The organism is Pseudomonas sp. B21-048 (assembly GCF_024748615.1).
Classification (GTDB): Bacteria; Pseudomonadota; Gammaproteobacteria; order Pseudomonadales; family Pseudomonadaceae; genus Aquipseudomonas.
Genome location: NZ_CP087168.1, coordinates 2868635 through 2921924, shown reverse-complemented (window position 1 = coordinate 2921924; position 53290 = coordinate 2868635). Strand labels below are relative to the sequence as shown.

Annotated in this window: 70 protein-coding genes, 1 tRNA gene and 1 pseudogene (2 of these 72 cut by a window edge); 54 read left to right on the top strand and 18 right to left on the bottom strand. The window is 56.9% G+C overall.

The features are described from left to right. A protein-coding gene (locus LOY56_RS13825) for a hypothetical protein (protein WP_258614790.1) crosses the window boundary here: on the top strand, nucleotides 1-49 show its final stretch. 605 nt of this gene lie to the left of the window's left edge; the window shows 49 of its 654 coding nt (coding positions 606-654); the start codon falls outside the window, past its left edge; its stop codon occupies nucleotides 47-49. A 39-nt stretch (nucleotides 50-88) separates the two neighbouring features. Here the strand turns inward: LOY56_RS13825 and LOY56_RS13820 are convergent, their stop codons facing one another. The 9 genes from LOY56_RS13820 to LOY56_RS13780 form a co-directional block, all read right to left on the bottom strand. Continuing rightward, nucleotides 89-409 (bottom strand): hypothetical protein, encoded by a 321-nt coding sequence (locus LOY56_RS13820; protein ID WP_258614788.1) that lies wholly within the window; start codon nucleotides 407-409, stop codon nucleotides 89-91. 75 nt (nucleotides 410-484) lie between these two features. Then, nucleotides 485-859, bottom strand: a complete 375-nt coding sequence (locus tag LOY56_RS13815) for a hypothetical protein (RefSeq protein ID WP_258614787.1) — start codon at nucleotides 857-859, stop codon at nucleotides 485-487. 1 nt (nucleotide 860) lies between these two features. Then, on the bottom strand, nucleotides 861-1340 hold the full coding sequence (gene ssb, locus LOY56_RS13810; RefSeq protein WP_258614786.1) for a single-stranded DNA-binding protein: 480 nt from the start codon (nucleotides 1338-1340) through the stop codon (nucleotides 861-863). 9 nt (nucleotides 1341-1349) lie between these two features. Beyond that, nucleotides 1350-1967, bottom strand: a complete 618-nt coding sequence (locus LOY56_RS13805) for a lambda exonuclease family protein (protein ID WP_258614785.1) — start codon at nucleotides 1965-1967, stop codon at nucleotides 1350-1352. Beyond that, entirely contained in the window at nucleotides 1951-2733 is a 783-nt protein-coding gene (locus tag LOY56_RS13800; protein WP_258614784.1) for an ERF family protein, read from the bottom strand. The genes LOY56_RS13805 and LOY56_RS13800 overlap by 17 nt, the downstream gene beginning before the upstream one ends. A gap of 7 nt (nucleotides 2734-2740) precedes the next feature. Next, nucleotides 2741-3895: a hypothetical protein gene (locus tag LOY56_RS13795; RefSeq protein WP_258614783.1), complete on the bottom strand. Its 1155-nt coding sequence runs from the start codon at nucleotides 3893-3895 to the stop codon at nucleotides 2741-2743. 155 nt (nucleotides 3896-4050) lie between these two features. After that, the gene (locus LOY56_RS13790) at nucleotides 4051-4245 is read right to left on the bottom strand and encodes a hypothetical protein (RefSeq protein WP_258614782.1); all 195 of its coding nucleotides are present in this window, start codon (nucleotides 4243-4245) and stop codon (nucleotides 4051-4053) included. Beyond that, a complete protein-coding gene (locus tag LOY56_RS13785) occupies nucleotides 4242-4433 on the bottom strand; it encodes a hypothetical protein (RefSeq protein ID WP_258614781.1) in 192 nt (63 codons plus the stop codon). Before LOY56_RS13785 ends, LOY56_RS13790 begins: the two co-directional genes overlap by 4 nt. After that, a complete protein-coding gene (locus tag LOY56_RS13780; RefSeq protein ID WP_258614780.1) occupies nucleotides 4430-4846 on the bottom strand; it encodes a hypothetical protein in 417 nt (138 codons plus the stop codon). The genes LOY56_RS13785 and LOY56_RS13780 overlap by 4 nt, the downstream gene beginning before the upstream one ends. Nucleotides 4847-5059: 213 nt before the next feature. Between LOY56_RS13780 and LOY56_RS13775 the strand changes: the two genes are divergently transcribed. Both LOY56_RS13775 and LOY56_RS13770 read left to right on the top strand, forming a co-directional pair. Beyond that, on the top strand, nucleotides 5060-5419 hold the full coding sequence (locus LOY56_RS13775) for a hypothetical protein (RefSeq protein ID WP_258614779.1): 360 nt from the start codon (nucleotides 5060-5062) through the stop codon (nucleotides 5417-5419). Nucleotides 5420-5908: 489 nt separating this feature from the next. Then, nucleotides 5909-6430 carry a DUF2441 domain-containing protein gene (locus LOY56_RS13770; RefSeq protein WP_258614778.1) on the top strand — a complete coding sequence of 174 codons (522 nt, stop codon included), beginning with the start codon at nucleotides 5909-5911 and terminating at the stop codon, nucleotides 6428-6430. Here the strand turns inward: LOY56_RS13770 and LOY56_RS13765 are convergent. The 6 genes from LOY56_RS13765 to LOY56_RS13740 form a co-directional block, all read right to left on the bottom strand. After that, nucleotides 6411-6599, bottom strand: a complete 189-nt coding sequence (locus LOY56_RS13765; RefSeq protein WP_258614777.1) for a hypothetical protein — start codon at nucleotides 6597-6599, stop codon at nucleotides 6411-6413. The genes LOY56_RS13770 and LOY56_RS13765 overlap by 20 nt on opposite strands. A gap of 88 nt (nucleotides 6600-6687) precedes the next feature. Then, nucleotides 6688-6930, bottom strand: a complete 243-nt coding sequence (locus tag LOY56_RS13760) for a hypothetical protein (protein ID WP_258614776.1) — start codon at nucleotides 6928-6930, stop codon at nucleotides 6688-6690. Nucleotides 6931-7110: 180 nt separating this feature from the next. Then, nucleotides 7111-7491: a hypothetical protein gene (locus tag LOY56_RS13755; RefSeq protein ID WP_258614775.1), complete on the bottom strand. Its 381-nt coding sequence runs from the start codon at nucleotides 7489-7491 to the stop codon at nucleotides 7111-7113. Nucleotides 7492-7935: 444 nt separating this feature from the next. Then, entirely contained in the window at nucleotides 7936-8175 is a 240-nt protein-coding gene (locus tag LOY56_RS13750; protein ID WP_258614770.1) for a hypothetical protein, read from the bottom strand. A 10-nt stretch (nucleotides 8176-8185) separates the two neighbouring features. Beyond that, the gene (locus LOY56_RS13745) at nucleotides 8186-8767 is read right to left on the bottom strand and encodes a DUF4236 domain-containing protein (protein ID WP_258614769.1); all 582 of its coding nucleotides are present in this window, start codon (nucleotides 8765-8767) and stop codon (nucleotides 8186-8188) included. A gap of 24 nt (nucleotides 8768-8791) precedes the next feature. Continuing rightward, complete coding sequence (locus tag LOY56_RS13740) at nucleotides 8792-9526, bottom strand: S24 family peptidase (RefSeq protein WP_258614768.1); 735 nt, start codon at nucleotides 9524-9526, stop codon at nucleotides 8792-8794. 114 nt (nucleotides 9527-9640) lie between these two features. On the opposite strand from LOY56_RS13740, the gene LOY56_RS13735 reads away from it, so the two are divergent. The 14 genes from LOY56_RS13735 (at nucleotide 9641) to LOY56_RS13670 (ending at nucleotide 18152) form a co-directional block, all read left to right on the top strand. Continuing rightward, on the top strand, nucleotides 9641-9880 hold the full coding sequence (locus tag LOY56_RS13735) for a hypothetical protein (RefSeq protein WP_258614766.1): 240 nt from the start codon (nucleotides 9641-9643) through the stop codon (nucleotides 9878-9880). Between the two features lie 53 nt (nucleotides 9881-9933). Further along, a complete protein-coding gene (locus tag LOY56_RS13730) occupies nucleotides 9934-10548 on the top strand; it encodes a hypothetical protein (RefSeq protein WP_258614765.1) in 615 nt (204 codons plus the stop codon). A gap of 149 nt (nucleotides 10549-10697) precedes the next feature. After that, complete coding sequence (locus LOY56_RS13725) at nucleotides 10698-11420, top strand: Rha family transcriptional regulator (protein WP_408980384.1); 723 nt, start codon at nucleotides 10698-10700, stop codon at nucleotides 11418-11420. A 1-nt stretch (nucleotide 11421) separates the two neighbouring features. Beyond that, nucleotides 11422-12405 (top strand): phage replication protein, encoded by a 984-nt coding sequence (locus tag LOY56_RS13720; RefSeq protein WP_258614761.1) that lies wholly within the window; start codon nucleotides 11422-11424, stop codon nucleotides 12403-12405. Next, a complete protein-coding gene (locus tag LOY56_RS13715) occupies nucleotides 12380-13168 on the top strand; it encodes a hypothetical protein (protein ID WP_258614759.1) in 789 nt (262 codons plus the stop codon). The genes LOY56_RS13720 and LOY56_RS13715 overlap by 26 nt, the downstream gene beginning before the upstream one ends. Further along, entirely contained in the window at nucleotides 13161-13748 is a 588-nt protein-coding gene (locus LOY56_RS13710) for a DUF1367 family protein (RefSeq protein ID WP_258614755.1), read from the top strand. The genes LOY56_RS13715 and LOY56_RS13710 overlap by 8 nt, the downstream gene beginning before the upstream one ends. Further along, the gene (locus tag LOY56_RS13705; protein ID WP_258614754.1) at nucleotides 13745-14014 is read left to right on the top strand and encodes a hypothetical protein; all 270 of its coding nucleotides are present in this window, start codon (nucleotides 13745-13747) and stop codon (nucleotides 14012-14014) included. Before LOY56_RS13710 ends, LOY56_RS13705 begins: the two co-directional genes overlap by 4 nt. After that, complete coding sequence (locus tag LOY56_RS13700) at nucleotides 14011-14595, top strand: recombination protein NinG (protein ID WP_258614753.1); 585 nt, start codon at nucleotides 14011-14013, stop codon at nucleotides 14593-14595. Before LOY56_RS13705 ends, LOY56_RS13700 begins: the two co-directional genes overlap by 4 nt. After that, nucleotides 14592-15137, top strand: a complete 546-nt coding sequence (locus LOY56_RS13695) for a hypothetical protein (RefSeq protein ID WP_258614752.1) — start codon at nucleotides 14592-14594, stop codon at nucleotides 15135-15137. The genes LOY56_RS13700 and LOY56_RS13695 overlap by 4 nt, the downstream gene beginning before the upstream one ends. Nucleotides 15138-15974: 837 nt before the next feature. Continuing rightward, complete coding sequence (locus tag LOY56_RS13690; protein WP_258614751.1) at nucleotides 15975-16886, top strand: GTP pyrophosphokinase family protein; 912 nt, start codon at nucleotides 15975-15977, stop codon at nucleotides 16884-16886. A gap of 251 nt (nucleotides 16887-17137) precedes the next feature. Then, nucleotides 17138-17470: a phage holin, lambda family gene (locus LOY56_RS13685; protein ID WP_258614750.1), complete on the top strand. Its 333-nt coding sequence runs from the start codon at nucleotides 17138-17140 to the stop codon at nucleotides 17468-17470. A 53-nt stretch (nucleotides 17471-17523) separates the two neighbouring features. Beyond that, nucleotides 17524-17712: a hypothetical protein gene (locus tag LOY56_RS13680; protein ID WP_258614749.1), complete on the top strand. Its 189-nt coding sequence runs from the start codon at nucleotides 17524-17526 to the stop codon at nucleotides 17710-17712. Then, nucleotides 17713-17901 (top strand): hypothetical protein, encoded by a 189-nt coding sequence (locus LOY56_RS13675; protein ID WP_258614748.1) that lies wholly within the window; start codon nucleotides 17713-17715, stop codon nucleotides 17899-17901. Beyond that, complete coding sequence (locus LOY56_RS13670; protein WP_258614747.1) at nucleotides 17898-18152, top strand: hypothetical protein; 255 nt, start codon at nucleotides 17898-17900, stop codon at nucleotides 18150-18152. Before LOY56_RS13675 ends, LOY56_RS13670 begins: the two co-directional genes overlap by 4 nt. A 34-nt stretch (nucleotides 18153-18186) precedes the next feature. On the opposite strand, the gene LOY56_RS13665 is transcribed toward LOY56_RS13670, so the two are convergent. Continuing rightward, nucleotides 18187-18387, bottom strand: a complete 201-nt coding sequence (locus LOY56_RS13665) for a hypothetical protein (RefSeq protein WP_258614746.1) — start codon at nucleotides 18385-18387, stop codon at nucleotides 18187-18189. 74 nt (nucleotides 18388-18461) lie between these two features. Between LOY56_RS13665 and LOY56_RS13660 the strand changes: the two genes are divergently transcribed. The 28 genes from LOY56_RS13660 to LOY56_RS13525 all read left to right on the top strand — a co-directional run bounded on the left by LOY56_RS13660 (nucleotide 18462) and on the right by LOY56_RS13525 (nucleotide 41566). Beyond that, nucleotides 18462-19085 (top strand): putative metallopeptidase, encoded by a 624-nt coding sequence (locus LOY56_RS13660; RefSeq protein ID WP_258614745.1) that lies wholly within the window; start codon nucleotides 18462-18464, stop codon nucleotides 19083-19085. Between the two features lie 31 nt (nucleotides 19086-19116). Continuing rightward, nucleotides 19117-19578: a DUF2280 domain-containing protein gene (locus tag LOY56_RS13655; protein ID WP_258614744.1), complete on the top strand. Its 462-nt coding sequence runs from the start codon at nucleotides 19117-19119 to the stop codon at nucleotides 19576-19578. Then, the gene (locus LOY56_RS13650; protein ID WP_258614743.1) at nucleotides 19565-20866 is read left to right on the top strand and encodes a terminase large subunit; all 1302 of its coding nucleotides are present in this window, start codon (nucleotides 19565-19567) and stop codon (nucleotides 20864-20866) included. The genes LOY56_RS13655 and LOY56_RS13650 overlap by 14 nt, the downstream gene beginning before the upstream one ends. After that, nucleotides 20863-22323 carry a DUF4055 domain-containing protein gene (locus LOY56_RS13645; RefSeq protein ID WP_258614741.1) on the top strand — a complete coding sequence of 487 codons (1461 nt, stop codon included), beginning with the start codon at nucleotides 20863-20865 and terminating at the stop codon, nucleotides 22321-22323. Before LOY56_RS13650 ends, LOY56_RS13645 begins: the two co-directional genes overlap by 4 nt. Further along, nucleotides 22298-23389 (top strand): minor capsid protein, encoded by a 1092-nt coding sequence (locus LOY56_RS13640; protein ID WP_258614740.1) that lies wholly within the window; start codon nucleotides 22298-22300, stop codon nucleotides 23387-23389. Before LOY56_RS13645 ends, LOY56_RS13640 begins: the two co-directional genes overlap by 26 nt. A gap of 17 nt (nucleotides 23390-23406) precedes the next feature. Further along, on the top strand, nucleotides 23407-23670 hold the full coding sequence (locus LOY56_RS13635; protein ID WP_258614739.1) for a hypothetical protein: 264 nt from the start codon (nucleotides 23407-23409) through the stop codon (nucleotides 23668-23670). 86 nt (nucleotides 23671-23756) lie between these two features. After that, on the top strand, nucleotides 23757-24467 hold the full coding sequence (locus tag LOY56_RS13630) for a hypothetical protein (RefSeq protein ID WP_258614737.1): 711 nt from the start codon (nucleotides 23757-23759) through the stop codon (nucleotides 24465-24467). An 11-nt stretch (nucleotides 24468-24478) separates the two neighbouring features. Then, entirely contained in the window at nucleotides 24479-25447 is a 969-nt protein-coding gene (locus LOY56_RS13625) for a major capsid protein (RefSeq protein WP_007941820.1), read from the top strand. Nucleotides 25448-25500: 53 nt separating this feature from the next. Next, a complete protein-coding gene (locus LOY56_RS13620; RefSeq protein ID WP_258614736.1) occupies nucleotides 25501-25812 on the top strand; it encodes a hypothetical protein in 312 nt (103 codons plus the stop codon). Nucleotides 25813-25815: 3 nt separating this feature from the next. Beyond that, a complete protein-coding gene (locus tag LOY56_RS13615) occupies nucleotides 25816-26316 on the top strand; it encodes a DnaT-like ssDNA-binding protein (RefSeq protein ID WP_258614734.1) in 501 nt (166 codons plus the stop codon). 336 nt (nucleotides 26317-26652) lie between these two features. Beyond that, on the top strand, nucleotides 26653-27021 hold the full coding sequence (locus LOY56_RS13610) for a hypothetical protein (RefSeq protein ID WP_258614733.1): 369 nt from the start codon (nucleotides 26653-26655) through the stop codon (nucleotides 27019-27021). Beyond that, nucleotides 27018-27614: a hypothetical protein gene (locus LOY56_RS13605; protein WP_258614731.1), complete on the top strand. Its 597-nt coding sequence runs from the start codon at nucleotides 27018-27020 to the stop codon at nucleotides 27612-27614. The genes LOY56_RS13610 and LOY56_RS13605 overlap by 4 nt, the downstream gene beginning before the upstream one ends. Next, the gene (locus LOY56_RS13600; protein ID WP_258614730.1) at nucleotides 27611-28027 is read left to right on the top strand and encodes a DUF4128 domain-containing protein; all 417 of its coding nucleotides are present in this window, start codon (nucleotides 27611-27613) and stop codon (nucleotides 28025-28027) included. The genes LOY56_RS13605 and LOY56_RS13600 overlap by 4 nt, the downstream gene beginning before the upstream one ends. 71 nt (nucleotides 28028-28098) lie before the next feature. Further along, entirely contained in the window at nucleotides 28099-28746 is a 648-nt protein-coding gene (locus LOY56_RS13595; RefSeq protein ID WP_258614729.1) for a phage tail protein, read from the top strand. Nucleotides 28747-28755: 9 nt separating this feature from the next. Then, on the top strand, nucleotides 28756-29139 hold the full coding sequence (locus tag LOY56_RS13590; RefSeq protein ID WP_258614728.1) for a phage tail assembly chaperone: 384 nt from the start codon (nucleotides 28756-28758) through the stop codon (nucleotides 29137-29139). Between the two features lie 47 nt (nucleotides 29140-29186). Further along, complete coding sequence (locus LOY56_RS13585; protein WP_258614726.1) at nucleotides 29187-29459, top strand: DUF1799 domain-containing protein; 273 nt, start codon at nucleotides 29187-29189, stop codon at nucleotides 29457-29459. Between the two features lie 27 nt (nucleotides 29460-29486). Next, entirely contained in the window at nucleotides 29487-32480 is a 2994-nt protein-coding gene (locus LOY56_RS13580) for a phage tail tape measure protein (RefSeq protein WP_258614723.1), read from the top strand. Nucleotides 32481-32489: 9 nt separating this feature from the next. Beyond that, the gene (locus LOY56_RS13575; protein ID WP_258614720.1) at nucleotides 32490-32819 is read left to right on the top strand and encodes a phage tail protein; all 330 of its coding nucleotides are present in this window, start codon (nucleotides 32490-32492) and stop codon (nucleotides 32817-32819) included. Next, a complete protein-coding gene (locus LOY56_RS13570) occupies nucleotides 32816-33508 on the top strand; it encodes a phage minor tail protein L (RefSeq protein ID WP_258614718.1) in 693 nt (230 codons plus the stop codon). Before LOY56_RS13575 ends, LOY56_RS13570 begins: the two co-directional genes overlap by 4 nt. 2 nt (nucleotides 33509-33510) lie before the next feature. Continuing rightward, the gene (locus tag LOY56_RS13565) at nucleotides 33511-34218 is read left to right on the top strand and encodes a C40 family peptidase (RefSeq protein ID WP_258614714.1); all 708 of its coding nucleotides are present in this window, start codon (nucleotides 33511-33513) and stop codon (nucleotides 34216-34218) included. A gap of 57 nt (nucleotides 34219-34275) precedes the next feature. Then, on the top strand, nucleotides 34276-34695 hold the full coding sequence (locus LOY56_RS13560) for a hypothetical protein (RefSeq protein WP_258614713.1): 420 nt from the start codon (nucleotides 34276-34278) through the stop codon (nucleotides 34693-34695). A gap of 57 nt (nucleotides 34696-34752) precedes the next feature. After that, the gene (locus LOY56_RS13555) at nucleotides 34753-35373 is read left to right on the top strand and encodes a tail assembly protein (RefSeq protein ID WP_258614712.1); all 621 of its coding nucleotides are present in this window, start codon (nucleotides 34753-34755) and stop codon (nucleotides 35371-35373) included. After that, nucleotides 35370-38585 (top strand): host specificity protein J, encoded by a 3216-nt coding sequence (locus tag LOY56_RS13550; protein ID WP_258614711.1) that lies wholly within the window; start codon nucleotides 35370-35372, stop codon nucleotides 38583-38585. Before LOY56_RS13555 ends, LOY56_RS13550 begins: the two co-directional genes overlap by 4 nt. A 162-nt stretch (nucleotides 38586-38747) precedes the next feature. Further along, nucleotides 38748-39785, top strand: a complete 1038-nt coding sequence (locus LOY56_RS13545; protein ID WP_258614709.1) for a tail fiber protein — start codon at nucleotides 38748-38750, stop codon at nucleotides 39783-39785. Nucleotides 39786-39797: 12 nt separating this feature from the next. Continuing rightward, nucleotides 39798-40256 carry a phage tail assembly chaperone gene (locus LOY56_RS13540; protein WP_258614708.1) on the top strand — a complete coding sequence of 153 codons (459 nt, stop codon included), beginning with the start codon at nucleotides 39798-39800 and terminating at the stop codon, nucleotides 40254-40256. A 58-nt stretch (nucleotides 40257-40314) separates the two neighbouring features. Continuing rightward, a complete protein-coding gene (locus tag LOY56_RS13535) occupies nucleotides 40315-40740 on the top strand; it encodes a cell wall hydrolase (RefSeq protein WP_258614706.1) in 426 nt (141 codons plus the stop codon). Beyond that, complete coding sequence (locus LOY56_RS13530) at nucleotides 40737-41048, top strand: DUF6527 family protein (RefSeq protein ID WP_258614702.1); 312 nt, start codon at nucleotides 40737-40739, stop codon at nucleotides 41046-41048. Before LOY56_RS13535 ends, LOY56_RS13530 begins: the two co-directional genes overlap by 4 nt. Further along, nucleotides 41045-41566, top strand: coding sequence for a DUF2514 domain-containing protein (locus LOY56_RS13525; RefSeq protein WP_258614701.1), 522 nt, complete (start codon nucleotides 41045-41047; stop codon nucleotides 41564-41566). Before LOY56_RS13530 ends, LOY56_RS13525 begins: the two co-directional genes overlap by 4 nt. A 253-nt stretch (nucleotides 41567-41819) precedes the next feature. Here the strand turns inward: LOY56_RS13525 and LOY56_RS13520 are convergent, their stop codons facing one another. Continuing rightward, nucleotides 41820-42629: a DUF2092 domain-containing protein gene (locus tag LOY56_RS13520; protein WP_258614698.1), complete on the bottom strand. Its 810-nt coding sequence runs from the start codon at nucleotides 42627-42629 to the stop codon at nucleotides 41820-41822. Nucleotides 42630-43060: 431 nt separating this feature from the next. On the opposite strand from LOY56_RS13520, the pseudogene LOY56_RS13515 reads away from it, so the two are divergent. The 9 genes and pseudogenes from LOY56_RS13515 to LOY56_RS13475 all read left to right on the top strand — a co-directional run bounded on the left by LOY56_RS13515 (nucleotide 43061) and on the right by LOY56_RS13475 (nucleotide 52691). Further along, nucleotides 43061-43882, top strand: a pseudogene (locus LOY56_RS13515) (MinD/ParA family protein). A 371-nt stretch (nucleotides 43883-44253) separates the two neighbouring features. Continuing rightward, nucleotides 44254-44389 (top strand) — tRNA-Leu (locus LOY56_RS13510). Between the two features lie 160 nt (nucleotides 44390-44549). After that, complete coding sequence (locus LOY56_RS13505) at nucleotides 44550-45869, top strand: phage integrase central domain-containing protein (protein WP_258614695.1); 1320 nt, start codon at nucleotides 44550-44552, stop codon at nucleotides 45867-45869. After that, complete coding sequence (locus LOY56_RS13500; protein WP_123358466.1) at nucleotides 45860-46519, top strand: hypothetical protein; 660 nt, start codon at nucleotides 45860-45862, stop codon at nucleotides 46517-46519. The genes LOY56_RS13505 and LOY56_RS13500 overlap by 10 nt, the downstream gene beginning before the upstream one ends. A 77-nt stretch (nucleotides 46520-46596) precedes the next feature. Beyond that, nucleotides 46597-46818 (top strand): AlpA family transcriptional regulator, encoded by a 222-nt coding sequence (locus LOY56_RS13495; RefSeq protein WP_063321337.1) that lies wholly within the window; start codon nucleotides 46597-46599, stop codon nucleotides 46816-46818. Between the two features lie 122 nt (nucleotides 46819-46940). Next, complete coding sequence (locus tag LOY56_RS13490) at nucleotides 46941-49415, top strand: hypothetical protein (protein ID WP_258614691.1); 2475 nt, start codon at nucleotides 46941-46943, stop codon at nucleotides 49413-49415. After that, the gene (locus LOY56_RS13485) at nucleotides 49415-49705 is read left to right on the top strand and encodes a hypothetical protein (protein ID WP_124301732.1); all 291 of its coding nucleotides are present in this window, start codon (nucleotides 49415-49417) and stop codon (nucleotides 49703-49705) included. Before LOY56_RS13490 ends, LOY56_RS13485 begins: the two co-directional genes overlap by 1 nt. 255 nt (nucleotides 49706-49960) lie before the next feature. Continuing rightward, the gene (locus tag LOY56_RS13480) at nucleotides 49961-50314 is read left to right on the top strand and encodes an HNH endonuclease (RefSeq protein ID WP_258614686.1); all 354 of its coding nucleotides are present in this window, start codon (nucleotides 49961-49963) and stop codon (nucleotides 50312-50314) included. 367 nt (nucleotides 50315-50681) lie between these two features. Beyond that, entirely contained in the window at nucleotides 50682-52691 is a 2010-nt protein-coding gene (locus LOY56_RS13475) for an ATP-binding protein (protein WP_258614685.1), read from the top strand. 490 nt (nucleotides 52692-53181) lie between these two features. Here LOY56_RS13475 and LOY56_RS13470 read toward each other — a convergent pair whose 3' ends face one another. After that, on the bottom strand, nucleotides 53182-53290 hold the 3' portion of the coding sequence (locus LOY56_RS13470; protein WP_258614684.1) for a hypothetical protein. The gene runs 881 nt beyond the window's last position; the window shows 109 of its 990 coding nt (coding positions 882-990); its start codon lies off the right edge, out of view; its stop codon occupies nucleotides 53182-53184.

The following is a 53290-nucleotide window of genomic DNA, read 5'->3' as shown; positions in this document are numbered from 1 at the left end:
AGTAAAAATTTACATTGCCTCATTACATGCCGACGACATGCCAGATTAACGCAGATATATCGGTTCAACCCTGCCGAGGCATATATCATTAATCGTCAATTCGTAGAAACTCTTCACGTTTGGCAAAGCTTTCAAGCTGTCGCGACCACTTTTCAGAAATATCAATTTTGGGTCGCGACATGCTAGCGAAGCGTACGGACTCAACGGCGGGCGCCGCAGCCAAGTTCAGGATGAGGGTCGACACCGTCTCCTGCCATTCCTCAAAGTAATGGCGCTCGCCGAGCACCTGAAGTGCATCAGCGAGCGCTTTCGACACAATCAGCGTGCGTTTCTCGGCGCCGATCCTGTCCAGCAAGGCTTTCTCCTTGGCGCGCTTGTCCTTCTGAATATCCGCGTTGCTCTTGGCCATGGCCTGCCTCTTCAATTCCGTGGGCCGGTATATCCAGCCATGTCTGTCGTTTGCGTTGCTGGATGCGGAGTCGTCTCAAGTCAGTTTCCCGCCTTGCGCAAGTTCGATGCTGTGTCGCGCGGCGATCTGCTCGACCTGCGGTGTCGTCAGCTTTTCGCCCAGGGCGCGCAGCTTGTTGCGTACCTCGATCGGCGTTCGCCGGGCCGTGCCGAACTCGGTGACGATGGAGGCAGCGCCGCGAATCATCTTCGCCAGTTCGCCTTCCTTCTGGATGAACTCGCGGCTCCCATCTTTGCGGCGAGTGATGGCCGAGTTCCACATGCTGATCGGCTTGGGCTGGGTTTCGCTGAGCCCGCACTGGCGTACCAGACCGCCAGATGCAAGGAAGGCCGCAGTTGCGGCCTCGATGGGTGCCTGGCGTTCGTAGCCAAGCGGGATGAGTGTGTCCATGTCAGGCACCGTTCAGATGATGGAGGGGCGCGAAGGGGATGTCGTCGTCAAAGCTGTCGAAGTCCGGCCCGTTTGTGCCTTGTTGATTTTGTGCTGGACGGGCCGCGGCCTGCTGCCGGGATTGCTGCGGCCTGGCCTGCTGTGCCGGTTGACTGGCCGCTTGAGGGGGAGAGCCCACGAACTTGATCACGATAACCTTGCCTGTCAGCTTGAAGCCTTCACCGCCACCAGTTTTGGCGTAGGTTTCGATATGGGCGTCGTCCATGGTGAAGTGGACCTGTTGCCCTTTGAGCAGGTAAGGCGCCATGGCCTGGGCCTGCTTACCCCAAAGAGTGGCGTCAACCCATTGGGTCGGGCGCTTGCCGTCGACCTTGCGACCGTAGTCGCAGGCCAGTGCCAGATTGATCACGGCGTCACCGCCGGGGGTGTAGCGCAGTTCAGCGTCACGGCCAATGCGGCCGACGTCGGTAAGTGTTGGCATGGGGTTTCCTTAAGCGGCGATGCCGAGCACGCGATTCATGCGCTCGTCGAGGATTTCGTAGAAGGTTTTGACCCGCTCGCTCATCTTGCGAATCATCACTTCGTCGCGGTAGGCGCGCTTCACGAACAGCTTCATGCCTGGCCAGTAGCTGACGAAGTCGATCCACTCGCGATCCGATACCCACAAGCCACCCTGGCACTGCGCAACGTGTTCCTTCGGGATCTCGCCGGAGAGGATCACTTCGACCTGAAACTTCGGCAGTTTGGTTTTGATCTCGCAGAGCCCGTCTTCGCCGATCAGTGAGTCTGGCGAGTAGCCGATCCCATGGTTCAGGATGATCCCGACCTGGTTGGTTATGACGTCCACCTGAGATTGATACAGGCCACGAGCCACGCCTTCGTACTCATGACCGCGTTCGGTATGCCGGTTGCCTTGGAACGGGTCGGCAGCCTCGCCGGTGATGCGCTCACCGATCAGCGTGTTCATGTAAGTGAATGCGCCGGCGCCGAAACCGGCTTCGCCTTTGCCGTTTACCAGCAGGCTATCCAGCTCCGAGCAGGTGACGATGCCCAGGCGAAGATCCAACCATTCTTGAGTGCCTTGCTCCACATTACTGATGATTCGCATCGTCTTTCCCCTCGGTGGTTTTGCTGTTTTGAGTTGCTGACTTGGTGAGCATTGCGAGCACCTGGTCGAACACCGCTTTTTCGACAGCGGTCGGTGTGCCGTGGATTCCGGCAAATGCGGCTTTCGCTTTGTCGCTGCACTTTTCCAGCAGCATGGCGATCTGCGCAGCCTGGGCGGACGTGACTCGGGGCGTTACTTGCGCGCCCGGCCCGTTACCGTCGTCGTCTTCACCGGTCGTGGTGATATTCAGCAGCAGGCCCGCGGTGTACCGCTTGCCGTAACTGACGCTGGAGGCGACTGCCTGCACGCCGTTCTTGCTGCCGGATGCATCGACTGGCAAAACGATCGATGTCACTTCGCGATGCCCGGCGCGGTGGCTCAGCACGCCTTCGACCTCGATGCCTCGCTCGTTGCGTGGCGTACGGAAGGTGATGGCAAAGCCATACTTGGCCATTACCGGTTTGATCATCTCGTTGACGTCTTCCCAGAGTGCGTAGGTGCTCTGGATGCGGCCGCTTTTGTCCTTGATGCCGCCGCGCTCGCCGATCACGGGCATTTCTTCCTGTAACTGGGCCAAGGCGTCGTCGTACTGCTGTTTTGCCTGCTGCGCCTGGAAACGTTCGTGCATCGCCATCAGGCGTTCCATCTTGTCGATGTCAGCGTCCGGCGACATCGCCACCTGCTGGATGATCGACATGATCGTCGCGGACTCGGTTTGCACGGCCGGCAAAAGCTCGGCCTTGTCTGTCACTGCAAGATTGCTCATGGCGACCTCAGTACTGGATGGAAATGGCGGGGATTTTGCGTTGCGCGATCAGGGTGATTGCCTGCTTCGCGCATTCCTCGGTCATGCCGCCGATTACGAACGCTTCAAGCGCTTTCCGGTTGATGGCCTTCTTGTGCTCGATATCAGCTTCGCGCAAAGCGGCTTGGCGAATGTTCTCGTCGGCGGCATCGTTCTGGCGCTTGATCTCGGCGAGGCGGGCGTCTTCGGCGGCCTGTATTGCACGCTGTTCGGTAGCAACGCGAGCCTGCTCGGCGCGCTGTTCCGCCGCCAGACGGCTGGCTTCGGCCTGTTCGGCAGCCAGTTGTGCCTGTTCGGCTTGAAGCTTGAGCTGGCGACGCTGAAGTTCGGCTGCTGCTTCAGCGTCTGCAGCGGCCTTCTCAGCTGCGCGCTTGGCGTTGGCTGCGCTGTCGATCAACTCCTGCTCACGGCGGGCGGCGGCTTCTCGTTCTGCCTGGGCACGTTGCTCGGCTTCACGCAGCGCTCGCTCTTCAGCTTCCCGGGCAATTCGGGCCTCACGCTCTTGCTGTTCGCGCAGTTCATCTTCAGCGCGGCGGCGGGCAAGCGCTGCCTGATCGGCTTCGTATTGCCGGCGGGCGGTGAGGGCGGCGCGCAAGATGACAAGGGCTTTATCCTTGCCGCGCGCGGCTTCCGCCTCAAACTCTTCCCATCCTTCGCCCAAGGCGATTGCCTCAAGCTGTGCGACTCGATCAGCTAGGTCTTCGGCGGTGATTCCGTCCAGGTCGATGGCCGTCAGCCTGATTTTCTCGATCGCTGAGTTGTGCCTGTCGATCCGTGCGTCCTCGGCAGCCTGCCACTCGTTCAGAGGCCGGCGCACTTCTTCCTGCCAGGCCTCCAAAGTGTCCCGAACGCGCTTGCGCTCGGCGTCGATCTTTTTCGGCACTTCCTTCAGATCAGCTACCAGCTTCTTGCCGACATCATCCAGCGCCGTCTTGGAGCGGGCGACCTTGTACGCCATGGAGGCGATCGCATCACGACCCTTGCGGGTGCTGATGTCCGGCGTGAAGCCGTCGATCTCGGTCCGGATCTGCTGCAACCAAGGCTCAAGGCCTTTCTCAGCAGTGAAGACGGCGAGGGCGGTTTCTTGCGGCGGCGCAACGGCCAATTCAGTAGTAGCGGACACGGGGAATCCTTGCCGCGATGCACGCAGCGATGAAGTTGTGGGCTATTGAGTTATGCGGTCAGCGAGAGCGCTAAGTAGCATCAGGAAGGCAAAAACGGTGAGGGCGATGGCTGAGCCGCGCCAGAACCAGAAGCGCTTGGCGCGCTGGTAGGAGGTCATTGCCTCACCCGCACCGCGATCCGGCCGCCCTTCATGGTCGCCGCCAAACGGCACGGCAAGCTGGCGACCAAGGATTCGCGGGGCTTGCCAATCACCTCGTTAAAGGGAAGACCGAAACCCAGCAAGATCAGCTTCGATTCGATCTCGTCGAGCTGCTCGTCGATGAGCGTTTTAACCAGTGCAGTACTCATGACAACTCCTTGCGCTGCCGGCAGTGTTTAAGCAGGCGCTTGCAGTAGTGGCTGAACTCTTCGAGGGTGATCAGTTGATCGGTCATCAGGTTGGTGATGATCTGCTGGACCAGAAGGCTGTTGCTAGGAGGGCTGTCTGGATGCTCAAGGCTATCCAGCGCCTCATCGATCAAGATGTACGGGCTCACGACTCGTCATCCTCGGCATCGGCGATTAGTCCGTCATGGGCATATGGCTCAAGCAACGCCTCGGCGATCTCGAAAATCTTGCCGCTGACGTGGTTGCTCTGGCCGAGCAAGTTCTCGGCAAAGGTTTTGACGCTACCGCCGGCGTACGCAGCTGCTACCAGCTGCGCAAACCAGTCTCCGTCATCGGCGCCGTCGATCTGCCGCTGCACCAGGTGCTCCTGAATCTTGGCAATGAACTGCGCTTGAGTTACCCCCTGCCAATGCCCGTGACGGCGCAGGAACAGAACGTCACAACCCAACACCAGCTGCTCGGCGTTGTTCTCGATCCAGCGGGTCGCGGCCTCCTGATAACTCGAATCGTCTTCAGGCTCCGCGTTGTCGTGGCGAAGCTGGCATTTGAGTAGTGCGTTCACGGTCGCCTCCAGAGTGGCGGGGTGTTGATCCAACAAAACTCGGCTGCACTCATCCGTTCCGCTGGTTGCCGTTGGGCGCGGAGGGGGAGTGCATTCGGGTTGTGTCGGGGAGGAATGAAGAGAGCAGGCGCTCTGGTAGAATTACGCTCCACGAGAATCAGTTTTGAGAACCGCACTTTCGGAGAGCAAAGGTTGGGAGCCATATGGAATTGTGTGAAAAAGATCTTTGCCTTCCTGAGGACAATTCCGGGGAAGCTTTTCGAGCTGCTGTTAGCAATTACCGGAATTCCATGGCTATCAAATCGTTCAAGTAAGTGGTTCGCCCGTAAAAGAAAATTCCTACTTGCGGCACTATGCGCAAATCTCCTGTATTTGGGCGTTATGGGGCTCTCAATATGGGGCATAACTGCGCACTGGGATGACTGGGAGCGGCTTCAGTTCGTAAGCGCATTTCTGTCTCTCGCTTACTTGCTTTTGCAATATTCTGATGCGGTGCACAAGTCGTACAAAGGCTACTTGGCACCGGAGGCAGCCAAAGAATCGCCTGTTGATGAAGGGGCAAATCTGCCATAGAGGAATCCAGGCCCGCTACTGGCGACGGCCTAGGTTTGCAGCATCAAATTGTCGACTGCGCTGGAGTGGCCTACCGGAGTTCCGGCCGATGCGCGGTGACATCGACGGCCTACTGTCCGCTGCCTGGATAGGTGTTGGGCGCAGCCTTCAGGCTTGCCGCGCCACGCAAGTGAATCGTTCGGCTACTTCATGGCGGTAGCTCCTATTGCTCGCTCACTGGGCAGGCAGTGGCCACCTATCGAAGCAGCATTGGAATGTCGGTCCACACCATTTTCTGCAATCGACGTCCGGGTATTCGCCACAATCCGATTGCTCTGGAGATGCTTTTTTCATGACCCGCCGACATTCCGATGCGGCCTCTTTCGAGGTGATCAGGCAGTGCTCGTCATGCTGACGTGACGCTGGCTTTTCTGGTAGTAATTGGTCCCGGATGTTTAGCCACGCCGGGCCGTGGTAGTCTCGCGGTCCCTACGACTGCGAGAACAACCTATGACAAAGTATTTTCATATTGCTCCCAACATGCTTGGAGAAGGAACTGTTGTACTGCCAGGAAATTTCGGTCGAAACTTGAAGGCTTACTCAGTTGGTCCGAGAGGTCCGGAAGGTCATTTTCTTAACTTGGCCAGAGAGCTGATTTTCGAGAGTGTCAGAAATCAATACCACCCTGAAAAAGTGTCTCGATTTGAGGCGTGCTTCCTTTTCGAAAGTTATGAGGATGTCCGGAGGTTTGGGCATTACATCTATACGTCTGGCGTTATTTATGAGGCATCGATCGTCAATCAGGACGCGAAGATTCATCGGGGTGATTTTTCTATGTTTCAAGATCACACCCTTCAACAACAGATATCTTTCATAGAGTTGCATGAGGGGCAGGCCAAGGACTATTGGGCCAATCCCCCTCAGGTGCGCATAGGGGCGAATGGAGCTTGGGGTGTTGCAGCGGAAATCTTGACCGACAGCCCGATACGCCTGGAGCGCCAGATAGGATTTGTTAACGATCCGGTTCTTTGAGGTTAGGATCAATATGTTGATGGTAGCGCCAATCTCGACTTGGAACGGCCGGACCACTATCGAAGTTTCTTATAGATGCACCTGGTGAGACTTTTTTAGAGCCTCCATAGTCGGCTGTTGCTCCCTGCTGTTCTGCAGGTCCCACCACCATTTCTTTTCCAGATTTCATATCTATATCCCTCGGTTGTCATCCCAAGCAGCCCTCGCGAGAAGGCTGCTCAGTGATGCTTTCCGCCGTGACCCGCTACTGGCGTCGGTCACCGGCCTGTCTCAAATTGTTCTTCCAGCCGCGGGCCTTTCGGCTTGTTCTCCCGCTGAATAACTGTTCTTGGCGTTTTACGCTGCACGCCCGGGTCAGTTGCCAACCCTCTGAACCGTTGAGGCCGGTTCATCGCTGCCTTTAAATCTGGGCCGGTGGTGATCCGGCAAGGTGAAGCTGTATCGCTAAAGAACGGCGCGGCTTTCGCTGCTGGGCTGGTATTGCTTGATGGCTTGAACATAATTTAGCTCTGAGCTAAACATTGCGTCAATAGCTTTATGCTAAAAATTTAGCTTGCGCATATTTTGTTTAGCTCTTTGTTGTCGTAGGGGTAAGGGGAGGCGGAATTTCAGGCACAAAAAAGCCCGCTCATTGGCGGGCTGCGGGCATACATTTTCGGTAGGAGGTGTCTTGCCTCTTACTACTTTCTTTTTTGGAACGGGGGGTCTACTGGCATAGGCGGCGCCACGACTTGGGCCTGAGCCTTCAAGGCATCTTTAGCCATGGTCATTCCGAAATCAACAGCCTTATTCACAATGAAGCCGCCAACCACTACTAAGAGAGCCACTATCGCACCCGCTGCGTATATGGTCCTCTCGATTTTCACTAGGGATTTGGCAGCCTCATCGCTTTTTTTCTCAGCTGCATCTGCCTGCTTGACCAGTGTTTCTACGGCATGCGTCAGGCTGACAATATTGAGGTCGAGGCGGTTGATCGCCTGCATAGTCCATGTGGGCTCAGAGGGCGGTGGCGTCGAGATGATGGGTGAAGGGGTTACCTGCCCGTCGTTTCTATTTTCCATGACTACACCGAATGGGTTTGAACCCACTCCCAGACATTAGAGTTGGCTCGACCGTAGTAGCTCCCCACTGATACGACAATGCACGGAGGGACGCTGGATTCCCCTCCCGGTGTGATTGTCAGAAGATCGCTAAGCTCCACACTGGTCCCCCTGAAGCTCACAAAGAACTCCCCTCGAGGTAGCTCGAGGAATTTTATGGTATCAGCGCCAGCTTGAGTTTCAATGCTAGCTTTGACGCCTTCAGTAAAAGGGGTGGATGGGATTACCAAAAAAATAGCCATAAAATCCTAGAGAGACGAATATTTTTTACTTCTGAACATTATGAGTTGGGGAGGGGCAGGTCAAGGCATTACACGATTGAGTTGTATTCGGTATAGCTCACGACAGCAGAAATACCTGATTCAATCGTATCGACCAACTCGGCAACATATAGAGTGGAAACGCTTACTGATATTTTTCTCGAGCAATCCTTCCTGCTCTCACCTCGTCAGCATAGTCGGCCAGCCGATCCTCGATATCCTGGTAGCTCGACGCGATCCTCAGCAGCTCTTTGGCTTCGTCTTCGCGCCCTGCCTCTGAGAGTCGCACGGCTGCCTGCATCAGATCGACGCCGGACCACTTGAGAAGAGCGGCAGCCTTTTTCAGGTCACGCCGGAGCTGCTGATTTGGTTTGGTGAGGGGCATGAGACACCTTCTAGTGTGCTGACTGCCATTCGCCCGACTCGCACTCGTATCTGTCGAACGCTTCCTTGAGTGCGGCTATATCCAGCGGCGACTCAGGAGTTATTGATCCAGGTTCCGATGGCGCAATGCCGTCAGCCTCCATCAGCTGAATAAGCTTTCTGCCACGGCTAAGGTCTACACCCAAATGCCGAGCAACAAAAGCTGCAGTAAGGTGATTGCCTGTGAGCGCTGCTATCACAGCTCTGCCGTACATCGGATCAGCCGCGTAGCTTTCTTGATCCAGATAGTTCTCCAGCCATCCAGCGAAGCGGCACTCGGTGAGTAATACATCAATCTCGGAAATCGTTTTATCTGCGCTTGCCAATGCTTCCGCTCGTGCCTCTTCGTAATCCTGGATCTGCGCAGACTCCGCTGTGATCAAATGGCTTGTCGACAGGCCTGTGCCTGGTAGCCCGACGGTAACCTTTGTTCCTTTCTTGCCGACGTTAACGCTCAGTCCTGATGGGCCAAAAGAAAAGCTGAAGCCGGACTTGCTGATGTTCAGCCAAACCCAGGGAAGTATCTGGATCCGCTTCTGAAATCTTATTCCCATTGCTCAATCCCTAAGCTGATTTCGTTATCGTGCGTACATACCCCACCAAAACACATGTCCAAGAATGCTGATCTGCTCATCCTGGATGTCCTGGAACGTGTAGTCCTCATCCGGGTGTTCTTCGCGGTTAAAGCTGCGCAGGCGAACACCTGACGGGAGTCTGTAGAGCTGCTTTACGCGCAGCTGTCCATTGTGAATTAACGCGTACAGGTCGCCATCGGTGACATCGGAGATCGAGGTGATGCCGGTGTTGATTCCCACCGTAGCCCCATCTCTCAGTATCGGAAGCATGCTGTTGCCACGAATGGTCACGCATTTTGCATTTGAGAACTGGACGCCGTTCTGTCGAAGGCTTCGCTTTCCGAACCGCAGGAACGAATTGGAGCTTACCTCTATGACGAAGCGGCCAGAGCCGGCGGCGAGCTCGACCTCTCTAAGGAAGGGGACGGATACCTCATCGTCATCAATAGGCGTGGAATCGTCCCAGAGCTGAATATCCTTCAGATCGGCGTGCTGAGACTCAGGCATCGACTCTGCAACCAGCGACATATCTCTGACGTTATCCAGGTAGCCCTTCGGCAGGTCTTCGGCCGCCTCAATTCTGCGCGCGAGCTCATCCCCCAAGTTCCTGACCGGGTTTTTGGAGAGTATCTGGCTCAACACCGAAGACGATGTTCCCCATTTCTCCGCACATTCTTTTCGCTTTCTGTTGCCTGCAAGGGCTTCCAGGTTGCGCTTTCTGATCGCGTAGATATCCATGCGCTAATGATTGCAGCTCTTAGCTAAATGATAAATATTCTCCGAGCTAAACTCATGCTTGCTAAATAATTTAGCTAGAGGCTAAACTCTGTGCGAGACAAACGGAGAATACCCATGACCACCCAAATGCAAGAGTGGCTCAAGAAGGCGACCGCACCGGAGCGCGATCGAGTTGCGGCAGCGGCAGGCACCAGCGTCGGCTACCTCTATCAAATTGCGGGCGGTCATCGGAAGCCTTCCCTGGAACTTTCGAAAAAGCTTCAAGCCGCAACAAGTGGAGATCTGACTATGTCTGGCCTGCGGCCCGATCTGTACGAGCTTCTCACCGAATCAAAACCCCAAGTAGCCGCCTGACAGCCAGCACCGTCGCTAACCCGTTGAAGCGAGATTAGAAGAGAGCAGTCCCCATGGAAACGTCCAGTCCAAGACACAGCGCCCAAACCCGTGACCAGGTTCTGGTCGCGCACGCGGCAAACCAGATCGCCCGTACCAGCCTGAGTCAGGACGATTTCGCCCAGGCACTGAGTCGCGAATTGCACTTGGCGTGCCCGGAAAAGGCCACGGCCAAAGAGGTGCCGGACTTCGGCGCGCTGACTGAGCAAAACGATGTTGGTGAGTTCGTGAAAGCGACCGGTCGCTGGCTTAAGCGTGTTCAGCGCTGGCTTTCTGGCGATCAAGACATGCCGTCCTGGCTGGAAGAGTCGTGGGTGAACGCACTCGAACCTGAGTTTCGCGACCACTGCATCAACGAACTGGCCGGACGCCACGGATTGATCGGCGCCCGACAGATGATCAGCGACCAATGCGCAAACAAAAGCTTCGGCGCGCTGATCCGTGCTTTGGGTGATGTGATCGACACCGGCAGTGACGTCTTTGACGACCAGGTGATGTGCGAAGAGGACTTGCCGCATCTGCCGGCGTTCGCCACGCAATGCCGCCAGGTTGAAGCGCGGGCAGGGGAGCTCGGCCGGAAGGCAGAAGCACTGCTCGACAAACACCGACCAAAACTAAAAATCGCCTGAATCCCGGGCACAAAAAAGCCGGGATTGCGCCCCGGCTGATTCATTACCACTCGATGAGGCCGATTATGCAGAGCCAACCCAATTCAAGCAATACCCCGAACCATGTCGCGACACGTTTTGTTAATTCGGAAAACGTGTCGCGGACCACGATGTCTTCCCGCGAGATCGCCAATGTCACCGGCAAGCGTCACGCCAACGTGAAGCGCGACATCGCAGCGATGCTGAAAGAGCTGAAATTAGATGTACTCAGTTTTGAGCACATCTATCTGGATGGTCAAAACCGCGAGCAGGTCCAGTATCTGCTCGACCGCGAGCACACCGACTGCCTGCTCACCGGCTACAGCGCCCCAATGCGCATGAAGGTGATTCGCCGCTGGCGAGAGCTGGAACAGCAGCAGGGCGCCCGCGAGCAGGTCATGCTCAATGGCACCAAGGTCGTCGGCGAGATCGCCATCATGGAGTGCTTCACGCGCCTGCTGAAGCCCGCCCCATCTTGCCAGATGGCCATGCTCACCAAGATCGCCCAGAACAACGGCCTGGACCCGAAGTTTCTCCCGGGCTACGCCGTAGACGCTGCACCGGATGCTGCTGACGGTTCCTCGATGCCCACCAAGTCAGCCACTGCCTTGTTGAAAGACAACGGCATCCGTGTGGCGCCGGCGGCATTCAACCGCGCCTTGGCCGCAAAGGGCTTCCTCAAGCAGCTACAACGCAAGAACTCCAAGCAGGAAATGGTCGATTTCTGGTCGGTGACTGAGCAGGGCCTTCGTTTCGGCAAGAATTTGACCAATCCTCAGTCACCCCGCGAGACGCAGCCTCACTGGTACGTCGATCGTTTCCTCGAACTGGCCAAACTGGTCGGGAAGGCCTGACATGCAATACACCGTCACGATCAATCAGGTGAAAGCGCTGGAGTGGGGGCTGAATTCTCAGCAGGCCCTGCTGTTTGCCTTCGTCTACGAGAGCCCGAGCTGGGCCAATCCAATCAAGACGGGCACCGGGATTTACTTCGCTCTGAGCAAGAGCAAAATCGTTGAAGAACTGCCGCTGCTCACTGACAAGCCGGACACCGCTTACCGACTACTGAAGGCCCTGCGTGATGCCGGTCTGATTGAGCTTTCCAGCACATCGAGCATCACGCTGATCCGCCTGACTGAAAAGGCGAAAGAGTGGAACCGCAAACTGGATGGGTCGGAAAAATATCCGACCTCTGATGCTATTGATGGTCGGAAAAAAATCCGATCTACCTCGGATAAATCTCCGAGCAAAGTCGGAAAAAAATCCGATGCAGGGTCGGAAAAATCTCCGACAAATCAGGGTACCAATAATCAGGTTACCAATCAGGTAACCAGTAATCAGGATTTGCAGGACGGCTCGGACAAGCCGAACCGGTCCGGCGGATTGGTCTTGGTCGTTGACCGCATCGAAGCACCGCGGGTTGAGATCCCCGCCGACATGCCAGGCCCCAAAGACCAGACCTGCAAGACCTTCAAAACCTGGGCGAACTACGCCATGTCCTACCGCAAGCGCTACAAGGCATGGCCAGTTTGGAATGCCAAGGTGGGAGGGCAGGTCGGTTTACTGATCGGCCGCCTCGGCATAGAGGTGGCTCACAGCGTCGCGGCGTACTACCTCGGCATCAACGACGCCCAGTTGATCCGCAAGTGCCACAGTTTCAACGAACTGCTGGCCAACGCTGAGAGCTACCACACCCAATGGGTCACCCAGACCCAAATCAACGGCCGCACCGCCCGCCAGCAAGAAGACACCCAGGCCAACATCAACGCCGCGCAGGAAGCTGCCCGGAACATCCGCGAAGGGGGTAAGCGAAATGCTTTCTTACGACCAACTCGCTGATCTTTCTGCCGCCCTCTGCGCAACGGCTGAAACCGCCGGCCAGACCCTGAGCGCTTCGGCTGCCGAGCTGATGGCTGAGGACCTTGCTGAATATCCGATGGACGTGATCACCAATGCCCTCTGGGCTTGCCGTCGCGGGTTGACCGGCAAGCTCACCCTGAAAGCCATCCTCGATCTGGTTCAGGCTGCCGATGGCCGCCCGGGCAAGGATGAGGCCTGGGCCATTGCCCTGACTTCGAACGATGAGTTCGAGACGGTGGTGATAACCGATGAAATCCAACTGGCGTTGGGTGCTGCAAAACCTGTCTTCGACGCCGGCGACAAGATCGGCGCGCGCATGGCGTTCAACAGCGCTTATGAGCGACTAGTCAGCCAGGCTCGCGAAGACCGCAAGGTGGTCAACTGGCACGTATCTGTGGGGTTCGACGCCAATCGCAGAGTTGAGGCGATCGCTAAGGCCGTGCAAATGCAGCGGATTCCCCACGAACACGGCCAGAAGTACTTGGCCGATATGCGAGTGGTTCCGGTCACCGAAGACGGCCGCGCGTTGGCGGGCCTGATTACTGGTGAAGTGACCCGGCCAACATCGGCAGTGCGTGAAAAGCTCCAAGGCGTGAAGACTTCCATGTTGGAAATGCGAGCGGCCTCCGCAGAAAGGAAGGAGGAAATACGGATTGAAGCAGCCAATGAGTTGGTAGATCGCCGGGCTCTGCTACTGAAGCAGATCGAGGTACTGGAGTCGGAGAGGGCATCCCATGGCTGAGCTCGCATTGATTCGCACCGCCCAGGGTTTGGTACCGGCCACCGAAGCTGACCGTGAAACTGTCCAGAAGTGGAAGGCTGGTCAGATCATTCACGGTAAATTCACCCGCATGCGCAATGGCAAGTTCCACGGCAAGTTCTTCTCGATGCTCGATCTGGCTTGGGAGTACTGGGAGCCGGTCGGTGGGTTGATTCCACGTCAGGAGATGCGTGGCATTCAGGGACTGGCCAAGTTCTTCGAGGCGCAAAGCGGAAAGCCGGGGCAGCTCTCGCACGCGGTTGCGGCTTACATCACCGGTCTTGAGCTGGCTCGTGCTGAGCGTTTCCCGGCGGTGGACAAGAGTCGGGAAGCCTTTCGTGAGTGGGTGACGATCGAGGCCGGCCATTTCCACCTGGTGCACACGCCTGAGGGAATCCGCAAAGAGGCCAAGTCGATTAGTTGGGCAAACATGGATGACACCGCTTTCGAGCCACTTTACCGCGACGTCTTCAACGCCTGCTGGCGGTTGGTGCTGTCCGCACACTTTGAGAATGAAGCTGACGCGCTTTCTGCCGCCGATCAGTTGGGGAGTTACGCATGAGCAATCAATTAAAGCAGGGCGACCTGGCGCTGACCTTGCTCGCGGGTGTGGTGATTCCTGCGATGGCGGAGGTTGAGATCGACGTCTTCCTAAAGCTGGGCGAGAGGGCCGTAGACCCATCAGGCAAGGTTTTTACTGCCCCTTTCGACGGGTGGTCGATTTGGCGGGATGGTGTTGGCTGTGAGTTCTTTAAGCCTGAACACTTGATGCCCCTGCGCGGCGACTTCTCCCATGAGCAGCAGAAATCCAAGGCGGTGTGGATATGAGCCTGCCCGCCAAACAACCTCGACCGAAGAAGTGCAAGAACCCAGCATGCGGCATCAGCTTCCCGCCTCAGCGCCTCGGTCAAGCCGTGTGCAGTCCCAAGTGCGGTCTGGCCATCAAGGAAGTGAACCAGGAAAAGGCCCGCAAGTCGCTGGCCCAGATCGAGCGCAAAGAGATCAAGGTCCGCAAGGAGAAGCTGAAGAGCCGGGCCGACCACCTCAAGGACACGCAGCAGGCCTTCAACGCCTGGGTGCGTGAGCGCGACGCTGGGAATCCATGCATCTCATGCGGAACGACAGCAAACGTCCAGTTCTGCGCCGGTCACTATCGAACAGTTGGTTCATGCCCAGAGCTTCGATTCGAGCCGCTGAACGTACATCTCCAATGCAACAAGAACTGCAACTTGGAGAAGTCCGGGAACATCGTTTCCTATCGTCCGCGCCTGCTGGAGAAGATCGGACCTGAAAGGCTCGATTGGCTCGAAGGCCCGCACGAGCCGAAGAAGTACACCATCGAAGAACTGAAGGCGATGACCGCCGACTACCGGGCAAAGACAAGAGAGCTGAAGGGGAGAGGGGCATGACATATCGCAACGTGGTATCCGCAGTAGTTCGGGCGCTCGCCGCCGAAACCATCACCTCTGCCGGCGGCTGCGACTTTGAGCCAAAGGTACAGTGCGCCAAGCAGAAGGGGGAGATCGTCGGCAAGGAGGCTGCGTTCCTCACTGACTGCTGGGTGTTCGGTCGGCTGCACAAGTCGCTGTCGGCGGCGCATTGGCGCGCGTTGGTGGCGAAGTACTCAACGCATGACGAGCGCAAGCATGGGGCGATCCTTGAGCTGATCAAGACGGCGCAGTCTCCAGCACCGCAACGCTTCCGGGAATGTGCAGTGCTGACCTGGGCAATCCCGCAAGTGGCTGGTACAGAGGGCAAGCGGTCCGCCGCGGTCCTGCCTGCTGCCTGGTACGACATCACCAACTGGGACAACGACGGCAAGCCGGAATCGACTCGGTACAGGTGGCGATCGAACATCCGCAAGGCACTGGATGACCAGGTGAACGAAGCGCTTACTGCTGCTCAGGAGCTGCTCGATACAGAGGGTCTGATCGAAAGTTGCGCGGCGTAGCAAATAGCCATTGCATCGAGTGAGAAAGTGAGAGAGTATTCCCCCATCCTGTCGATCTTTCGCGTTAGGGATCGACAAAACTTCTCCCTGGAGCAGCGGCATCCGTTGTTGTGGCTGGAGTCGTAGCCGGCACCGTAGGATTCATGGCATTGGTAGCTGTAAACATGCTGTATCTCAAGGTGCAAGAGCCGACCGTAGCGGCCTCGACTACGAAGGAGGATAACGAGATGGTGAAAAAAACTGACATGGCGTTCCTTAACACAATTCACGCTGTCGGTGCCGGTCTCGTCTCCAGCCTCATCATTGCCGGTCTGATTCGAGCCTAACGGCTCACAGAGCCCCGCCTAGTGCGGGGTTTCTTTTAAACCCGCCCTGTGCGGGTTTTTTGTTGCCTCGATTTTACCTGTAGCCAGGAAGGCCCTCGGGAACGCCTGGACGTCGATAGCCGGATAGTGCGACGTACGGAATCAACACCGGCAGCCCGTGCACTCTGACCTCACATTGCTTCCGGGGTGGCGCGAGACTGGATCAGCGAGATCGATGCAAAGGGACGTCGACATTGAGAAGGCCTTTGGCAGACTGCTCGGAAAGACGAGCGCATCTATTCAGAGCCTCTGCACTTGCAGGGGCTTTTTCGTTGAGGAGCATTCGATGCAAATCCACAGCTATGTGCCCAGGGGCTTACAGAGCTAGCTACAGTTCAACTCCTGCACGCTGGGTGATACAGTTGGCGTAAAGGACATGGATAGGTGGGCTTCGATTGTGGAATCGCTAAAGGCTTTAAATGTAAACTATCAGGAGCTTTTGCCAAGGGCGGATAGATTGAGGTCTGCCGTTGTGGCAGAGCTCAATGAACTCTTCATTAAGGCCGATGTAGCTCTGGGCTTTCCTATTGAAAGTCGGGTTAAACAGTGGAGTTCAATATCCGAGAAACTTGTTCGTAAAAGTATCGATTTGACATCGGTAATCGATCTTTCTGATTTAGTGGGTGTTCGGGTTGTTCTGCTTTTTCGGAAGGACTTAGAGCGCGTTAAAGATATTATTTCAAAAAACTTCGATTTAATTTCATCTGAAGATACAGGTGACCGGCTCGGGGATTCTGAATTTGGTTATCAATCTCATCATTACTCTGTAAAGGTACCCCAGAGCTGGCTTTCCGTGCCCACTTTGGCTGGGCTAGGGGAGTTTACGATGGAGTTTCAGGTTAGGACGCTGGCGCAGCATATATGGGCGGCAGCATCACATAAGCTGCAATATAAACAAGAAGCTGGTGTGCCGCCGCCTATTCGCCGATCAATTAACAGGGTTTCAGCATTACTTGAAACTGTGGATCTGGAGCTTCAGCGGGTTTTAGAAGAGAGGGGAAGTTATACTGATGATATGTTGGCTCAATCTCGTCATGGTGCAAGTCTCGATGAGCCTTTGAATGTGGATAACCTGGCTGTGATTTTGGGTGATGTATTTCCATCGAAAAATAAAGCTGAGTTCGAAGATTATTCAGATCTTTTAGATGATATAAATCAATTGGGTGTTGCCGGCTCTTTGCAAGTCCGTGAAATCTTTGATAAACATTATGGAGATGTCATGAAGAAAGAACATTTCTACGTAAGTTCGCGAGGGAAAGGACAAGTGGGGAGCCATCGACCAGGAGTTTATTTTCGGCACGTTGGAATGGGGCGGCAAGCCCTTAGGCTAGAGTTTGGAGATGATGTTATGTCAGAGTTATTTGAGAAAAAGCGGAACAGTTAGACCCAAATTCTCACTTTAGCTGACCGGCTAATCGATTCTTCCCCATCATGTCATTATTACGCACGTTGAATTAATCGCTGCGCAAGAATGTTAGATCTTTCGCGATCCAAGCCTCGGCATCCGCTGGGGCTTTTTCGTTTTCGGCTTCTCGCACCCCATCGCTTCGAGCTGGGCGTACTGCTGGAGCCGATTCAAGTTCGCAGGTGATTACCTGCCAACCGACCACCACTCCCTGACGGGGAGGAACCGAGATGCCAAACATGCCAGACAAACCAGACACCTGGGCGATTGCGCTTGCGTGGTTGAGCCAGCATTCACCAGTCCTATATGCGGCTGCATTGTCTTGCGCAATGGCTGTCCTGCGAATCACCTACGGCGGCGGAACACGGCGCCAGATGATTGTGGAAGGCGCGATCTGCGGTGGTCTGACCCTCACCATCATCAGTGGTCTGGACTTCTTCGGCCTCCCGCAGAGCATGGCGACCTTTGCCGGTGGCTGGGTTGGCTTCCTGGGCGTTGAGAAGATCCGCGCAATTGCTGATCGGGTGACTGACTTCAAGCTGCCCAGCCGCAAGCCAGAGTAAATCGCGACACGTTTCGCGAATCAGCAAATTGTGTCGCGACATTGGAGAGGTGCATGAGCAACGTCACCCGCTTGCGCCAGGCTCTACCAATGAGCCCAGACATCAATAAGGCCGTAGCCGATCTGGATAGAGCCATTGCCAAGGCGGTAGGTGCCGCCAAGGTTGCCGGCCTGCCTCAGGGCTTGGTCGTATCTCTCTTGCACGGGCACGCCCAGGTGCAGACCAACATCATGGTGAGCTGAATGGCTGCAGAGATACACGACCTGGCCGACCAAAGGCCTCACCTAGTGATCGTGGCTGATGACGGTGTCCATGTAGTGCCTCATGCGTTGGTGCGGGAAGTGATAGTGGGCGACAAGTCCTCAAGCATCCTGACCGAGCCTGTACTGCGTCGAATCATTGAAGAGTGGACGGAGCGAGTGACGGCATGAGCATGAAGATCGTTGAGTTCAAGCGTGAAGGCTGGCGAGACGCCGTCAGCACGCTGCGCAAGATCGCCGATGACCTTGAGTCGGGTGAGCGGGGAACCTGCTCGGTCGGTGTGATCGGCATGCGCACAGAGAGCGGTCGCATTGACGTGTTCGGGTTTGGTCCGAAGGCCGATGACATGCAGTCGCTTGCTCTGTTTCGCTTGGGTGAGCAAAAGCTGATCGAAATTATTCTGGAGGACGCGGAAAGGTAGGTGTGCCGCAGGAGAGTGCGGCACGGGGGGGAATTTAAACTTTCAGTGCTTCCTGAATTTTGTCGGCGTAAATTGAAAGGCTTCTCATCTCCGACTCAAGGTTAACCCCGGAGTTTGACGCAACATATGCGTTGATGGTTTCAAGAGCGGCTGCAACAGCGAATGCTCGTTTATCATTCGCACCAAAGCCGGGATTGGCGGAGTTGTTCATTGCTGCGTGGATTGTTGCGGACATATAGCTTTCCTTGCTTATGAGATGAACCTTACCAATACCGGAAGCGAACCATTATTTCAAGAGCCAGGTGATTCATGGATAGACCAATGCCGCCTGAGTCGCTGCTTGAACTGTCCAACCTCTCCGACTTCGGTATTCGCCTCACTCCAGCCCCTGAGGTGTGGGAGTGGCTGAGTACCGAGATCCTCGCCGACACCGGCAGCATTCACAACGAAGACCATGCCCATCTGATCGACGCTGACATCCGAGTGATGTGGGCATCGGCCGCATTCAGCAAGAAGGGTCGCACGGTCGTAGGTCAGGCCGAGCAAGTGGCGTTCCGTGCAGGTGGCTGGCAGAAGGCTCGGATGGAGCAGCAGATGATGGATTGGTTCGGCGATGTGCCGGCCTACATCATCACGCTGGCAGCTGATTACTGCTCACAGTGCACCGATGCAGACTTCTGCGCGCTGGTAGAGCATGAGCTGTACCACATCGCTCAGGCCAAAGATCAGTACGGCGCTCCCAAGTTCACACAGGAAGGATTGCCCAAGCTTGAGATGCGCGGCCACGACGTCGAAGAGTTCGTCGGTGTGGTTCGCCGCTATGGGGCGAGCCCTGATGTGCAAGAGCTGGTGGATGCTGCAAACAAACCTGCTGAGGTAGGGAAAATGAACATATCGAGGGCCTGCGGAACCTGTCTGCTCAAGTCGGCCTGATTCTGGACAGGCATTGGACGGATGAGAATTTATGGCGGCCCTTCAAAATGACGTGAAGGCCTTTATCGTTCAGGCCCTGGCGTGCTTCGACACGCCGTCACAGGTTGTTGAGGCTGTCCAGAAAGAATATGGGGTATCGATCACGCGTCAGCAGGTTGAAACACACGATCCCACAAAGACCTCAGGGAAGTGCCTGGCGAAGCGCTGGGTGACGATGTTCGAAGACACCCGCAAGCGCTTCCGCGAAGAGACGGCAGAGATTCCGATCGCCAACCGCGCCTTCCGACTCCGCGCCATGAACCGATTCGTGGAGAAGGCCGAGACGATGAAGAACATCGGCCTGGCCATGCAGATCTTGGAGCAGGCCGCGAAAGAAACCGGCGACATGTACGTCAACCGGCACCGGAAGGACGAACCTGGCGACGAGCCGGCAATCCCGACCCGCATACAGGTCGACGTAGTGGATGCGAGGAAGCCGAATGCCGAGCCTTAACGTTCCGCAGGCTCAGTTCCTCACTCTCCCCAACAAATTCCGCGCATTCGTTGCTGGCTTCGGCTCAGGGAAGACCTGGGTCGGATGTTCGGCGCTGTGCAAGCACTTCATGGAGTGGCCAGGTGTAAACGCTGGTTACTTCGCACCGACTTACCCGCAGATCCGGGACATCTTCTATCCGACGGTGGAAGAGGTGGCCTACGACTGGGGACTGAAGACCAAGATCAACCAGGCGAACCATGAGGTTCACATCTACAGCGGCCGGCAGTATCGCGGCACTGTGATTTGCCGGTCGATGGAGAAGCCGCAGACGATTGTCGGTTTCAAGATTGGCCATGCTCTGGTGGATGAGCTGGACGTGTTGACGTCGATCAAGGCTCAGCAAGCCTGGCGCAAGATCATTGCCCGGATGCGTTACAACCTGCCGGGGTTGAAGAACGGTGTGGACGTAACCACGACGCCGGAAGGCTTCAAGTTCGTCTTCTTGCAGTTCGTGAAGCAGCTCCGCGATAAGCCGAAGCTGAATGAGATGTACGGCCTGGTGCAGGCGAGCACGTTCGACAACGAACTGAACCTGCCAAGCGACTACATCGAATCGTTGATGGAGTCGTATCCGCCGCAGCTGATCCTCGCTTACCTGAACGGCCAGTTCGTCAACCTGACGTCCGGCTCGATCTACCACACGTACGACCGCAAGCTGAATCAGTGTTTCGACACTGTGCAGACGGGTGAGCCGCTGTTCATCGGCATGGACTTCAACGTCGGCAAGATGGCGGCGATCACTCATGTCAAACGCGACCAAGGTCTGCCCCGCGCAGTCGATGAGTTGATGGATGGCTACGACACGCCGGACATGATCCGTCGCATCAAGGAGCGCTACTGGGAGCACACCGGCAACGACTACAAGAAGACCTGCGAGATCCGAATCTACCCGGACGCCTCTGGTGATTCGCGCAAGTCTGTCAACGCCAGCGTCACCGATATCGCCATGCTCAAGCAGGCGGGCTTCACAGTCATCGCGCCGGCGGCCAACCCGCCAGTCAAGGATCGGATCAACGCCATGAACGCCATGTTCTGCAACGCGCAGGGTGAGCGGCGTTACCTGGTCAACCCATTCACATGCCCGACTTACGCCGACGGCCTTGAGCAGCAAATCTGGGCGCCCAACGGCGAGCCGGACAAGAGCCAGGGCAACGACCACGCCAACGATGGCGGCGGTTACTTCATTCATCGCGAGTACCCGATCGTTAAACCGGTCACCACAATGAAAATGGGAGTCGCCCGATGACGGACGTCACTTTTACCCGTCCCGAGTACAAGGCGGCGCAGTACCGGTGGCGCTTGGTGCGCGACGTCTGCAAGGGTTCGGAAACCATTAAGGCTGCCGGTGATCAGTACCTGCCTCGACCGAATGCTTCGGACACCAGCAAGGACAACAAGGATCGCTACGATGCGTACAAGAAACGCGCCGTGTTCTACAACGCAACGGGCCGGACAAAACACAGTCTAGTGGGTGCAGTGTTCCGCACCTGGCCAACGCTGACCGTCCCCGGCGCACTCGACTACGTGTCGAAGGACATCGACGGGCAAGGCGTAAGCGTCTACCAACAGTCGCAATCGGTCATCGGGCATCTGCTCGAAGTCGGCCGCCACGGGTTACTGGTGGATTACGCGGCTGTGGTGGCCGGCTCGGTGAGCAAGGCAGACGAACAAGCAGGTCGAGCCCGGGCGAACATCGCCAGCTACCCGGCCGAGGCGATCATCAATTGGAAGACGCGCCAAGTCGGCGGCCAGCATCTGCTGTGCCTGGTCGTGCTGCGCGAGACGGTCGATGTCGACACCGATGACGGCTTTGGTAGCGAGCAGGTTGTTCAATACCGGGTGCTGCGCCTGGATGCCGCCGGCGTCTACACGCAGGAAGTGTGGGAAGAGGGCTCCAGCGAAACGGCAATGACCATCGCACCCTTCACTCCACTGAATGGCCTCGGTCAGCCTTGGCGAGTGATCCCGTTTCAGTTTCTGGGCAGCGAGAACAACGACACCAGCATCGACGATTCGCCGCTTTACGACATGGCTGAAGTCAACATCGGCCATTACCGCAACAGTGCTGACTACGAAGAGGCGGCCTACCTGGTGGGTCAGCCTCAGCCATGGATGGCCGGCCTTGATGAGCAGTGGCGCGATCACATGGAGAAGGGCGGCATCTTCCTCGGCTCCCGTGCGCCTTGGTTGCTTCCGGTCAGCGGCACGTGCGGCGTCTGGCAAGCTCAGCCCAATACCGTGGCCAAAGAGGCAATGGACGGCAAGAAAGAGGACATGGTGTCACTCGGCGCCCGACTGATCGAACGAGGCAGCGCGGTGAAGACCGCAACCCAGGCCGACAACGACAGCGCCGCCGAACACAGCGTCCTTTCGCTGGTGGTGAGCAACGTCAGCGAGGCCTACAGCCAGTGCCTGGTCTGGATGGCTGAGTTCGTAAACGCCCCCGGCGAAACCCTCTACAAACTCAATCAGGACTTCAGCCAGATCACCCTGGACGCGACGATCCTTTCGGCACTGTTCAACGCAGTGCAGGGCGGCAAGTTGCCGGCGGGCGACTTCTGGCAGTACCTGCGTGATCGCGGGGTGATCGATCCCGAGAAGACCGACGACCAGATCCGCGACGAACTGGAAACAGAGAATCCGGTGATTGATCTGGATGACGACGAGGTAATCCCGAATGGCGGCAAACCAAGCGATCCTTGATGCCACGATTCGGCACGCCGTTTTCCTCGAGCAACTGAAGTCGGGGGAGGTCGCGAAGTTCGGACCTTTCCTCAAGGAGATCGATCGTTCGATCCGTGAGCGACTGACCCGGGCGGACCTGACGGACTACACCATCGTCCGGCTGGAGCGGCTGCTGAGTGAGGTCGATAGCCTGCTTCTGGGCATCTTCAACCGCTACAGCGACAAGCTGAACCTCGATCTAATTGACATTGCGAACTACGAGGCTGAGTTCGAGGCGACCAGCCTGACCCGGGCGGCACCGGTTGGCGTCTCGTTTGATGCGGCGGTACCAGGTGCTGCTGCAATCAGGACGGCAATCCTCGGCAACCCACTCAGCGTGCGAGGTGCTGACGGCGGCAAGCTGCTCAAGACGTTCATCGATGGCTTCACCGCCACCGAGCGACAACGCCTCACAGGCGCGATCCGGCAGGGCTTCTTCGAAGGCCAGACGAACTTCCAGATCATCAAGAACATTCGCGGGACAAAGGCGCTCCAGTACAACGACGGCATCCTGGCCACGACCAATCGCAACGCCGGCGCCGTGGTACGGACAGCAGTGCAGCATGTCGCCACCCAAGCACGTATGGAGACGCTGAAAGAGAACTCCGACGTCGTGCAGGCGGTGGAGTGGGTCAGCACCCTGGATACGAAGACGACCAGTCAGTGCCGGTCGCTCGACAAGCAGCGCTTCAAGTTGACCGAGGGGCCCCGGCCGCCGATCCACATCAACTGTCGTTCGACGGTGGTGGCGGTCACCCGTTTCAGCGCTCTGTTCGCGAAGGACGCCACGCGAGCATCCATCGGCGACGGTGGTCCTCAGCAGGTGAGGGCGGACCTCAGTTACTACGACTGGCTCAAGCAACAGCCGGCCGCGTTTCAGGACAGGGCTATCGGCCCGGTCCGCGCCAAGTTGTTCCGCGAAGGCGGTCTGAGCATCGAACGATTCTCAGAGCTGCAGCTGGATCGCAACTTTTCACCTCTGACCCTTGTGCAGATGAAGAAGCTTGAACCTTTGGCATTTGAGAGGGCAGGATTGTCCCTCTAAACACAGAGGAACAGCTCTTGCAAACAATCAGTTCTATTTTCAAAGCCGCCGCAAAGGCCAGTGCGGCTGGATTATCGCCTGCTGAACATCTCAACAAACTCCAGACCTTCATCGGCGAAGGTGACTTCTACAGAGCGCTGGAGAAATCGCTCAGCCATAGCGATGCAATTAGTGAGCATATCGCTGCGGCAGACGCACCCATGGCTACCGCTTTGGAGGTCAATGAAATGACTGAAAGGAGTCGAAATGGGCTGCGTCTTGAGGTCGCCCTAGGCCTCTGAATTACATTTACTACATCAAACCCGCTCCGGCGGGTTTTTTTATGCCCGCAGGCAGGGCCTGCAAATCGTCTCTGGGAGACAAGCAAATGGGTTTGAAATATCAGCTGGACACTCTGGATGGGGTGGATGACACCGTGCGCGCTCTTTACACCGAGAAGGACGGCAAGTACGTCCTCGGCATTGAAGGTCTGCCTCAGCCTGAGGATGTCTCTGGCCTGAAATCCAAGGTTCAGGAACTGCTTGATGAGAAGAAGGCCGCCGACAAGGCCCGCAAGGACGCCGAAGATCAGGCGCGCCTGGAGCGTGAGGAGAATGCCCGGAAGTCCGGTAACGTCGAAGAGCTCGAGCGCTCCTGGTCCGAGAAGTACAACCGCCGCGAAGCTGAGCTGAACGGCACGCTGGAGCAGGAGCGTGGAACGCTGAGCGCGCAGATCCGGGATCTGACTGTCGGCCGTACCGCTACTGATATCGCGTCTGCCCTGGCAATCCCGGGCAGCGCCAAAGCCCTGTTGCCGCACATCGAACGCCGTCTGAGCGTCGAGCAGCGCGACGGGAAGCCTGTTGTGGTCGTTCTCGACCAGCAGGGCAAGCTCTCGGCGGCAACGCTGGATGAGCTGAAAGCAGAATTCGCAAACGACACGGCGTTCGCGCCGTTGATCGCGGGCAGTAAGGCATCTGGCGGCGGGGCTGGCGGTGCTGGAGGTGGCGGCGGGGCCGCAAAAGGAAACATCGGCGGTACCAAAGCGGAGCGCACGGCGGCAATCGCCTCTCGGTTCTCTGATCTCCCCCTAAATTAAGGATTTGACCCATGTCCCTGTCTCAAATGCAGGTTTTCAACGATTACATCATGCCGGCGACTCTCGAGACGCTGGATCAAATGCTGGAGGCGTTCAACGCAGCCAGCAACGGCGCGATTGTGCTGTCGCCGAACGGCTTCACCGGTGACTTCCTGCAAGAGTCGTTCTTCCAGAACCTCGGTGCAGCTCAGCGTCGCGTGAACCGCTACGGCGCCAACGCCGCGGTGACTCCGGTCGACCTGACCGAACTGCAAGACACCACTGTGAAAGTGGCGGGTGGCTTCGGTCCGATTCGCTACGAGCCGTCTCAAATGACATGGCTGCAGCGTCCAACCGCTCAAGGCGTTGAAGTCGCTAGCCGCGCGTTTGCTGAAGTGCTGCTGAAGGATCAGTTGAACACTGCCATCGCTGCACTGGTGGCGGCCATCACTGCGCAAGCAGCTGCGGTCAACGATGTGTCGGCAACCGCCGGTATCACCCAGTCGGGCCTAAACAGCGCGCACGCGAAATTCGGCGATGCCAGTCAGAACCTGGTAGCTCAGGTCATGCAGGGCACCACCTGGCACAAGCTGGTCGGCCAGGGCCTCGCGAACCCGAACAACCTGTTCCAGGCCGGCAACGTTCGTGTTGTCGACATCCTCGGCAAGACCTCGATCGTCACTGATGCGCCGGCTCTCGCTCAAGCCGGTACGCCGAACAAGGAGATCATCTTGGGTCTGGCCGCTGGCGCGGCGCTGGTGCACGACAACCGAGACATCATCTCGAACGTGCAGACCAACAACGGTAACGAGCGCATCACCACGACCATCCAGGTGGACTACACCTTCGGTCTCGGCATCAAGGGTTACACCTGGGATGTCGCGAACGGCGGCAAGTCGCCATCCAGCGCCGCGCTCGCCACCGGCACCAACTGGGACAAAACCGCAGCCAGCATCAAGGACACCGCTGGTGTTGCTCTGATCGGCGACGCCTCCAAGTAACCATTCGATGACTGCGCCGGGGCATAATGCCCTGGCCCAGCGGAGTAACAGTGATGACTGATAACATCTGGTATCTGCCGGGCCCGTTTCACCGCTACGAAGATGACGTGAAGGCAATCGCCAAAAAGGAAGGCCTGATCATCATCGATGCCAATGTCACGGAAGACCGTGGTGGCGAAGTTGAGAAACCACCGAGGGCGAAGCTGAAACCCGAGTACCGCCCAGCCTCGAAGGCCTCAACCGCAGATCCGCGCGATAAACTGAAGCTCGAAGAACTCCAGGCCGCGCTGACGAAGAAAGGCGTAGCCTTCGACAGTAACTCCGATCAGCCAACCCTTCTGCAACTGCTGAAAGACCAGGACTGACACATGCTCATCATCGAGGACGGTACCGGCAAGCCTGACGCCGAAAGCTACGCGAGCGCCGCAGACTTGGTCATGTATGCCGGAAAGTTCGGTGTGACCATTCCTGTGGATGAGCCTACGCAAGAAGCACTGCTTCGTCGGTCCGCCTTGGCGATGGATGGCATGACCTGGAAGGGGCGCAAGACGGACAGCGATCAGGCCTTGGCCTGGCCGCGTCGAGGGGTTGAGCTGGACTGTCAGATCAAACCTGACAACTACCTACCGGCGCGCATCCAGTACGGCCAGATGGCCTTGGCCGCCGAGATCCACACCGACGACATCGATCCGGTGGAGAAGCGCAAAGGCGCAATCACCCTGGAGCGTGTCGAAGGCGCAGTAACTCGCGAGTATGCAACGATCCCAAACACCAGCGGCCGACTGTTGCCGGCGGCGCCGGACCGGCCGAGTGCAACGCAGTTTGCGGATTATCTATTGAAGCGTGGTCTTTTTGCAGTTAGAGCTTGATCCGAAATTCAATAGGTCATACCACCACCAGTTAAAGAAAAGGTCTTGCGGTAAAAGCTGATTTGCACTTCCTATCAAAATGACTAGATGAATTGTTGCTTCATAATTGACATGAAGGCTTTCATCGTTCGAAGAAGGGCAGCAACGATTTTTGGCTATCGCTGCGTACCCTTGAATGTCAGTCCTCTCAAATGTCTCCTGAATCGTTGCCATCAATTCATAGCGATAAAAGCGCTTTAGATCCGAGCGACATGCTAGGTAATTCTGCAGTGCTACGAAGATAAGTTGTGCACGGTCCAGGTTATTCATGAATCCTTTCCTTGAGCGAGGCTGCTTGTGGCTTTCTATGAAGAAATGGCCGTGATGGCTCTGGATATGATCACAGAGTTCGGCCAGTCCGTGACCATCAGCAAGACGGAACCGGGCGAGTATGACCCTGAGACGGTTGGCGAGTCACCGGGCGCCACCATTGAGCAAATCGCCCAAGGCATCCTGCTCGACTTCACCGGCCAAGAGTTCCAGAACAACAGCCTCATCAAGCAGGGCGACAAGAAATTGAAAATCGCCGCTCAGGGGCTGGAGTGGGTTCCGGATTTGCTGAACAAGGTGATCATTCAGGGGCGCACCTGGTCAATTGTCCCTCCGCTGAAAGAGATCAACCCGGCTGGCACACCGATTTTGTATGAGCTGCAGGTGCGGTCGTGAGTCGCGCCGGATCCGGCCAGCCCGGCAGTTTCGCCCTAAGCCTCGCCGAGTTTGCGGCCCAGGCCACAGAAGCCATCGACGCCAGTCTGCGCGAGATCATCATTGAGATCGGCAGCAGCGTTATCCGCATGTCACCGGTGGGTAACCCCGAGATCTGGGCGCAGAACGCCGTGGCCAGCCAGTACAACAAGGCCGTGGACGATCACAACAGCGATTTGCGCAGCGATCCGGCCAACCTGACGAAGGCTGGTCGACTTAAGCCTGGGCGCAAGCTGAACGACGGCATGGATATCGTTGCCCCTGAAGGCTACGTCGGCGGGCGGTTCCGAGCGAATTGGCACCTCTCGATCGATGTAGTGGAGAACGTGACCTTTGACGAGGTTGATCCAGGCGGGCAAGCAACAATCGCTGCATTGGTTTCGGCTGTCAGTGACTTCACTGCCGGACAGACTGCCTACCTCATCAACAACCTGCCGTACGCCATCCCGCTCGAGTTCGGACATTCGACCCAGGCACCGGGCGGCATGGTCCGCATCACTGTGGCCCGGTTCCAGCAGATCGTCGATGAAGCCATCAGGAACAACCAGGTATGAGCCATAACCTCATCGCTTCGATCTACGAGGCCAAGCTGATCAATTGGGCGAAAGCCTTGTCGGTGCCATTGAAGGTCGTCGTCGAGAACGAGACCTATACGCCCGTGAACGGCGCGACCTACCTGAAGGCATTCACGCTGCCGGCCGATACTGCGAGCAACACACTCGGCGGTGACCACAAGCTGTACACCGGTGTGTTTCAGGTCAGCATCGTGACGCCATCGGGTAAGTACCGCGGTGCGGCGGGTGTGATCGCCGACCAGATCGCCGCGCTGTTCCCGCTGTACGAGCGGAACACCAAGGGAGCGCTGACCGTTGTGACGATGACGCCGGTTGACCCGGGCCCCGGCATTCCAGACAACACCACCTATACGGTGCCGGTTTCGTTTTTGTACCGAGCCGACACCAACTGAATTAGCCCGTTGGGCAAACCCAGAACCCGCCTTTGAGCGGGTTTTGTCATTTCTGAAAAGAGGAACCCCCCATGGGCTACAAACTCCCGAATGGCGCGACGTTCGAGCATGCCGCTACCTACGCCGCTCCGCTCGCATTCTCGGCCATCTCCAACGCAGCTGAAGCCATCTGCACCACTGTCGGTGCCACGCTGGTGACCGGCGACATCGTTCAGCTCACTTCTGGTTGGACTCCGCTTAACGGCAAAGTGGTCCGCGTGAAAACCGCGACCGCGACCGCGATTACCCTGGAAGCGATCGACACCACCAGCACCCAGATATTCCCTGCCGGCTCCGGCGCGGGCACGCTGACGAAGGTACTGACCTGGGCTCAAATCCCTCAGATCACCGATGTTGCCTTCTCCGGCGGAGATCAAAATTACGCCGACATCGTCTTCCTTGAAGACCAGCAAGGCCGCCAGCTGCCGACCGACAAATCCGCCGCCAGCATGGTGCTGACTGTCGCCGATGACCCGTCTCTGCCCTATGTCGCCATCGTTACGGCCGCCGATTCTGCGAAGTCGATGCAAGCCGCTCGCCTGAATCTGCCAGGTACCGACAAGTTGTATTACGGCGCCTACACCTCGTTCTCGCTCCAGCCTGCGGTATCTCGCAACAACTTGCTGACTCGCACCGTCTCCCTGGCGCTGCAAGCAGCACCTACCCGCTACCTGTCGTAAGGAATCCTCATGGCAAAGTTTTCCATCGCGCCGAAACCGACGTTCACCGTTGATGTTTCCATTCCGCAGGTTGGCGGCACGCCGGCAATGGTGCCGTTCACGTTCAAATACCGCGACCGTACGGCGCTTGCTGAGCTGTTTGACTCATGGAAGGAAAAGGCGGAGGCCATCGGCGAGCGCTTCAAGGGGACGCAGCCCTCTCTTTCCGAAGTAACCGCGGCCGAAGTCGAGCAGGGCGCTGGTCAAATCAAAGACTTGGTCGTGTCGTGGGGCTTCGACGATGAACTCAACGACGAGTCGATCACTGCTCTGGTGAAGAGCTGCATCGGCGTATCGGATGAAGTGGTTAAGGCCTACAGCGAAGCCTTCGGGAAGGCCCGCCTGGGAAACTAACCGCCGCCGCTCGTGCGCTATACGAGCCTTCAGTTTCGGCCGAACAGTTGGCGTTATTCGGACTATCTCCGGACGACTATGACGAGACTTTCGAAGTCTGGCCGGACAACTGGAAGGCGTTCCTCGTCATGGATTCGATGGGGACTCAGTGGCGTACGGGTGCATGCGGCGCAACTGGCCTCGATTACGGCGTCCTGCCGAATGTAATGCGACTCGTCGGCGTACCGGCGAAGGATCGCCCCAGCGTATTTCAGGACATCCGCGTCATGGAGTCGGAAGCCATCGCAGTCATGGCTGAAGCCCGCGACAACAGCCCGTGAAGACGGGCACTTATTCAAGGTGAGTCGATGAACATTGCAGAACTCGGCATTAAGATCGACTCGGCTGATGCTGCCCAGGCTGCGACCGATCTCGACAAGCTGACCAAGTCCGGCGAGCGGGCAGAGCAATCCGCTGTCGGCCTGATGAAAGAGATGGAGGCGCTGGAGAAGTCGCTGTCGAAAGGCGCAACCACCACGCAAGAGCTGGCCAAGCAGCGTGAGAGTCTGGCGAAACTCACCAAAACCGGCGCCTACGGCGAGGCTGAATTCACCAATATCACCGCGCAGCTCGATAAGCAGCAGGTGGCCCTGGCCAAGTCGACACTGGATGAGCAGAAGGCCCTGAACAGCCTGCTCGGCGCGATCGATCCGGCCAAGGCGGCAATGTCCAAGCTGGACACTCAGGTTGAGCAACTGGGTAAGCACCTCGATGCCGGTCGCATCAGTCAAGACCAGTACAATTCGTCACTGAGCAAAATCGACAAGGATTACGCCAAGCTCGAAAAAACCGCCACCGGGTTCGACAAACTGAAGCTCGGAACCCGCCAAGCGCAGGAAAACGTCGTTCAATTGGGCAACGCTCTGTCGTCAGGTGACTGGGGCAGTGGCGTTCGTGCAGTGGCACAACTGGGTGCTGGGGCTGGTAGCGCCGCGATTGGCTTCGCTGCCGTTGCTGCTCCTATTGCGTTGGCCGCTGCCGGTATTGCGGCTCTCACAAATGCGTATTACCAGGGCACCAAAGAAACCAGCGAGTACAACAAGGCGCTGACACTCACCGGCAACTTTGCCGGTACCAGCGCCGGGCAGCTTTCCGAGATGGCCCGTCAGGTCAGCGCAACGGTGGGTACAACGGGTGCAGCCGCAGACGTGTTGGCTACGTTGGCCGGTAGCGGAAAACTTGCAAGTGGCAGTTTCGTCGAGATCGCCGAGGCGGCGTTGGCGATGGAAAAAGCCACCGGTAAATCGGTGGATGCAACAGTCGCTGAGTTTGTGAAGATTGCTGATGACCCGGTGGCGGCAGCCAAGTCGCTGAACGAGCAGTACCACTTCCTTACCGCGTCGGTGTACTCGCAAATCGTTGCCCTGAAAGAGCAGGGCGATGAGATCGGTGCAACCAAGCTGCTCACCGACACATATGCCGATACGATTCAGTCCCGATCTGGGCAAATCATCAGCAACCTAAGTCTCTGGGAGAAGGCCTGGAAGGGGGTGGCATCTGAAACCCAGAAAACTCTGGATGCTTTCAAGGATATAGGTCGAGCCGAGGAATCGGCGAAGCGAATTGTTGAACTGACCCAGAGTGTCGCCTTCGCACGCAGCGCTTTGGCCGCAGACCCTGATGACACCGACGCCAAAAAGAAGCTGCAGAACTCTCAGCAAGAGCTCGAATTCCTTACCAAGCAACGGGATACCCAAGCAGCAATTGCTTCTGCCGCAGGACTGTATCAGCAGACTCAGGACAAGGCGCAAGATGCACAGCGCCGAGTCAAAGCGCTCTCTGATTCAAACCTCACGAACGAAGAAAAGCGTAACAAGCTCATCAAGGAGTATTTGCGTGACGTAGAGGCGATCCGAAAGGCAACTCCCAATGATCCCTCTGTCCAGGCTGATGTTGTTACCAAAAACATCCAAAACATAAAGGACAAGAACAAGGACCCGGCCGCCGTTGCGGGAAGCGTTGACCTGACAGGTTTCAACAACGCGAAAAACGCCCTGGCCGAAACCCTGGCCTATTACAAAAACGCCGAGAAGGAACTGGAAGCCTCCCAGCGCGCCGGCGTCATCTCTCAGGCGAGTTTTACCGAGCAGCGTGTCGGCCTGCTTCAGCAGGAAGCCACCGAAGTTGCCCAGAGCTATCAGTCGGAAATCGATGCGCTCGAAGCGGTCAAGACCAAGAAGGGAACCACTGCGGCGCAGGTCATCCAGATTGATCAAAAAATCTCGGATGCGCGCTCCGCCATGGTCAAGGCGCAGCAGGGCAGCGACAGCGAACTGGCAATCATTGCGACCAATGAAGAAGGTCGGCTGCGCAAGCAGACACTGGCGGTCAGCACGTACACCAGCGCTCTTCAGCAACAGGTCGAGACACTTCGGCAGCAGGGTCTGCGAGCGGCTTCTGGCCTTGGCCAGGGTGATCGGCAACGTGGGCTGACTGAGCAGCAAAACGGAATCGACGACAAGGCCAACGCTCAGCGCATCGACCTGGCCAACCAGTATGGCGATGGCTCGCGTGGTATGAGCCTCGATGAGTACAACGCCAAGCTGAAAGCCGTTGCGCAGAGCCAGCAGGAGCTGCGCAATGTGGTGGTCGCCAACTACGACGACATGACATCGGCACAAGGTAGTTGGACTGCCGGCGCATCGTCGGCCTGGGAGAACTACCTGGAGTCGTCGCGCGACGTGGCCGGGCAGACGAAGAGCCTGTTCACCAATGCGTTCAGCTCTATGGAAGACGCCGTTGTCCAGTTCGCCATGACCGGGAAACTGTCGTTTGGTGACTTCGCCAAGTCGATACTCGCCGATATGGCGCGTATCGCTACTCGGCAGGCCAGTTCCTCGGCGCTGAGCGGTCTGTTCGGCCTGGCTGCTTCTGCAGCTAGTTCGTACTTCGGTGGCAGCTCGTCAACTTCGCTTGGCGCATCTCAGGCCGGCTATTCCTCGACCTACTTCCCGCAAGCGAAGGGGGGCGCATGGTCCGGCGACGTGCAGATGTTCGCTAATGGCGGCGCGTTCTCCGACAGCGTGGTCAGCACGCCGACCGCGTTCGGAATGGCCAACGGCAAGACCGGCGTGATGGGTGAGGCTGGCCCAGAGGCAATCGTGCCGCTGGCACGAGACTCACAAGGTCGTCTCGGGGTTCGGGGTGGCGCCAATTCGAGCACGGTCAACGTCAGCGTGACAGTGGACGCCTCCGAAGGTGGCGGCGCATCCCCCGATCCTGCTCGTCTGGCCGAAGCCATCAAGGTCGTCTGCCGTCAGGAAATCGCAACCGCGCGCCGTAATGGCGGGCAACTCGCCTAAGGAGGAATCATGCTGGCATTCACATGGGTTCCGACCTACGACGCCACCAAGACGATCACGCCGACGGTCAAGGTCATCAAGTTCGGTGATGGGTATGAGCAGCGGCAGGGAACCGGCATCAACCGACAGCCGCGCAAGCTCGCCCTGACCTTCAAGCGGCCCAAGGCGGAGATCGAAGCCATTGATGCATTCCTTAAGGCTCGGGGCGCTATCGAGGCTTTCACCTACACGCATTCCGGTCAATCGATCGGGGTTTTTGTTTGCCGAGAATGGACTCGCACCAACATCGCCAAGGGCATTGATGGGCTGTCCGTGACCTTTGAGGAGGTTTACGAATGAGTGAACTACAAGGTCAACTTTCGCTGGCGACAGGACTTTCCATCTGGGAAGGGTTCGAGCTGGTGCTGCCAGACCAGACGATCCGCTTTCACGCCGGAACCAACGAAAAGTTGAATTCAGTGGTCTGGCAGGGGAACGTCTACACGCCTTGGCCACTCAACGGTACCGAGTTCGCTACGCCGAGCCAAGGATCGCCGGCCAGGCCAAAGCTGCAGGTCGGTAACTTCGGCGGCACCATTTCGGCGCTGTGCCGTCAGTACGAAGACCTGCTCGCGGTCAAGCTCAAGCGCCGCCGCACGCTGGTCAAATACATGGACGCGGTGAACTTTGCCGACGGCAACCCTACAGCCAACCCGGCTGAAGAGTATCCGGTCGAAACCTGGATTATCACGCGCAAGGTCAACGAAACGCCGGCCGCGATCGAGTTCGAACTGGGCTCGCCGCTGGACCTGCAGGGCGTGAAGTTGCCGCGGCGACAGGTGGTCGCTGGCACTTGCCTGTGGGCTTATCGCTCGGGCGAGTGCGGATACGGCGGCGGCCCGGTGGCGGACTACGCCAACCGGCCGACTAGCAATCCCGCGCTAGATCAGTGCAGCCGCACAATGACCGGTTGCAAGATGCGCTTCGGCGCAAACGGCGAGTTGCCATTTGGCGGCTTTCCGGGCATTGCCCGCGTTCCGAGACTCTGATCATGAGCGAACTATTCAACAAGTGTCGGACTGATGCTGAAGCGCATGCTCGCGCCGACTATCCGCGTGAGGCGGTGGGCCTGGTCGTCAGTGTGCGCGGCAAGCCGTCCTACGTGCCGTGTCGCAACCAGTCAGAAGAACCGGACCACTTCATCCTGCACCCTGAGGACTACGCGACGGCAGAAGACATGGGCGATATCGTCGTGGTTGTTCATTCGCACCCTGACGCCGGTCCCGAGCCGAGCCTGCATGACATCGCCAGCCACGCCGCCAGTCGCATGACCTGGTGGATTGTTGGGCTGAAGGATGGCGCTGCGACCTGGCATGAGATGCCCGCCGCCGGCGAGCTGCCGCTGGAAGGCCGCGTCTTCGTCCATGGCGTCATCGACTGCTACACCCTGGTACGCGACTACTACCGCCAGGTACTCGGTATCACGCTGATGGACTTCCATCGCAAGGACGACTGGTGGCATAACGGCGAGAGCCTGTATGTCGACAACTTCGCCCGCACCGGCTTTGTTCCGGTTGATACGCCCGAGCAAGGCGACTTGATCGTCATGGCGATCGGCAGCGCAACACCGTGCCACGGCGCGATTTGGCTGGATGGCGATGTCTTACTGCATCACCTGTATGGCCGCCTGAGCTGCCGCGAGGTCTATGGCCGCGCCTACCGTGAGTGCACGACGCATATCATGCGCTACACGCGATAGGCCCTGTATTTATGCGCAATCTCCCTGTTAGAGTCGCCAAAACATTGGAGGCTCAACATGCGGAAGATTCTCACAGCCTTGGCGCTGATTTCCTTGGCCGGGTGCGCCACCTCACCAGTTCCGAATGCTCAAGCTGTAAGCGCTCCCGCTGATCGCGTGTTTGCGTACCAGGCTGAGCTACAAGGCGCTGGAAAAATCACAGTTATCAGAGATAGCGGATTTATTGGCAGCGCCTGCTATGCCACTATTTTTCTGAACGGCGATCGCGTTGCTAAGCTCGACCCAAAAGAAAAAGCGACTTTTATACTCCCGTCGGGAGAATGGGTTGTCGGCGCGGCCCTTGAGGGTTCCGGGCTTTGTGGTGCGAATGAGAAGCGCACAGAGACAGAAACGATATTGAAGCAAGGCCAGGAGAAGTACCTTAGGGTTTTCTCATCCCCAGATTCAGGATTAGATGTTCGGCCAACCAGCCTCTAACTAGCACAGACCAGCAAAGCCGCCCACGGGGCGGTTTTTTATTGCCCGGAGAAAAGTATGACAGCCGCCCAAAGCAAGGCCATGACCAGAATTTTGCTCTCCGGCAGCTTAGCTCAAGCCTTTGGTCGCGAGCATTTCCGCCAGCTTGAGGCTGGGACAACCGTTGAGGCTTTCAGCGCGCTAAAACACACCATTCCGGGCTTCGAGGATTTCATTCGCGGCTCGGCGCGCAAAGGCCTTCGTTACGCCATATTTCGCAACCGCGAGAACGTCAGCGAGGGTGAATTTACCCTCAGCGGAACCACAGAAATTCGCATCGTGCCGGTCATTGCGGGTAGCAAGAACGGCGGAGTGTTTCAAACCATCGTCGGTGTCGTATTGATCGTCGCTGGCGCGGTGCTCTCCGGCTTCGGCCAGGGGTGGATAGGCGTACCAATGATGCAGGTGGGGGCCGCCATGGTCATTGGCGGTGTCGTGCAAATGCTCACGCCGGTCCCAAGTTCGAAGTCAGGCAGCCAGCAAGAGCAGGCCAGCACCGAAAACAAGCCTTCGTACCTGTTCAACGGCGCGTTCAACTCTACGCAGCAGGGGCTTCCTGTGCCCGTCATTTACGGCCAGATGCTAGTCGGCTCCAGCGTTATCACAGTCGGCACCTGGACGGAGGCTCTACCGGTATGAGTGAAGTAATTGTCGGTAGAAAGGGTGGCGGGAAGAGTGGCGGAAGCAGCAGTAGCAGTGGTTCCGTGCGCGCCGCCGTAGAGGCACCTGAAAGCCTGCGTTCGCGTCAGCATGTGCGGGTACTGCATGCAATCTGCGAGGGGGAGATAGAAGGCTTCGTCGGCGGCGATCAGGGGGTTTTCTTCGACGATGTGCCACTGCAGAACTCCGACGGCAGCTACAACTTTTCCAGCGTCAGCATCGATAAGCGCACCGGCACCCAGTGGCAGGGCTATATGCCGATCACCGGGCTTGAGGCCGAGCAGTCCGTCGGTGTCGAGCTGAAAGGATGGATTCCCATCGAGCGCGCCATCACCGATACCGATGCTGATGCAGTTCGGGTGACGGTCAGCGTTCCGCAACTGTTCTCACAGAATACGCAGAACGGCGACACGGGCGGCTCTTCCGCGCTGTTTCGCCTGGAGGCAAAGCACGGCAGCGGCGCGTGGTATCAGATGTGCGAAGACATCTTGATCAATGGCAAAACCATGAGCCGCACGCAGTTTTCGTACTATCTGCGTTTGCCGGCATCTGGCGGCCTGCCGCGCTATATCCGCGCCACCCGAATGGGGGGCGATTCGACCAGTTCTACGATCCAGAACCGCACCTTCTTCGACAGCATGACCCTGTTGTGGGACGAGAAGCTGCGCTATCCAAATACTGCGCTGTGCGGCGTCAGCATTGATGCTCAGCAGTTCGCCAGCATCCCGCGCATGGCCTTCATGGTGCGCGGGCTCAAGGTTCTGGTTCCGAGCAACTACAACCCTGCGACGCGCACGTACAGTGGCTCCTGGAATGGCGCCTTCAAGCGTGCATGGTCTGATAATCCGGCCTGGGTCTGGTATGACATGCTGACCAACACCCGCTATGGGTTGGGGGGATTGCTCGATACCGCGCTGGTCGATAAGTGGTCGCTGTACAACATCGCCCAGTATTGCGATGCGATGGTTCCAAACGGTTACGGCGCTTGGGAGCCGCGCTTTACCTGCAACCTCGCGCTGACCACTCAGCAGGATGCCTGGAAGCTGGTCAACGATATGGTTTCCGTGTTCCGCGCTATTTGCTTTTGGGCGGGCGGGACGCTGACCGCAGTGCAGGACGCGCCACGCTCCAGTAGATACCTGTTCAACAATGCCAACGTGGTTGGTGGCGACTTCAGCTATCAGTCGGTCGCATCGGATCAGCGCTATAACGTCGCCGCTGTCACCTGGAACGACCCGAACCAGCAATATAAGCAGACGGTCGAGGTGGTCGAGCGCCCCGAGCTGATCGCGAAGTGGGGGCGAATCCAGCAGAGCGACGTTGTGGCTGTTGGCTGCACCTCTCGCGGACAGGCCCGTCGTTTGGGCCGCTGGTTATTGTATGCCGAATCGGAGGCCGTGACCTTTGCCGTCGGTGCAGACGGCGCGCTACCTCTGCCGGGCGACATCATCGACGTCGCCGATGCCAATCGGGCCGGCGCACGCAATGGCGGGCGACTGCTGGCGGGGAGCACAGCCTCCACACTACTACTGGATGCCCCCATCGGTGTGGTGGGCGCAGGTGTGGTCGGCGTGATCATGAGCGATGGCAGCTATGCCAGCGCGAATGTCACGGTGACGGTCGGCGCGACACAGATCAACGTATCGCCACCGCTGGCCTCTGCGCCCCTGGCCTCTGCTCCATGGGTGTTCTCAACAGCTGCACTGGAGACGCAGAAGTTTCGCGTCATAGGCATCAGCGAAGGTGACGACGGTACCTACGCGATCAGCGCCGTGGCGTTTGACTCGGATAAGTTCAACCAGGTTGAGTACGGCACACCGGATGTCGACAACCCGACCAGCATCGTCAACCTGGCCAAGCCAGATGCAGTCGGTCAGCTGACATTTTTCGAATCACTCTATGACACCGGTACCGGTCTGGCTGCCGCACGACTTTCGGTCAGCTGGACCCAGCCGGTGCGGGCGATGCGCTATCAGATCGAGGTAATGAAACCAGGGGGCAACTGGGAGTATGTCGGGGAAGTGTCGACGCCCAGCATCGACTTTGACTCTGCATCCTCGGGTTTGTGGTCGGTTCGCGTTACGCCGAAATCGGCCCTTGGCCTTTCCGGTGCGGCTTCCATTCAGACCTATACCGCTCAGGCACTGCTGATGCCTCCATCGGCTTTAGCCGGGCTGAGGCTCGACGTAATCAACAGCGTAGCAACGCTGGCGTGGGATCCCGTTCCAGAGCTGGACGTGAAGCTTGGCGGCAGTATCGCCATTCGTCATGCGCGCAATACGGCTGCCACTTGGGATGCCGCTTTGCCGCTGATCGAGGTAGCGGGGCGCTCAACATCGTCCGTGGTGGCGTTGCTGCCGGGCAAGTACCTGGCGCGTGCGGTCGACTCCTCGGGAGTCGGCGGGCCTATCACCGAGGTCTGGTCGGATGCGCAGGCAACTCTGCCGTCCAACGTGGTGCTGACCATTACCGAGTCGCCTGCCTTCGCCGGGATGGCGGTCAATGCAGCCGCAGCAGATGGGGTGCTGAAGCTGTCGGGTGCTGGGTTCGTGGATGATGTGACGGATGTTGATGCGCTGCTTGGCGAGATTGATAAGTTCGGCGGCTCGTTGCTGTCGGCGACGTACAGCTTCGCTGCGGCGGCGGATCTCGGCTATGTCTATGACTGCCGACTGACCGCTGATGTAGAGGCCGCGCTGTATGACGACGGCACCTACATCGACACAGTGGTGGACTTCGATGTGCTCCTCGGCATTGATGGTGATCCGCCTAGCGGCGCCTCGCTGTCGCTCTGGGTGCGCACATCGGACGTTTCCCCGCCAGTGTGGTCGGCCTGGAAGCCGTTTGTCGTCGGCGACTATCGCGCGCGCCTGTTCGACTTCCAATTGCGCGGATCCGTACAGCTGACCTCGCACTGGATGGACGTTTCCAAGCTTGAGGTGGTGATCGACATGCCCGATCGCATTGATAGCGGAAATGACCTTCCGGTTCCCGTGGGCGGGTTGGTCATCAGCTATTCGCCGCCGTTCAACGCACCCCCTGCGGTCAGCCTGACCGCGCAAGGGCTTTCCCCAGGCGACTACCTGGACGTCTCGGCAAAGACGGCTACCGGATTCATCGTCTTCATCCGCAATTCCGGCGGAGTCGCCCAGTCGGGCCGCTCTATCGACTACATCTCAAAGGGATACTGACCTATGTCGCAGCATGATATGGACGTTGCCAATGGGCCTGGCCTTACGTTCAGAACCGATATGAATGCTGCACTGCAGGCGCTCGCGTCTCAGAGCAGCGGGGCAGCAACGCCAAACCCGACATTCCCGTGCCAAGTGTGGGCGGATACTGGCACGGGTCGCATGAAAAAGCGCAACAGTACGAATACAGCCTGGCTGGATATGGGGGCGCTGGACTCCATGCTGCGGGATGCCGTCAGTGCGAGCTTTTTCGCCGTCGATACCGGAGCGGCCAATGCTTATGTGTGCAACTTTACGCCTGCCATTACTTCCCGTGGCGGAAGCGTTCCGATCCGCTTCAAAGCGACCAACGCTAATACTGGGTCCTGCACAATCAATGATGGCCTTGGTGTCGTAGCGCTCGTCGGGAGGGCTCACTCCGCTCTCCAGGGTGGCGAAATTGTTGCTAACGGCGAGGCATGGGCTCAGTGGAGTAGCTCCGTTGACGGCGGCTCTTACATCTTGCTGTTTTGCACCGGGGCTGCCGAGCAAGTTGCGCAGGCCACCCAAAGCCAGCACGCGCTGCCGCTTGGTCAAGCGATGACTTTGCTTAGTCAGCCGGGACGCGTCGATTGGTTTGCAACAATGTCTCCACCAAGTGGATATTTGCCGGCGTATGGCACAGCAGTATCGCGTAACACCTACGCTACGCTGTTCGCCGCGATAACGGCACAAGTGACGGGTACGGTTACATCGGGCAGCAACAGCATTTCAAGCGTGGCCAGCCCGCAAGCTATGTGGGTCGGCATGCCGATTAGCGGCCCTGGTATTCCCGCTGGCGCGACTATCACTGCTGTCGGTGCCAGCACCATCACGCTGTCTTCAAACGCCACGGCCACCTCTACAACAACCGTTGTCATCTGCCCATTTGGTGTTGGTGACGGATCAACCACGTTTAACGTTCCTGATGTTCGTGCCAGAGCTCCTCGCGGCTGGGATGGCGGCGTTGGCCTCGACCCTGGTCGTGTGTTCGGTAGCCTGCAGGGAGATCAATTCCCTGTTCACACCCACACGTATGGCTCTGCGACATTCTTCACTACAGCCACCGGCGGTGGTAGCACCACAGTTGCTAACTGGGCTTCTGGCAGCACGGGCCCGGCGGGTAGTGGTTCAGAAACGCGGATGAAGAACATTGCGTTGCTGGCTTGCATTAAATATTGAGGATAAAGAAAAATGATTGTTTACAGCTTTGACCCAACAAGTATGGAGTTTGTCGGGGTAACAGACGCCTTTGAATCCCCACTGGAACCGGGTGTTTTTCTTCTCCCAGCAAACTCTACAGAAGTTGCCCCGCCTGACTTTGATAGCGTCACTCAAATCTGCACATTCAATGGTGCTGACTGGACTCTTACCGATCGTCCGTTGCCCGAGCCAGACCCGGTCCCAACGCCAGAAGACATCCACGCTGCAAAGGTGTCTGCCCTTTTGAATGAGCGCGTACAACTTCTGTATTCGTCGGACTGGATGGTAATCAGGCATCAAGACGAGTTGCTGGCCGGCGCAACACCAACACTCACAGCCACCAAGCTCAAAGCCGCATTGGATTATCGTCAAGCGCTCCGCGATCTGCCAAAAGCTGATGGCTTCCCTGAGTGCAGTCTGCCAGTGCTGACGTGGCCGACCTCTCCCTAACCGAACCCGTAACTCCGATGCCCGCCAAGTGCGGGCTTTTTTTCGCTTGGAGAAAAGTATGCCTGTCACCGAAAAGGATCGAGACATTCTCGCCCGCACGTTGTGGGGGGAAGCTCGCGGAGAAAGTCTTGTCGGCCAGATCGCCGTAGCCTGGACCATTCGCAACCGTGTTAACGACGGCAAAGATAAATCGTGGTGGGGCGAAGGTTATGCCGGTGTGTGCCAAAAGCCGTACCAGTTCAGCTGCTGGAATAGGAACGATCCGAACTACGCCTACCTGAGTGGTGCAAAGCCGATCCCGTTCCGAGAGTTGGCCCAAGCCAGGATCGCCGCTGACCAAGTGGTTGACGGGAAGGTGCCGGACCCCACCGGCGGCGCTACGCACTATTACGCGACCACGATGCCGAAAGCGCCGGCCTGGGCTGTAAGAGCGAAGCAGACGCTGAAGCTTGGTCACCACGTTTTCTTCAAGGATGTGCCATGACCGCCTTCAGCAGAGTGTCTCGAGTTCTGGCCACTACCGAGGAAGGTAGCCTTTGGTTTGAGTGCCCTGGCTGCGCGATGGTGCACCGCGTCATGCACGGCCCCGGACCTGGTCCGCGCTGGGGCTGGAATGGAAGCACCGAGAAACCTACCTTCACGCCTTCAGTGTTGGTGCGTTATCACTGGTCTGATGGCGATCGGGTCTGTCACTCGTTCGTCACCGATGGCCGTATCCAATTCTTGTGCGATTGCACTCATGCCCTGGCCGGACAAACGGTTGATCTTCCGCCTTGGGAGGATGAGGCATGACTTCAACCTGGTTGCGCATCCTTCCCTATGTAGCTGCGATGCTTCTGGTCGCCGGCACGCTGTTCGGAGCCTATCACCACGGAGTGACGGTCACGGAGGAGAAGTGGCAGGGCGAGTGGAATGCTCGCGACACTCGGGACGCAGAGGCAAAAGCCCAGAATGAAGCCGCCGAGCGTACCAAAGAGCAGGCCTACCAACAGTCAATCAATAAGGCGATCCAGAATGGCCAACAGATCATCGATCAAGCAACGGCTGATGCTGCTTCCGCTCGTGCTTTTGCTGGCGGCGTGCAGCTCGCCGCCGGCAACCTTGCCCGTCGACTCGCAGCCAGTGAAGCCAGCGGCAATTCCTGCACTGCCGCCGCAAGCAAGGCAGCTGCCCACTCCGCCAGAGTGCTTGCCGACGTGCTCAATATGGCTGATGCAGCAGCGGGAGTCATGGCGGCAAATGCTGATCAAGCCCGCGGACGGGGCATGACGTGCACGGCGGCCTATGATGCTTTGGTGAATCAGAAGTAGGGATTGTGTTCGATCGGCAGGACACCGGAGAGGTGACGACGAGAAGAATCCCGTTGGAACGTGCCTTAATTTCGCCGTGCCGTGCGCCTCGCTACGCCGGCAACACTTACGGGTGTGAGTGGACGCCCGACCACAGCCTCTGCCTGGGGAATCAAACTGTGTACTCCTGGGATCGACAAGGTCTCTCCCAGCTCCAGCGCACACATCAGAACGAATCCAGCCAGAAGAAAGCCGCATGATTTCATCAAGAGGTTCATTTGGTTTTTCCTCGCACAAAGTTGCTCGGTAAGTCCTCGGCGTTGGGCAGGTCTTTCAACTCCATTTTTTTGGCATTCGTTGAGTTATTAAAAGCGAAATCTTCAGGCGCAACGGCATCGCCGCTTTTCCAGTCGCTCAGCTGAATGCTGTACTGTGGACCACCAGCAACCTTTTTTGACGTAACGGAGTAACGGCAAGGGTAGGGCCGCTCGCCCTGGGCAATCCATATTTGCCAATCCACCTCTTTCTTCCTGAAAGCCAGGTGATCGCATTCGACACCGCCAATAACACCGCTGCCCAGGTCTTTGATGTTGGTCACGTCTGCCATCAATTGATCTTGAGGGTTTGACATGAGCAGGTCAGCGCCGGGAAGTGGCCTGTCGTATTTATCCCGTAGTACATCGAACAGATGGTCAAGCGTGCCCGGAACTTCGATCTGCGTGTAAATGTTTTTACCTTTACCAATCAACGTGAGCATCTTGCCATCAAACAACATTTCCATGTCTGCAAAGCCGCTGGAACGTGTAGTGTGCAGCTTGTCAGGCCGGTTGATCGACACAGCACCGGAGCCCGCCAGGGCCAGTCTTTGCTGATCTTTAGTGACGACTTCAAGAATGGTGTCATAATTGAACGATATGTTTTTTTGCGCTGACATGTAGTCGGACATGTTCTTGAGTTGACTTTTGGCATAGGCCTCATCGGCATGTGCCGCTTGAGTTATGCCCAATCCGGCGATTAGGGCAAGTCCTGCTCCGGTAATACGGGCTACGGAGGGGATGATCAATTTTCGGGCGATCTTATCCATTGCAAGTCACCGCTATATGTATGCTGAGATGGCAGTACGGATACATAATGCTAGTCGCATCATGATTGCTTCGCCGTATTTTGCCCGACCATTCATCCGGTCTCAGATTCAAAGCGTTCGTTGATAGCAGAAATCAGCACGCCCGAATCTGACAATCGCACCGGTTAAAAGCGCCAGACGGCTCCGCCACCAACGACATGCAGGGCGGCGGCGGAGTATCCGCCTGATACTGTGCCGCAGGAACGGCGGATGAGGGCATCGCAGCAGTGGCAGTTCTGGTTCGCGTGATTGCCATGTAGTGGGTTACATCGTTTCTGGTGATTCTGTGCTACAGCTAGGGGCTATGTGTCTGTACTTTTCAGTTACAGTTGCGTATTTAGGAATAGTTAGCGACTACTTGCAAGCGTTGCACATGGAAGGGAATCAAAAACATGGATGGTGTGCGTTCTGTACAAGTTATCGCCGTGAGCGGCGGAAAGAGCGGCGTCGGCAAGACGACTGTGGCTGTAAATCTTTCATTGGAGCTGGCGAAACTTGGAAGGCAAGTCGTATTGCTTGATGGCGATCTTGGCTAGGCGAATATCGATGTCCTGTTGGGGCTTTCCCCGCAGTACACGCTTGCCGATTTAATCGAAGGTCGCTGTGAGCTATCCGATGTACTTTTGCGCGGTCCGGGCGGGATACGAATCGTCCCCGCGGCTTCAGGCTTCCAGAGCATGGTGCATTTGTCTCTGGCTCAGCACGCAGGCCTGATTCAGGCCTTCAGTGAAATCGGTGACAGTCTCGCTGTGCTGGTGATTGACACAGCTGCGGGCATCGGCTCGTCGGTGGTCAGTCTCGTCCGGGCGGCCCACGAAGTCTTGCTGGTGGTCTGCGACGAACCGACCTCGATCACCGATGCCTACGCACTGATCAAACTGCTTAATCGTGATTACGGAATGGACTGTTTTCGGGTGCTGGTCAATATGGTGCAGAGCCCGAATGAAGGTCGCGCGCTGTTCGCTAAATTGGCCAAAGTCACCGATCGCTTCCTCGACGTAACCCTGCGGTATGTGGGAGCGGTTCCGTACGATGTATGTGCGCGTAGGGCAGTGCAGAAGCAGCGAGCAGTCTACGAACACTTTCCGCGCTCCAAGTGCGCCGAAGCATTTCAGAAAATCGCTTTAAAGGTCGACGCTTGGCCTTTGCTGACCACCCCCAGAGGGCATATGGAGTTCTTCGTTGACCGACTCGTCCATAATTCGAGAGGGTGACATTTCTCTTCCGGCCGTATGAGTGGTGCGATTGTGGTGTCCGCTTATGCCTAGTAAACCTGGAGGCGCTTTTGTTGGGTCGGCTTGCGCAAAACCTCCTCTGGAGGCCGCGTGTTTCCGTTTGCATAAGCACAAAAAAGCGGGTGTTTTGCCACCCTTATAAGTGGCTATATTTGTTTAGAAACAATAGGTTAGGCTGCTACAGCCCCCAGCATGGGGTGCTAGGGACCTAGAAAGCACGCGGGGAAGCACTGAAGTATGCGTAATCGGCATACCTGCGGTGTAAATCGCTTCGGGCAAAGAGCGTACTTTGACGCTGAAATAGGTGGTTTTTCCGGGCCGCAATCTCTGAAGGGTATGCGGAAACATTGGGCCGTATGGCAGCCAATTAGGCGTAATTGCGACCCGGAAAAACTATTGGAGAGCGCAGCCTGATTGATTTTCCCTTGGGACTTAAAATCCCCCGCTCGTAAGGGCGTGCCGGTTCGATTCCGGCTTCGGGCACCAATAGTATGATTTCAGATGTTCCCGTAAACACCTGAAACCTAGAGAAACCGGCCTTATAGCCGGTTTTTTTGTGTCTGAATATCCCCGTATGTTCCTGTACAGCCCCAAGATTTAGGTATACGTTTAGGTATATATCGGTTCGATATCGAGGCGTATACCTATGGCGCGCACCGTAACCCCCCTTACCGACCCCAAATGCGAGGCCGCCAAGCCCCGCGCAAAGGACTACACCCTGTTCGACGGGCAAGGGCTTTTTTTGCTTGTAAAGGCTACCGGCACGAAGGTCTGGCGCTTCAAGTATAAAAAGCCAAGCGGTAAGCCTGGTCTGGCAACGTTCGGCAACTACCCGGCTCTCGGTCTGAAAGCCGCCCGCGCGCGTCGAGCCGATGCACTCGAGTTGCTGGCGCATGGCCAAGACCCCATCGAGAGCGCTAAGCAAGCAAAGATCGAGGCGGCCAATGAGGCGGGGAACACCTTTGAAGCGCTGGCCCTGGAATGGCACGCCAGCATGGCCGGCAAATGGTCGAAGGATCACGCGGTCAGGGTGCTGAAAGAGATTGAGGTTGATCTTTTCCCCATGCTGGGCAAACGCCCCGTATCCGACCTGAAAACCCGCGACCTGCTGGCCTGTCTGAAGGCGGTAGAGAAGCGCGGCGCGCTTGATGTGGTTGGGCGACTGCGCCAGCGCATCGCCGGAATCATGCGAATCGCCGTTCAGCGCGAGTTTATCGAATACAACCCGGCGCTTGATCTGGTGGGCGGGACTGCCACCCGCAAGACCAAACACCGCCCGGCCTTGCCCCTTGAGCGGTTGCCGGAGTTGTTGCAACGCTGCGAGGCTGACACCGGACGACCGCTTACCTGTCTTGCTGTAAGCCTCGCTCTACTGGTGTTCATTCGTTCTAGTGAGCTGCGCTTTGCCCGCTGGTCTGAGTTCGACTTTACCCGGAGCATGTGGACGATTCCCGGTGAACGGGCACCAATCGAGGGCGTCAAGAGGTCGCACCGAGGAGCCAAGATGGGGACTCCGCACCTTGTCCCGTTGTCACGCCAGACGCTTGAAGTGCTAGAGCAGATACGCCGGCTAAGCGGGCGTTTTGATCTGGTGTTGCCGGGCGATCACTACTACTGGCGGCCAATGTCGGAGAACACCGTAAACAAGTCACTGCGCCGTATGGGGTACGACACCAAGATAGAGGTTTGCGGGCACGGTTTCCGCACTATGGCCTGTTCCGCGTTGGTCGAGTCCGGCCTATGGTCGCGTGACGCGGTTGAACGGCAAATGAGCCACCAAGAGCGCAACGGCGTGCGCGCGGCCTATATCCACAAGGCTGAGCACCTGGAAGAGCGTCGGCTGATGATGACGTGGTGGGCTGACTACCTGGACGCCAACCGGGAAAAGCACATCACGCCCTATGATTTTGCACACCGGAACACTGATGTGGTGAGCGTGGAGAGGGGGCTACAAGCATGGAAATAAAAAGGGGCAAGCGATCAAAGGCACTTCCAGTATTCGACAATCAACCCGAATGGGGTACAGGTGATTTGGTCGATGAAAGCCTGTCTGATGCTGCGCGGGCAATTATCGCTGACTTGGCCGGACATCACGACGGCGATCTTCAGGAATGGTTCAAGGAAAGGCTTGGGTCCTACAGAGCGGTCATCCGCGAAACGGAAAAAGGCCCCGCGCGCCACGAAGAACTTCGCCATGTGCGGCAGGTGCAACTGCATCTTCAGGAAACGTTACGGGGGCTAAACAATCTCCCTCCTTTCGCCGAGGGTTACATCAACGACGCCTGCTGGCGAAGCCATGGGTGCTTTTTCAGCGGTGGCTTGCTTTCTGACCTTATGGCGAAGGCCGCCATGGTGTCCGATGTGTTGGACATTACCGAGCAGAAGTTGGAGGCGGCTCCAACTATTCGTGGCGTGAAGCCGAAGTATCCGCGAGATGATTTGTTGGCTGATACCGCGGACAAGCTACGGCAGTCTTCCTTAGCGAAGATGACCAAACGCAAAGCAGCAGAGCTCGCCCGAGAGCTTCTCGTTGCTGCAGGAGTCGAGGTGCCAGCGGACATTGTCGAATATGAAAAATTGATCCGACGTGCAAAAAGGGGGGAAATAAGCCTCTAACTAATCTCTTTTGAGCACTGCGACAGCAATCGGGGGTTCAACAAAAATGACTCTGTACCCGATACGGAGTCACTCAAATGCAGCCAGCAACAATTCCCCCGAAAGCTCTCATCCGTCAGCCAGCGCTCTGTCTATGGCTGGACCTGTCCCGCTCTGGTCTAGACAAACTCCGCAAGAAAGACCCGACGTTCCCGAAGCCAATTAAGGCCAACGAAAGCCGACAAGCCGCGGCTTATTACGTCTTGGCTGAGGTGGAGGCTTGGTTACGGACCAAGATTGAAGCGAGAGACGCAGTATGAGCCATTCATCATCGCTTACAGCTTCCTGGAAGCTTCGCGTAATGGCCGCCCTGCACGTTGATTCCTTCCCGTCTCCTTCTAACTGGTCCTGGCGCAAAGCCAAGCAGCGCGGGGTGTAACCCATGAAAAGTCAAAACGGCGCCCATGCGCCGACGGGATCGGCTTGGCTGAAATCCATGATTGGGCCAGTAGCCCGGTACCTTCTTGGCGAGCCAAATACCGCAATGAGCAAGCAAACCGAGCTTCGGTTCGGAGCGCATGGCTCGTTATCTGTTGATCTGGAAAAGGGGGTATGGCACTCGCACGAAGACGGAAGCGGTGGCGGCGTGTTGGATTTGATTGCCAGGGAAACCGGCATCACAAGTCGGGCCGAGCAAATGGCCTGGCTTGAGCAGCACGGCCTAAAAGAAAAACATCCGGCCCCAAGTCCTGAAAGTCCTGATGTCCTTCCGGTCAGGGGCCAAGTGTCGGCTCGTTATGACTATACCGACGAGGACGGCAACGTTCTGTATCAGGTTGTCCGTTTCGAGCCAAAGGACTTTCGCCAGTGCCGCCCCGACGGAAAAGGTGGCTGGTTGTGGTCGGTGAAGGGCGTGCGTCAGGTTCCCTTCCATCTGCCGCAATTGCTGGACGCGCCGTGGGATACGCCAGTGTTTGTCGTGGAGGGCGAGAAGGACGTTCTTCGCCTGGAATCGCTGGGGCTGGTCGCAACCTGCAATGCCGGTGGCGCTGGCAAGTGGCCTGATGCTCTCAATGAACCCTTTGCGCGCCGCCGCGTAGTGATTCTGGCGGATAACGACGAACCGGGACATAAGCACGCTGACAAGGTTTGTCGGGCGCTGAGTCTGGCAGAGGCCGAAGTTCGCGTGCTCTGCCTTCCAGGGTTGCTGCCGAAGGGCGACGTGTCCGACTGGTTGGACGCGGGTGGCACCGTCGAGCAACTGCTGCAAATGGTGGATGCTCCCTGCAATCACCAGTTCGAAGACGACGATCAGCAGCCAGTCGAGGAACACTTCGAGCCCGGTGATGATGCCGAGGAAAAGCAGAGCCAGGCGTCTCTACTGGTGAAGTTCGTGGAGCAACGCTTCGAGCTGTTCCACGATGAAAACAAGGACGTCTTCGCCCGGGATCGTACGACGGGCGAAGTGCGTAATCTAGCCGCGCGCCAGTTCCGAGATGCACTGGTCGCCGGATTTTACTCGGACAGCGGAAAGGCGCCCCGAGATCAATCGGTCCGGGAGGCGCTGGGCACCCTGAGCGGCCTCGGCCGATTCCATGGAGACTGTCAGGAGGTACACCTGCGCACTGCTGGTGCCGCTGGTGATTACTTTCTCGACCTGGCTGTACTAGGCAGTAGCCGAGCGGTTCGCATTCGGCCGGGTAAGTGGGAGATCGCCGAGTCACCCGAGGCCATGTTCGTTCGACCTGAATCCATGCAGCCGATTCCAGCTCCAGTTCCTGGTGGATCGATCGAGCAACTTTGGCACGTGGCGAACATCCCGCACGGCTCCCGTCTGCTGGCCCTGGCTTGGCTGATCGAATGCCTGCGTCCTGATACGCCTTATCCAGTGCTGGAGCTGCTGGGCGAGCAGGGTAGTGCGAAGAGCACGACACAAACAGCGCTGCGCCAGCTCATTGATCCGAATTCCTGCCCTTTGCGCAGTGCTCCGAGGTCGTCGGAGGACCTATTCGTTTCAGCTGGTGTGTGTGCGGTAGTGAGCCTGGAGAACGTCTCGCACTTGCCCGCAGCAACTCAGGATGCCATGTGCGTATTGGCAACCGGAGGCGGCTTTGCCAAGCGCAAGCTGTACTCGGATGCCGACGAAAGTGTTATCAGCGTGAAGCGCCCCGTCGTGTTGAACGGCATATCTGCGGCAGTCACGGCGCAAGATCTGGTGGACAGAACGATCACTATCGAGACGCCGGTTATCAGCGAGCGGCTGGAAGTAACAGACCTTTGGCGGGAGTACGAAGCCGAGCGTCCGTGTTTGCTGGGGGCGCTGCTGGATATATTCGCCAAGGCGCTGGAGTTGTTGCCGCAGATGCAAATCCCCGCCGACGATCGTCCGCGGCTGGTTGAATTTGCTCGCCTCGGTATGGCTGTCGCCGCCGCAGCAGGTCATGAGCCCGAGGACTTCCTGCGCGAGTTCAAAGCCAGTCGGCAGGAAAGTCTGGCTCGCACCATTGACGCTAGCCCGGTAGCTGCCGCCGTAGTGGAACTGGTCGAGGCGCGTCCGCACGGCGTGACCGCCCCGGCAAAGGATATTCTGCGTACCCTGGAACAGTACCGTCCAACCGGCTGCGATTCGTGGCCCCGTTCCGCTAAGGGGCTAGGGGACGCCCTGCGACGTGCTGCTCCCGCTCTTCGGCAGATAGGCATCGAGTGCAAGTCTCTGGGTAAATCTGGGGGGGCGGTGAAATGGGGTATCGGGAGAAAGTTATCGAAGCAATGTCCTGCAAGTCCTGATGTCCTGCCAGACGATCACCCCGAGCAGGACATTGGGACTTGCAGGACTTCGAGTCGGCAACTATCCCCCGACAACACCGGTACTTCGCCGGACATGGTCTTCGATGAATCCGACGCGGAGGCCTTCTGATGAAAGTTATCGACTATCTCCGTGATCGCGGGTTCAGTGCCAAGGTGGTGGGTAACCGCTTAATCGTCTGGCCATCTATCAGGCTGACACAGGAGGAGCGCCGCTATATCAAGTTGCACCGTTTGGAGCTGATGGTCGAAGTGGCGGCCAACGATGGTGAAGCCCGACGCAGTCACTGGACAGTGTCCGTGACAGGGTACGGTCCCTTCACAATGATCGGTGAGCCAATGACTCATGCCGAAGCCTTGGTTGAAGCCCGAACGCGATGGCCTAACGCAAAGATAGAGTGACGTTTAGCCCGGATAACTACCGGGCTTTATTCTTTTACGCAGTTGATTGGTGATGATTTCGCCTGCATGGGTATCCGGGAATACTTGACCAGCTCAGGTTGCCTCCAGACTACTTGATCACTGCTTTTGATTTGGCGTAGATTTGCTCTTGTCGTTCCCTTAAGGGGGCGATGTTGGGCCGGTTCGAGTGAGTCGACTGGTACCGTTTCTTGCCTTTAGGCGCAGCGGACTTCCTTTTTCATACAGGAGGCCGCCATGGCCCATAAATCAGTTATCAAACATCGTTTCGCTGCGTTCGATCGCCAAGGTGGCCGCTGCTATTACTGCGGCTTCCAGATGTGGCGCGATACTCCTGAGGCCTTCGCCCGCCGCCATGACCTTTCCCTTCGGCAAGCTAGGCACTTCCAGTGCACAGCCGAGCATCTAGTCGCCAGGCAGGATGGCGGAAGAGATACCCAGTCCAATATTGCTGCCGCCTGCCAGCGGTGCAATCAGCGCCGTCATAAGCGCAAGGACGCGCCTGAGCCGCAGGAGTACAAGGCTTTAGTGGAGAAGCGGCTGAGCAAAGGTGGCTGGCATCCGCTCCCAGCAGGACCCCATTTGTTCTGATCACCAAGGTGGCCTTGGCTGCTCTGGAACGCGTCTATCGGGAGCTGGCCCAGGCTGTGTGAAAACGCTTTAGAACAAGTTTGACAGTCAGGATCGGAACGAAAATCGCGTTCCTACGTAAATTTTAGATCTGCTTACTAACCAAACGCCGACAGATTTTACGTAGCAACGCAGACTAAAAAACGGTGCATGCGTTTTCACAGCCTGGGCCAGAAGCGGACGTTCGCCCAAGCTGCTTTCTGGGCAAGCGGACGCTCGTAAGTGCCGTTGAAATCAAAACGCCCCAAGGTCGACCTCTTCTCCTCAGTATAGCATTAGGCTATCGTGCCTAAATGACCTTCATTCATATGCTGCAAAGGGACTGACCATGCGTTTGAGTAAGTTGCGAGTTCAAAACTATCGGAGCATTTTAGATACCGGCGAATTTGAGGTCGAACACCTTAAAACAATACTAGTCGGCCCCAACGAGGCAGGCAAAACAGCAATTCTTCAAGCAGTTCAGCAAATAAATGCCCCCAGTGATATAGCAAAGTTTAATCCCCTGCGAGATTATCCAAGATCTATATATACTAAAATTAGCCGCGGGGAGATCGATCCTGAAGATGTGCCCGTGGTCACCGGGACTTTCACCCTCGATACCTCTGATCTTGAGCATGCCCCGAATCAAATAAAAACAAGATTATTCACCTATAGTTTTACACGCTACTTAGATAATTCAGCCACACACAGCCTTAATAATGTTCAACTACCAACATACTCAGAGATCAAGAATGACCTAATAAGGCTTGTCGCCCATCTCGACAGGGGTATTACTGACGGATTAGTTAAGGTTCACACCGAGAGTCTCAACAAAATCACGAAATCTTGGTTTCCTCATAGACCACTTTCATCGGATGCTTCCGTGCTTAAACAATGGCTGGAAGAAAAACTTTCAGCCATTGACGAAGACGATGCGAAAGAGAATGAGCGCTGGGAAAAGATAGATGGAATTTTAGATTATGCTATTGAGCTGAAAAACTTCTTAGCTTATCTTGATAAAAATAAGCCAACCTTTGTTCTCTATAGCAATTATTTCCGCGTTAAGCCAATCATCCATTTGGACAGCCTCGCTAGACGCTTGGAGTCAAATATCTTGGATGATGATGCATATGATTACGGTAACAACTGCTTGCTTAAGCTTCTCGGTTTCACTGCAAAAGAGCTCTCTGATCTCGGAAGAGCCTCCGATCCTAGTCATACAACAACTGATCTTGAGCAATATCGAGAGAAGCTCGATAAACGCAGCTACCAGCTAAATGCCGCAAGCGTAGAACTTACTCAGCAGATTATTAAAGTGTGGAATCCGGATGAAAACAAGGCGGAAGCTAGCAAGCTAAAGCTGACTGCAGACGGTCAGTATCTGAAAGTTGTGGTTGAAGACAACATTGGTGTCGAAGTTGAGCTCGACCAGCGCTCCGAGGGCTTTCAATGGCTGGTCTCGTTCTTCATCGTCTTCTTTGCCGAGGCAAAAGGAAAACACAAAAACACCATCCTTCTACTGGATGAGCCCGGTGTGAGCCTACATGCTTTGAAGCAGCGAGAGTTCAGAAAAACCATTTCAATGCTCGCCGATGAAAACCAAACAATATATTCAACCCATTCGCCATTTTTAGTGGGCCCGGATGAGCTTGACATGGTTAGGGTGGTGGAGCTGACGGATAGGAAAATCGGCACTAAGGTACATACGACTGTGTCCTCCACCGACCCAGCAGCACTCCTGCCGCTACAGGAGGCGCTTGGCTACGACTTGGCCCAGAGCCTGTTTGCAAACCAACGTAATCTTATTCTCGAAGGGTTGACTGACTATTGGTACATCGAGGCTATTTCTGGCCTGCTCAAAGATGGAGGGAACGCGGCACTGAATGACAAGATCTCACTCGTTCCCGCCAATACCGCCAGCAAGGTAGTGTATTTCGCGACGATCCTAACGTCGCACAATCTGAAGGTAGCTGCACTTCTTGACTCTGATAATGCGGGTAACCAGGCTGCTCAACAAGAAGTGCTAGTACACCGACTCAGCAACAAAAGGATTCTTCGCACCTCAGATTACTCGGTACCAAAGATCGATAAGGCCGAAATCGAAGATCTACTTAGGGACACACTCATTGAAATCGCGAAGTCTGAGTTTGGCTGGGACATCACGTCAGCCATAGCAAGCACTCCCGACAAACCCATCATAGATACATTCCAGAAGCACATTGGTAAGGAATTCTCGAAGTACAAGCTAGCCAAGGCTTTCTTGAAGTGGTCGCGCGATCACTCGGCGTCAGATTTGACTGAAAACGAAATTGAGGGTTGTGCGAGTCTCATTAACGCGATCAATTCCGCACTGAAATGAGACTGGTATATCAGGCTCATGCATATCTCGCATGAGCCGTTTTATCCAACTCATCGCTTGAGTGGGCCAGGAAATAATTTTGCATACGGGTAAGCTTCATGTGTGGACTCCTTCTCACGGTTGACTGTGGTTCGCACCTTCAGTCTGGCACTCAAGATACCGAGGTGAGGAGGAGTCCATCCCATTGCTTTTGGCCGATTTCTGCCTGTCACCAAGGGCAGCAACCGACCCAGGCTGTGTGAAAACCCTGATCAAAAATTAAAGTGCGTGCTTCTATGCGAAATCTGAAATTTATCGGATGGTTAGCAGACCCGGATTTTACGTAGAAACGCGATTTTCAGTCCTGTTTTGGGCACCCGTAGCGCTCAAAAACGTTTTCAGACAGCCTGGACCCAAAGCAGACGTTTGCGACAGACAGAAAACGGCTATGAACTAGCCACTCAACTTCAACTCCTTGGTCTGCCCCTGATGTCCAGTCGAATACCATGATTCAAGGGGAGAGCGGAAAGCTGTGTTTCTCCAGTATCCAGTTGGTAAACGCGATGCGGCAGATTCGCTCAATTCCTGAGTTCATATGGTAGGCCTCCCAGTCACTTTCA

What these genes read in the sequence shown, in the direction of transcription:
- LOY56_RS13535 (WP_258614706.1), top strand. Translation starts at nt 40,315, where the DNA reads ATGCCTGTCACCGAAAAGGATCGAGACATTCTCGCCCGCACGTTGTGG.
- LOY56_RS13805 (WP_258614785.1), bottom strand. Translation starts at nt 1,967, where the DNA reads ATGCGAATCATCAGTAATGTGGAGCAAGGCACTCAAGAATGGTTGGAT.
- LOY56_RS13500 (WP_123358466.1), top strand. Translation starts at nt 45,860, where the DNA reads ATGGAAATAAAAAGGGGCAAGCGATCAAAGGCACTTCCAGTATTCGAC.
- LOY56_RS13720 (WP_258614761.1), top strand. Translation starts at nt 11,422, where the DNA reads ATGCAATACACCGTCACGATCAATCAGGTGAAAGCGCTGGAGTGGGGG.
- LOY56_RS13670 (WP_258614747.1), top strand. Translation starts at nt 17,898, where the DNA reads ATGAGCATGAAGATCGTTGAGTTCAAGCGTGAAGGCTGGCGAGACGCC.
- LOY56_RS13525 (WP_258614701.1), top strand. Translation starts at nt 41,045, where the DNA reads ATGACTTCAACCTGGTTGCGCATCCTTCCCTATGTAGCTGCGATGCTT.
- LOY56_RS13560 (WP_258614713.1), top strand. Translation starts at nt 34,276, where the DNA reads ATGCGGAAGATTCTCACAGCCTTGGCGCTGATTTCCTTGGCCGGGTGC.
- LOY56_RS13770 (WP_258614778.1), top strand. Translation starts at nt 5,909, where the DNA reads ATGACAAAGTATTTTCATATTGCTCCCAACATGCTTGGAGAAGGAACT.
- LOY56_RS13495 (WP_063321337.1), top strand. Translation starts at nt 46,597, where the DNA reads ATGCAGCCAGCAACAATTCCCCCGAAAGCTCTCATCCGTCAGCCAGCG.
- LOY56_RS13660 (WP_258614745.1), top strand. Translation starts at nt 18,462, where the DNA reads ATGGATAGACCAATGCCGCCTGAGTCGCTGCTTGAACTGTCCAACCTC.
- LOY56_RS13710 (WP_258614755.1), top strand. Translation starts at nt 13,161, where the DNA reads ATGGCTGAGCTCGCATTGATTCGCACCGCCCAGGGTTTGGTACCGGCC.
- LOY56_RS13760 (WP_258614776.1), bottom strand. Translation starts at nt 6,930, where the DNA reads ATGTTCAAGCCATCAAGCAATACCAGCCCAGCAGCGAAAGCCGCGCCG.
- LOY56_RS13740 (WP_258614768.1), bottom strand. Translation starts at nt 9,526, where the DNA reads ATGGATATCTACGCGATCAGAAAGCGCAACCTGGAAGCCCTTGCAGGC.
- LOY56_RS13680 (WP_258614749.1), top strand. Translation starts at nt 17,524, where the DNA reads ATGAGCAACGTCACCCGCTTGCGCCAGGCTCTACCAATGAGCCCAGAC.
- LOY56_RS13765 (WP_258614777.1), bottom strand. Translation starts at nt 6,599, where the DNA reads ATGAAATCTGGAAAAGAAATGGTGGTGGGACCTGCAGAACAGCAGGGA.
- LOY56_RS13685 (WP_258614750.1), top strand. Translation starts at nt 17,138, where the DNA reads ATGCCAAACATGCCAGACAAACCAGACACCTGGGCGATTGCGCTTGCG.
- LOY56_RS13790 (WP_258614782.1), bottom strand. Translation starts at nt 4,245, where the DNA reads ATGAGTACTGCACTGGTTAAAACGCTCATCGACGAGCAGCTCGACGAG.
- LOY56_RS13755 (WP_258614775.1), bottom strand. Translation starts at nt 7,491, where the DNA reads ATGGAAAATAGAAACGACGGGCAGGTAACCCCTTCACCCATCATCTCG.
- LOY56_RS13665 (WP_258614746.1), bottom strand. Translation starts at nt 18,387, where the DNA reads ATGTCCGCAACAATCCACGCAGCAATGAACAACTCCGCCAATCCCGGC.
- LOY56_RS13520 (WP_258614698.1), bottom strand. Translation starts at nt 42,629, where the DNA reads ATGGATAAGATCGCCCGAAAATTGATCATCCCCTCCGTAGCCCGTATT.
- LOY56_RS13580 (WP_258614723.1), top strand. Translation starts at nt 29,487, where the DNA reads ATGAACATTGCAGAACTCGGCATTAAGATCGACTCGGCTGATGCTGCC.
- LOY56_RS13485 (WP_124301732.1), top strand. Translation starts at nt 49,415, where the DNA reads ATGAAAGTTATCGACTATCTCCGTGATCGCGGGTTCAGTGCCAAGGTG.
- LOY56_RS13615 (WP_258614734.1), top strand. Translation starts at nt 25,816, where the DNA reads ATGCTCATCATCGAGGACGGTACCGGCAAGCCTGACGCCGAAAGCTAC.
- LOY56_RS13730 (WP_258614765.1), top strand. Translation starts at nt 9,934, where the DNA reads ATGGAAACGTCCAGTCCAAGACACAGCGCCCAAACCCGTGACCAGGTT.
- LOY56_RS13590 (WP_258614728.1), top strand. Translation starts at nt 28,756, where the DNA reads ATGGCAAAGTTTTCCATCGCGCCGAAACCGACGTTCACCGTTGATGTT.
- LOY56_RS13630 (WP_258614737.1), top strand. Translation starts at nt 23,757, where the DNA reads ATGGGTTTGAAATATCAGCTGGACACTCTGGATGGGGTGGATGACACC.
- LOY56_RS13725 (WP_408980384.1), top strand. Translation starts at nt 10,698, where the DNA reads ATGTCTTCCCGCGAGATCGCCAATGTCACCGGCAAGCGTCACGCCAAC.
- LOY56_RS13490 (WP_258614691.1), top strand. Translation starts at nt 46,941, where the DNA reads ATGAAAAGTCAAAACGGCGCCCATGCGCCGACGGGATCGGCTTGGCTG.
- LOY56_RS13640 (WP_258614740.1), top strand. Translation starts at nt 22,298, where the DNA reads ATGGCGGCAAACCAAGCGATCCTTGATGCCACGATTCGGCACGCCGTT.
- LOY56_RS13555 (WP_258614712.1), top strand. Translation starts at nt 34,753, where the DNA reads ATGACAGCCGCCCAAAGCAAGGCCATGACCAGAATTTTGCTCTCCGGC.
- LOY56_RS13735 (WP_258614766.1), top strand. Translation starts at nt 9,641, where the DNA reads ATGACCACCCAAATGCAAGAGTGGCTCAAGAAGGCGACCGCACCGGAG.
- LOY56_RS13625 (WP_007941820.1), top strand. Translation starts at nt 24,479, where the DNA reads ATGTCCCTGTCTCAAATGCAGGTTTTCAACGATTACATCATGCCGGCG.
- LOY56_RS13675 (WP_258614748.1), top strand. Translation starts at nt 17,713, where the DNA reads ATGGCTGCAGAGATACACGACCTGGCCGACCAAAGGCCTCACCTAGTG.
- LOY56_RS13595 (WP_258614729.1), top strand. Translation starts at nt 28,099, where the DNA reads ATGGGCTACAAACTCCCGAATGGCGCGACGTTCGAGCATGCCGCTACC.
- LOY56_RS13695 (WP_258614752.1), top strand. Translation starts at nt 14,592, where the DNA reads ATGACATATCGCAACGTGGTATCCGCAGTAGTTCGGGCGCTCGCCGCC.
- LOY56_RS13655 (WP_258614744.1), top strand. Translation starts at nt 19,117, where the DNA reads ATGGCGGCCCTTCAAAATGACGTGAAGGCCTTTATCGTTCAGGCCCTG.
- LOY56_RS13750 (WP_258614770.1), bottom strand. Translation starts at nt 8,175, where the DNA reads ATGCCCCTCACCAAACCAAATCAGCAGCTCCGGCGTGACCTGAAAAAG.
- LOY56_RS13550 (WP_258614711.1), top strand. Translation starts at nt 35,370, where the DNA reads ATGAGTGAAGTAATTGTCGGTAGAAAGGGTGGCGGGAAGAGTGGCGGA.
- ssb (WP_258614786.1), bottom strand. Translation starts at nt 1,340, where the DNA reads ATGCCAACACTTACCGACGTCGGCCGCATTGGCCGTGACGCTGAACTG.
- LOY56_RS13505 (WP_258614695.1), top strand. Translation starts at nt 44,550, where the DNA reads ATGGCGCGCACCGTAACCCCCCTTACCGACCCCAAATGCGAGGCCGCC.
- LOY56_RS13820 (WP_258614788.1), bottom strand. Translation starts at nt 409, where the DNA reads ATGGCCAAGAGCAACGCGGATATTCAGAAGGACAAGCGCGCCAAGGAG.
- LOY56_RS13480 (WP_258614686.1), top strand. Translation starts at nt 49,961, where the DNA reads ATGGCCCATAAATCAGTTATCAAACATCGTTTCGCTGCGTTCGATCGC.
- LOY56_RS13475 (WP_258614685.1), top strand. Translation starts at nt 50,682, where the DNA reads ATGCGTTTGAGTAAGTTGCGAGTTCAAAACTATCGGAGCATTTTAGAT.
- LOY56_RS13565 (WP_258614714.1), top strand. Translation starts at nt 33,511, where the DNA reads ATGAGCGAACTATTCAACAAGTGTCGGACTGATGCTGAAGCGCATGCT.
- LOY56_RS13800 (WP_258614784.1), bottom strand. Translation starts at nt 2,733, where the DNA reads ATGAGCAATCTTGCAGTGACAGACAAGGCCGAGCTTTTGCCGGCCGTG.
- LOY56_RS13745 (WP_258614769.1), bottom strand. Translation starts at nt 8,767, where the DNA reads ATGGGAATAAGATTTCAGAAGCGGATCCAGATACTTCCCTGGGTTTGG.
- LOY56_RS13600 (WP_258614730.1), top strand. Translation starts at nt 27,611, where the DNA reads ATGAGCCATAACCTCATCGCTTCGATCTACGAGGCCAAGCTGATCAAT.
- LOY56_RS13620 (WP_258614736.1), top strand. Translation starts at nt 25,501, where the DNA reads ATGACTGATAACATCTGGTATCTGCCGGGCCCGTTTCACCGCTACGAA.
- LOY56_RS13530 (WP_258614702.1), top strand. Translation starts at nt 40,737, where the DNA reads ATGACCGCCTTCAGCAGAGTGTCTCGAGTTCTGGCCACTACCGAGGAA.
- LOY56_RS13650 (WP_258614743.1), top strand. Translation starts at nt 19,565, where the DNA reads ATGCCGAGCCTTAACGTTCCGCAGGCTCAGTTCCTCACTCTCCCCAAC.
- LOY56_RS13540 (WP_258614708.1), top strand. Translation starts at nt 39,798, where the DNA reads ATGATTGTTTACAGCTTTGACCCAACAAGTATGGAGTTTGTCGGGGTA.
- LOY56_RS13545 (WP_258614709.1), top strand. Translation starts at nt 38,748, where the DNA reads ATGAAAAAGCGCAACAGTACGAATACAGCCTGGCTGGATATGGGGGCG.
- LOY56_RS13700 (WP_258614753.1), top strand. Translation starts at nt 14,011, where the DNA reads ATGAGCCTGCCCGCCAAACAACCTCGACCGAAGAAGTGCAAGAACCCA.
- LOY56_RS13715 (WP_258614759.1), top strand. Translation starts at nt 12,380, where the DNA reads ATGCTTTCTTACGACCAACTCGCTGATCTTTCTGCCGCCCTCTGCGCA.
- LOY56_RS13815 (WP_258614787.1), bottom strand. Translation starts at nt 859, where the DNA reads ATGGACACACTCATCCCGCTTGGCTACGAACGCCAGGCACCCATCGAG.
- LOY56_RS13645 (WP_258614741.1), top strand. Translation starts at nt 20,863, where the DNA reads ATGACGGACGTCACTTTTACCCGTCCCGAGTACAAGGCGGCGCAGTAC.
- LOY56_RS13575 (WP_258614720.1), top strand. Translation starts at nt 32,490, where the DNA reads ATGCTGGCATTCACATGGGTTCCGACCTACGACGCCACCAAGACGATC.
- LOY56_RS13705 (WP_258614754.1), top strand. Translation starts at nt 13,745, where the DNA reads ATGAGCAATCAATTAAAGCAGGGCGACCTGGCGCTGACCTTGCTCGCG.
- LOY56_RS13570 (WP_258614718.1), top strand. Translation starts at nt 32,816, where the DNA reads ATGAGTGAACTACAAGGTCAACTTTCGCTGGCGACAGGACTTTCCATC.